At 71.0% G+C, this 52,265-nt stretch carries 41 protein-coding genes; 19 read left to right on the plus strand and 22 right to left on the minus strand.

Annotated features, from left to right (window positions below):
* Positions 1-168: 168 nt before the first annotated feature.
* The 4 genes from ACFYXH_RS35195 to ACFYXH_RS35210 all read right to left on the minus strand — a co-directional run bounded on the left by ACFYXH_RS35195 (position 169) and on the right by ACFYXH_RS35210 (position 3,609).
* On the minus strand, positions 169-543 hold the full coding sequence (locus ACFYXH_RS35195) for an RNA polymerase-binding protein RbpA (RefSeq protein ID WP_161311542.1): 375 nt from the start codon (positions 541-543) through the stop codon (positions 169-171).
* 255 nt (positions 544-798) lie between these two features.
* The gene (locus tag ACFYXH_RS35200; RefSeq protein WP_389571860.1) at positions 799-2,154 is read right to left on the minus strand and encodes an MFS transporter; all 1,356 of its coding nucleotides are present in this window, start codon (positions 2,152-2,154) and stop codon (positions 799-801) included.
* A 43-nt stretch (positions 2,155-2,197) separates the two neighbouring features.
* Positions 2,198-2,962, minus strand: coding sequence for a glycerophosphodiester phosphodiesterase family protein (locus tag ACFYXH_RS35205; protein WP_389571863.1), 765 nt, complete (start codon positions 2,960-2,962; stop codon positions 2,198-2,200).
* On the minus strand, positions 2,959-3,609 hold the full coding sequence (locus ACFYXH_RS35210; RefSeq protein WP_385308675.1) for a YitT family protein: 651 nt from the start codon (positions 3,607-3,609) through the stop codon (positions 2,959-2,961). The genes ACFYXH_RS35205 and ACFYXH_RS35210 overlap by 4 nt, the downstream gene beginning before the upstream one ends.
* Before the next feature lie 98 nt (positions 3,610-3,707).
* Between ACFYXH_RS35210 and ACFYXH_RS35215 the strand changes: the two genes are divergently transcribed.
* On the plus strand, positions 3,708-5,207 hold the full coding sequence (locus ACFYXH_RS35215) for a PLP-dependent aminotransferase family protein (protein WP_389571866.1): 1,500 nt from the start codon (positions 3,708-3,710) through the stop codon (positions 5,205-5,207).
* Between the two features lie 80 nt (positions 5,208-5,287).
* Here ACFYXH_RS35215 and ACFYXH_RS35220 read toward each other — a convergent pair whose 3' ends face one another.
* Both ACFYXH_RS35220 and ACFYXH_RS35225 read right to left on the minus strand, forming a co-directional pair.
* Positions 5,288-6,838, minus strand: coding sequence for an ATP-binding protein (locus tag ACFYXH_RS35220; protein WP_389571869.1), 1,551 nt, complete (start codon positions 6,836-6,838; stop codon positions 5,288-5,290).
* Between the two features lie 71 nt (positions 6,839-6,909).
* Complete coding sequence (locus ACFYXH_RS35225; RefSeq protein ID WP_327322215.1) at positions 6,910-7,104, minus strand: hypothetical protein; 195 nt, start codon at positions 7,102-7,104, stop codon at positions 6,910-6,912.
* 296 nt (positions 7,105-7,400) lie between these two features.
* Between ACFYXH_RS35225 and ACFYXH_RS35230 the strand changes: the two genes are divergently transcribed.
* The 6 genes from ACFYXH_RS35230 (at position 7,401) to ACFYXH_RS35255 (ending at position 16,432) form a co-directional block, all read left to right on the plus strand.
* Positions 7,401-7,793: an ankyrin repeat domain-containing protein gene (locus ACFYXH_RS35230; RefSeq protein WP_327322214.1), complete on the plus strand. Its 393-nt coding sequence runs from the start codon at positions 7,401-7,403 to the stop codon at positions 7,791-7,793.
* A 256-nt stretch (positions 7,794-8,049) separates the two neighbouring features.
* Positions 8,050-9,468, plus strand: coding sequence for a HEAT repeat domain-containing protein (locus ACFYXH_RS35235; protein ID WP_389571874.1), 1,419 nt, complete (start codon positions 8,050-8,052; stop codon positions 9,466-9,468).
* 109 nt (positions 9,469-9,577) lie between these two features.
* A complete protein-coding gene (locus ACFYXH_RS35240; protein WP_389571877.1) occupies positions 9,578-10,702 on the plus strand; it encodes a glycosyltransferase family 4 protein in 1,125 nt (374 codons plus the stop codon).
* A complete protein-coding gene (locus tag ACFYXH_RS35245) occupies positions 10,699-11,859 on the plus strand; it encodes a glycosyltransferase (protein ID WP_389571880.1) in 1,161 nt (386 codons plus the stop codon). The genes ACFYXH_RS35240 and ACFYXH_RS35245 overlap by 4 nt, the downstream gene beginning before the upstream one ends.
* The gene (locus ACFYXH_RS35250; RefSeq protein ID WP_389571883.1) at positions 11,856-12,839 is read left to right on the plus strand and encodes an SGNH/GDSL hydrolase family protein; all 984 of its coding nucleotides are present in this window, start codon (positions 11,856-11,858) and stop codon (positions 12,837-12,839) included. Before ACFYXH_RS35245 ends, ACFYXH_RS35250 begins: the two co-directional genes overlap by 4 nt.
* Positions 12,836-16,432: a hydantoinase B/oxoprolinase family protein gene (locus tag ACFYXH_RS35255; protein WP_389571886.1), complete on the plus strand. Its 3,597-nt coding sequence runs from the start codon at positions 12,836-12,838 to the stop codon at positions 16,430-16,432. Before ACFYXH_RS35250 ends, ACFYXH_RS35255 begins: the two co-directional genes overlap by 4 nt.
* Positions 16,433-16,537: 105 nt before the next feature.
* Here the strand turns inward: ACFYXH_RS35255 and ACFYXH_RS35260 are convergent, their stop codons facing one another.
* From ACFYXH_RS35260 to ACFYXH_RS35280, 5 genes are read right to left on the minus strand one after another with little or no spacing between them, the layout of a single operon-like run.
* Entirely contained in the window at positions 16,538-17,404 is an 867-nt protein-coding gene (locus ACFYXH_RS35260) for a biotin-dependent carboxyltransferase family protein (protein ID WP_389571889.1), read from the minus strand.
* Entirely contained in the window at positions 17,401-18,030 is a 630-nt protein-coding gene (gene pxpB, locus ACFYXH_RS35265; protein ID WP_389571891.1) for a 5-oxoprolinase subunit PxpB, read from the minus strand. The genes ACFYXH_RS35260 and pxpB overlap by 4 nt, the downstream gene beginning before the upstream one ends.
* Positions 18,027-18,791, minus strand: a complete 765-nt coding sequence (locus tag ACFYXH_RS35270) for a LamB/YcsF family protein (protein WP_389571894.1) — start codon at positions 18,789-18,791, stop codon at positions 18,027-18,029. The genes pxpB and ACFYXH_RS35270 overlap by 4 nt, the downstream gene beginning before the upstream one ends.
* Positions 18,792-18,811: 20 nt before the next feature.
* Positions 18,812-19,615 (minus strand): putative hydro-lyase, encoded by an 804-nt coding sequence (locus ACFYXH_RS35275; protein WP_389571896.1) that lies wholly within the window; start codon positions 19,613-19,615, stop codon positions 18,812-18,814.
* Positions 19,612-20,889, minus strand: a complete 1,278-nt coding sequence (locus ACFYXH_RS35280; protein ID WP_389571899.1) for an MFS transporter — start codon at positions 20,887-20,889, stop codon at positions 19,612-19,614. The genes ACFYXH_RS35275 and ACFYXH_RS35280 overlap by 4 nt, the downstream gene beginning before the upstream one ends.
* Before the next feature lie 161 nt (positions 20,890-21,050).
* On the opposite strand from ACFYXH_RS35280, the gene ACFYXH_RS35285 reads away from it, so the two are divergent.
* The 4 genes from ACFYXH_RS35285 to ACFYXH_RS35300 all read left to right on the plus strand — a co-directional run bounded on the left by ACFYXH_RS35285 (position 21,051) and on the right by ACFYXH_RS35300 (position 29,876).
* Positions 21,051-21,767, plus strand: a complete 717-nt coding sequence (locus ACFYXH_RS35285; RefSeq protein WP_389571902.1) for a GntR family transcriptional regulator — start codon at positions 21,051-21,053, stop codon at positions 21,765-21,767.
* A 61-nt stretch (positions 21,768-21,828) separates the two neighbouring features.
* Positions 21,829-23,355, plus strand: coding sequence for a hypothetical protein (locus tag ACFYXH_RS35290; protein WP_389571905.1), 1,527 nt, complete (start codon positions 21,829-21,831; stop codon positions 23,353-23,355).
* Positions 23,356-23,623: 268 nt separating this feature from the next.
* Positions 23,624-24,523 carry a hypothetical protein gene (locus ACFYXH_RS35295; protein ID WP_389571908.1) on the plus strand — a complete coding sequence of 300 codons (900 nt, stop codon included), beginning with the start codon at positions 23,624-23,626 and terminating at the stop codon, positions 24,521-24,523.
* A 34-nt stretch (positions 24,524-24,557) separates the two neighbouring features.
* Positions 24,558-29,876: a hypothetical protein gene (locus tag ACFYXH_RS35300; protein ID WP_389571911.1), complete on the plus strand. Its 5,319-nt coding sequence runs from the start codon at positions 24,558-24,560 to the stop codon at positions 29,874-29,876.
* A 41-nt stretch (positions 29,877-29,917) separates the two neighbouring features.
* Here the strand turns inward: ACFYXH_RS35300 and ACFYXH_RS35305 are convergent, their stop codons facing one another.
* Positions 29,918-30,358 (minus strand): hypothetical protein, encoded by a 441-nt coding sequence (locus ACFYXH_RS35305; protein WP_389571914.1) that lies wholly within the window; start codon positions 30,356-30,358, stop codon positions 29,918-29,920.
* A gap of 414 nt (positions 30,359-30,772) precedes the next feature.
* Here ACFYXH_RS35305 and ACFYXH_RS35310 point away from each other — a divergent pair, with 414 nt between their 5' ends.
* The 4 genes from ACFYXH_RS35310 to ACFYXH_RS35325 are packed head-to-tail and all read left to right on the plus strand — an operon-like array spanning position 30,773 to position 34,987.
* Positions 30,773-33,535: a nitrate- and nitrite sensing domain-containing protein gene (locus ACFYXH_RS35310; RefSeq protein WP_389571916.1), complete on the plus strand. Its 2,763-nt coding sequence runs from the start codon at positions 30,773-30,775 to the stop codon at positions 33,533-33,535.
* Positions 33,532-33,987: a roadblock/LC7 domain-containing protein gene (locus tag ACFYXH_RS35315; RefSeq protein ID WP_389571919.1), complete on the plus strand. Its 456-nt coding sequence runs from the start codon at positions 33,532-33,534 to the stop codon at positions 33,985-33,987. Before ACFYXH_RS35310 ends, ACFYXH_RS35315 begins: the two co-directional genes overlap by 4 nt.
* Before the next feature lie 9 nt (positions 33,988-33,996).
* Complete coding sequence (locus ACFYXH_RS35320) at positions 33,997-34,401, plus strand: DUF742 domain-containing protein (protein ID WP_362679657.1); 405 nt, start codon at positions 33,997-33,999, stop codon at positions 34,399-34,401.
* The gene (locus ACFYXH_RS35325) at positions 34,382-34,987 is read left to right on the plus strand and encodes an ATP/GTP-binding protein (RefSeq protein WP_385308641.1); all 606 of its coding nucleotides are present in this window, start codon (positions 34,382-34,384) and stop codon (positions 34,985-34,987) included. Before ACFYXH_RS35320 ends, ACFYXH_RS35325 begins: the two co-directional genes overlap by 20 nt.
* Positions 34,988-35,123: 136 nt before the next feature.
* On the opposite strand, the gene glpK is transcribed toward ACFYXH_RS35325, so the two are convergent.
* The 6 genes from glpK to ACFYXH_RS35355 all read right to left on the minus strand — a co-directional run bounded on the left by glpK (position 35,124) and on the right by ACFYXH_RS35355 (position 40,608).
* The gene (glpK, locus tag ACFYXH_RS35330; protein WP_385308643.1) at positions 35,124-36,638 is read right to left on the minus strand and encodes a glycerol kinase GlpK; all 1,515 of its coding nucleotides are present in this window, start codon (positions 36,636-36,638) and stop codon (positions 35,124-35,126) included.
* A gap of 30 nt (positions 36,639-36,668) precedes the next feature.
* Positions 36,669-37,430, minus strand: coding sequence for an MIP/aquaporin family protein (locus tag ACFYXH_RS35335; protein ID WP_389571924.1), 762 nt, complete (start codon positions 37,428-37,430; stop codon positions 36,669-36,671).
* Positions 37,431-37,734: 304 nt separating this feature from the next.
* A complete protein-coding gene (locus ACFYXH_RS35340; protein ID WP_389571927.1) occupies positions 37,735-38,925 on the minus strand; it encodes a lipid-transfer protein in 1,191 nt (396 codons plus the stop codon).
* Positions 38,922-39,353, minus strand: a complete 432-nt coding sequence (locus tag ACFYXH_RS35345; RefSeq protein WP_389571975.1) for a Zn-ribbon domain-containing OB-fold protein — start codon at positions 39,351-39,353, stop codon at positions 38,922-38,924. The genes ACFYXH_RS35340 and ACFYXH_RS35345 overlap by 4 nt, the downstream gene beginning before the upstream one ends.
* A gap of 65 nt (positions 39,354-39,418) precedes the next feature.
* Entirely contained in the window at positions 39,419-39,766 is a 348-nt protein-coding gene (locus ACFYXH_RS35350; RefSeq protein WP_389571930.1) for an Mpo1-like protein, read from the minus strand.
* Between the two features lie 32 nt (positions 39,767-39,798).
* A complete protein-coding gene (locus ACFYXH_RS35355; RefSeq protein WP_389571933.1) occupies positions 39,799-40,608 on the minus strand; it encodes a M15 family metallopeptidase in 810 nt (269 codons plus the stop codon).
* 60 nt (positions 40,609-40,668) lie between these two features.
* On the opposite strand from ACFYXH_RS35355, the gene ACFYXH_RS35360 reads away from it, so the two are divergent.
* The gene (locus ACFYXH_RS35360) at positions 40,669-41,172 is read left to right on the plus strand and encodes an NUDIX domain-containing protein (RefSeq protein ID WP_389571935.1); all 504 of its coding nucleotides are present in this window, start codon (positions 40,669-40,671) and stop codon (positions 41,170-41,172) included.
* Between the two features lie 71 nt (positions 41,173-41,243).
* Here ACFYXH_RS35360 and ACFYXH_RS35365 read toward each other — a convergent pair whose 3' ends face one another.
* Positions 41,244-43,604, minus strand: a complete 2,361-nt coding sequence (locus ACFYXH_RS35365) for a glycoside hydrolase family 31 protein (RefSeq protein ID WP_389571938.1) — start codon at positions 43,602-43,604, stop codon at positions 41,244-41,246.
* 217 nt (positions 43,605-43,821) lie between these two features.
* Between ACFYXH_RS35365 and ACFYXH_RS35370 the strand changes: the two genes are divergently transcribed.
* The gene (locus ACFYXH_RS35370) at positions 43,822-45,798 is read left to right on the plus strand and encodes an acetoacetate--CoA ligase (protein WP_389571941.1); all 1,977 of its coding nucleotides are present in this window, start codon (positions 43,822-43,824) and stop codon (positions 45,796-45,798) included.
* 114 nt (positions 45,799-45,912) lie between these two features.
* On the opposite strand, the gene ACFYXH_RS35375 is transcribed toward ACFYXH_RS35370, so the two are convergent.
* The gene (locus tag ACFYXH_RS35375; RefSeq protein WP_389571944.1) at positions 45,913-47,232 is read right to left on the minus strand and encodes an aminotransferase class I/II-fold pyridoxal phosphate-dependent enzyme; all 1,320 of its coding nucleotides are present in this window, start codon (positions 47,230-47,232) and stop codon (positions 45,913-45,915) included.
* A gap of 112 nt (positions 47,233-47,344) precedes the next feature.
* Between ACFYXH_RS35375 and ACFYXH_RS35380 the strand changes: the two genes are divergently transcribed.
* Complete coding sequence (locus ACFYXH_RS35380; protein WP_389571948.1) at positions 47,345-48,553, plus strand: MFS transporter; 1,209 nt, start codon at positions 47,345-47,347, stop codon at positions 48,551-48,553.
* A gap of 22 nt (positions 48,554-48,575) precedes the next feature.
* Positions 48,576-49,535, plus strand: coding sequence for a hypothetical protein (locus tag ACFYXH_RS35385; protein WP_389571951.1), 960 nt, complete (start codon positions 48,576-48,578; stop codon positions 49,533-49,535).
* Positions 49,536-49,616: 81 nt separating this feature from the next.
* Here ACFYXH_RS35385 and ptsP read toward each other — a convergent pair whose 3' ends face one another.
* Positions 49,617-51,287, minus strand: a complete 1,671-nt coding sequence (ptsP, locus tag ACFYXH_RS35390) for a phosphoenolpyruvate--protein phosphotransferase (protein ID WP_389571954.1) — start codon at positions 51,285-51,287, stop codon at positions 49,617-49,619.
* A gap of 78 nt (positions 51,288-51,365) precedes the next feature.
* On the minus strand, positions 51,366-51,815 hold the full coding sequence (locus tag ACFYXH_RS35395; protein WP_389571956.1) for a PTS glucose transporter subunit IIA: 450 nt from the start codon (positions 51,813-51,815) through the stop codon (positions 51,366-51,368).
* Positions 51,816-52,265: the final 450 nt, after the last annotated feature.

Raw genomic sequence — 52,265 nt, forward strand, 5'->3', positions numbered from 1 at the left:
GCGCGTTGTGTGGTGTGGCCGCGTGGCCCGCCCCCGGGGGCCCGCCGGGGGGGGGGGGCGGGGCCGCGGCCGCCCCCCCCCCGGGGCGCCCCCCCCCCCCCGGGGGGGGCCCCCCCCCCCGCGGCTCTTGATCTTGCGTGGTGCTTGTAGTGCGGTGTTGTTACGGGGTCAGGCGGACTTCCGGCTGTCCCGCGGATGCACAGCGATGTTCATGGCGCCGGAGCGCAGGACCGCCAGCCTCTCGGCCAGCACCTCCTCCAGCTCCTCGCGGGTACGCCGCTCCATGAGCATGTCCCAGTGCGTTCGCGCCGGCTTGCCCTTCTTCTCCTCGGGGCCGTCGCCGTCCACCAGGAGTGCCTGGGCGCCACACGCCTTGCACTCCCACTCCGGCGGAATGTCCGCCTCAACGGAGAACGGCATCTCAAATCGATGGCCGTTCTCACATGCGTACTCCACCGCCTGGCGCGGGGCCAGATCGATGCCGCGGTCCGTCTCGTAGCTGGTCACCACGAGTCGCGTACCGCGGAGAGCTCGCTCACTCATGAATCGTGCCTCCCGGGCTTGTCGCCCACAGGACAGGTGTCGCTGTCGTCGTCATCCGGTCAACGTCCGGTCGGCGGTAAAGATTCCCGTTCCGGGTCATGCGTCGCCCGTCGTGCCGCCCCTTGTTGTACCCACCAGTGCCCGTTTTGTCACATCTGACAGAAAGTGTCACCCAGTGAATTCACTTCTTCAGCACGCAGTAACGGTCCGTCTGGCAGGCCAAAGGCGTACACTACCGGCCTTTCACTTCAACGTCTAAATCCGTTCCGGCACAGGGTTGCCCGCGGCCGCCACGGCACGCCTCACCGGTACCCGCGCCAGCAGCACGAATCCCAGCGCGAAGAAGACCACCAAAGAGATGATCGCGTCCCGATAACTGCCGGTCAGCTGGTACGCGAGCCCGAACACCAGCGGCCCCAGCCAGCTCAGCCCGCGGTCGCTCATCTCATAGGCCGAGAAATACTCGGCCTCCTTGCCGCGCGGAACCAGATGTGAGAACAACGACCGCGACAACGCCTGGCTCCCGCCCAGAACCAGCCCGATCGCCCCAGCGAGACCGAAGAACCACACCGGCGCCCCGGCCGGCAGGAAGTACCCCGCCGCCAGAATCAGCGTCCAGACCCCCAGTGAACCCAGAATCGTCCGCTTGGCCCCATGTGTCCTGGCCAGCCGCCCCATGCCCAGCGCACCCGCCACCGCGAGCACCTGCACCAGCAGCACCGCCGTGATCAACGTCGCCTGATCAAGACCCAGCTCCTCCGACCCGTAGATCGAAGCCTGCGAGATGACCGTCTGCACGCCGTCGTTGTAGATCAGATAGGCCAGCAGGAACGACAACGTCAACGGATGCCGGCGCATGTCCCGCAACGTGGCCATCAACTGCCGCCACCCCGAACCGACCGCCTCCTCGCCACTCGGCGCCAGCCGACGGTCCCGCAGCCGCCGCAGCGGCACCAGTGTGAAGGCGCCCCACCACAGCCCCGCCGACGCCAGACAGATCCGCACCGCCTCGGACTCCGAAAGCCCGAACGTCTCGTGACCCGAGTACACGACCAGATTCAGCACCAGCACCAGCGCGCCTGACGTATAGCCGAACGCCCAGCCGCGCGACGACACCGCATCACGCTCGTCCGGCTCCGCGATCTGCGGCAGATACGCGTTGTACAACACCATCGACACCGACAGCGACGCATTGGCGGCGATCAGCAGAAACGCGCCCAGCAGATACCGGTCGCCGTCCAGGAAGAACATCCCCGCCGTCGCGGTCGCACCCACATACGCCGCCACCGCCAACAGCGGCTTCTTCCGGCCCGTACGGTCCGCCGCCGCGCCCGCCAGCGGCATCAGCAGCACCGCCACCACCATCGACGCGGACACCGAGTACGCGAAAACGGAACCCGCCCGCACCGGCACACCCAGCGGATGCACAAAACCCTCGGCGTCCGCCGCGGCTTTCGCCACCGACGTCAGATACGGCCCCAGGAAGACCGTCAGCACACTCGTCGAATAGACCGAGCACGCGAAGTCATAGAAATACCAGCCGCGTTGCTCGCGTCTGCGCTCACTCGTCCCGGTCGTCCCGGTCGTTCGGTCCGCGGTGTCGGCCGTCATCCCGCGCCCCCTCGCTCGTCCCGTAGTGCAGACGCGCGGGGTTTCAGACCCAGACTCCCCGGTCGGTCAGTACCGTGCGCAACGTCTCCAGATGATCGGTCATGATGCCATCCACACCGAGATCCAGGAGCGCCGCCATCCGATCCGCCTCATTCACCGTCCAGACATGCACCTGCAGACCCCGATCGTGCGCCGCCCGCACAAAACGCCGGTCCACCACCCGGATGCCGCCCTGCGACTCCGGGACCTGAGCACACACCGCACCCGCCCGCAGCGCCGCCGGGATCCCGTACGAACGCAGCCGTAGACCCACCACGCCCCGCACGCCGTACGACGTCGCCAGCCGCGGCCCCGCAAGACGCATCGCCCGGGCCACCCGGCCCTCCGAGAAGGAACCGACGCACACCCGGTCCCAGGCACCCGCCCTGCGAATCAGATCCACCAGCGGAACCAGCGCCGGCTCCGCTTTGACGTCCACATTCCAGCGCGCCCGAGGAAACTCCTCCAGCAGCTCCTCGAACAGCGCCAACGGCTCCCGGCCCGCCACCCTCGCCTGCCGCACCTCGCTCCACGGCAGCGCCGCTATCCGGCCGCGCGCATCCGTCACCCGGTCCAGCGTCGCGTCATGAAAGGCGACCAGCTGCCCGTCCGCGGTGGTGTGCACATCGGTCTCGAAATAGCGGTAGCCGGCATCGGCGGCCCGCCGGAAAGCGGCCGCGGTGTTCTCTATCCCGTCGGCCGCCCCGCCACGATGGGCGAAGGCGAGTACCGACGGATGGTCCAGGTAAGGGTGGCGTACGCGAGTCACTGCCGCAGTATCGCCTGCTTCGGTGTCGCGCCGGCGACCACCGTGCTGCCACCGTCCCGCTCCGAGATGGCGAAAACACGCAGGAACAACTGCGCCAGCGGCCCGATGGCCAACGCATACGCGACCGTGCCGACACCCACCGAGCCGCCCAGCACGAAGCCGGTCGCCACCACAGCCAGCTCGATCGCCGTACGGACCAGCCGGATCGAACGCCCCGTGAGCCGGTGCAGCCCAGTCATCAGACCGTCCCGCGGACCCGGCCCGAACCGCGCCGAGAGATACAGGCCCGTTGCCACCCCATTGAGCACGATGCCCCCGGCCATCACCGGAATCTGCGCCCCGAGCCCGGACACATCCGGCACCAGTGCCAGCGTGCCGTCCATCGCGATTCCGATCACAAAGACATTCGAAACCGTGCCAAGACCCGGCCGCTGCCTGATCGGAATCCACAGCAGCAGAACAGCCGCGCCGACGATGATCGACACCACGCCGATCGTCAGCCCCGTGCGCTCGGCCAGACCCTGATGAAGCACACCCCACGGCTCGAGCCCCAGCCCGCCGCGCACAAGGAGCGCCGAACTCACCCCGTACAGCGCCAGACCGATGTACAGATGCAGCAGCCTGCGGGTGAGATGCGCGGACACGATGGCGCCCCCCTCTGGTGGTTGTGGACTGACGCATGACACTCTGTGGCTACGGAACAGACGGCAACCATGGCCAATTCGAGGAAGGTGGACTGACTTCCATGACGCAGTGGACCTCAGCGGTAGGCGCGGCTCAGCTCGCCAGGCAGCTCACCTCCCAGCAATCCCGCCCGGCCGGGCCAGGCACCCGCAAGCCCCCCGCCTACCGCGCACTCGCCGACGGCATCCGGCTCCTCGTCCTCGAAGGCCGCGTCCCTGTCGCCGCCCGGCTCCCCGCCGAACGCGAACTCGCCCTCGCCCTCTCCGTCAGCCGCACCACCGTCGCGGCGGCCTACGAAGCGCTGCGCGCCGAAGGCTTCCTCGAGTCCCGCAGGGGAGCGGGCAGCTGGACCGCCGTACCCGCCGGGAACCCACTGCCCGCCCGCGGACTGGAACCCCTGCCGCCGGAATCGCTCGGCTCAATGATCGACCTCGGCTGCGCCGCCCTGCCCGCGCCCGAACCCTGGCTCACCCGAGCCGTTCAGGGAGCGCTCGAAGAACTGCCCCCGTACGCACACACCCACGGCGACTACCCGGCCGGCCTGCCCGCCCTGCGCCGGATGCTCGCCGACCGCTACACCCGGCGCGGCATCCCCACCATGCCCGAGCAGATCATGGTCACCACCGGCGCGATGGGAGCCATCGACGCCATCTGCCACCTCTTCGCGGGGCGCGGCGAACGCATCGCCGTCGAATCCCCCTCCTACGCCAACATCCTCCAGCTGATGCGCGAGGCCGGGGCCCGCCTCGTGCCGGTCGCCATGGCCGAAGGGCTGACCGGCTGGGACCTGTCCCGGTGGCGGCAGGTACTGCGCGACGCCGCGCCCCGGCTCGCCTACGTCGTGGCCGACTTCCACAACCCCACCGGCGCGCTTGCCGACGAGGACCAGCGGCGCCGCCTCGTGGACGCCGCACGCTCGGCCGGCACCGTCCTGGTCGTCGACGAGACCATGTCCGAGCTGCACCTGGACGACGACATCGACATGCCGCGGCCCGTCTGCGCCTTCGACCCGGCGGGCAGCACGGTCCTCACCGTCGGCTCGGCCAGCAAGGCCTTCTGGGCCGGCATGCGGATCGGATGGGTGCGCGCGGCACCCGACGTGATCCGTTCCCTGGTCGCGGCACGCGCATACGCGGACCTGGGCACGCCGGTGCTGGAACAGCTCGCGGTCAACTGGCTGATGCAGACCGGGGGCTGGGAGGAAGCCGTGTCCATTCGGCGTACCCAGGCACGCGAGAACCGCGACGCGCTGGTCGCGGCGGTCCGCCGGGAGCTGCCGGACTGGGAGTTCGATGTGCCGAGCGGTGGGCTGACGCTCTGGGTGCGCACCGGAGGGCTGTCGGGATCCCGGCTCGCCGAGGTCGGTGAGCGCGTGGGGGTGCGGGTGCCTTCGGGGCCGCGATTCGGCGTCGACGGGGCCTTCGAGGGCTACGTACGGCTGCCGTTCACGGTCGGCGGGGCGGTCGCGGAGGAGGCGGCCGCGCGGCTGGCGGCGGCGGCGCGGCTCGTCGAGACGGGCGCGAGCACCGGCACGGAGGCGCCGCGGACGTTTGTTGCCTGACGGATTCCGAAATCCGTCAGCTGTCAGTTGTCGTCCTTTGCATCGTCAGGCGAAATCTGTCATCTGTCGGTCGACGAACGTCAGCCCTCGGCCGGTACGGGATCCGGGGCCGCCGCCTCGACTCGCTCCAGCCTCTCCGGCAGCAGGTCCAGCACAGCTTGCCGGTGTGCCTCGCTCGTCGTTTCGTCGTACGGGTCCGGGGTCGCCGGCACCTGCAGCCTGAGCACCGAACCCGTACCGAGCCGTGCGTAGCCCCGGCCGGACGGCACTTCGGTCGTCGGCGTGGTGTGCGGCTCCACGCCGAGCACGGACTCCACCTGCTCGAAGGTGGCAGGACCCAGCACCGCTCGGGCACGCGTATGCGTCCGTACGGCCTCGGTGAGCGCGTCCAGGCTGTCGAACTGCTCGGCCACGACCACCGTCACGTGGGCCGCCCGGCCATGCCGCAGTGGTACCTGCAGCAGCTGCTGCGGATCGGTGTGCCCGTCGGCCGCCGCCAGATGGCCGAGGATGCTCGGACGGTCCAGCAGGATCCACAAGGGCCGCTTGGTGTCCTCGGGTGCGGGGTGCCCGGCCTGCCGGGCCCGGTTGGCGGCGATCAGCCTGCGCTCGGTCTCGTGCGCCGCCCACTCCAGGGCCGCCAGCGCCCCGGCCAACCCGCACTCCAGAGCCAGCACGCCTGTCCGTCCCGTCAGACAGGCGTACTCACCGGTGCCGCTGCCCTCAATGATCAGTACGTCTCCGTGCTGCAGGGCCTGCAGAGCGATCGAGCGCAGCAGGGTGGTGGCGCCGCTGCCGGGCTCGCCGACGACCAGCAGATGCGGCTCCGTCGAACGCGGACCCGTACGCCAGACGACCGGTGGCGCGTCCCTGGTCTCGCCGCCCTCCATCACCGGCACGGTGCGCTGCACCGCGTCGGCGTCGGTGAAGCCCAGCACGGTTTCGCCGGGGACGGTGACGAAACGCTGGGCGGCGATGGAGGTGGGCAGTGCGGGGAGCACGCTCATCACGAGCTGGTTGCCCTCCTCGTCCCAGCTGAACAGATACTCGCGGCCGCGTCCGGACTTGGCATGCAGCAGTTTCTCGATCCGGGCCCGGGACTCGGACTCGCCGTCGGTGAAGTAGGCGGGGTACTTCACCGACAGCCGGGTGAGGCGTCCGTTGCCGTCGAATTCGTAGCCGCTGAAGGCCTTGCTCCACTCGCCGCCGTGGGCGAACAGCGGAGCCGGGTCCTCGGCGACGGAGAAGTACGGCACGAGCGCCTCGTAGAGGGCCTGGAGCCGCCCGGTCTCCGCTTCGTCAGGGCCGGTCCGCACCGGCGTACGCACCCGGCCCTTCCAGGCGGCCGCGGCCATCACCGAGATCAGGGCGACCAGTGGCCCGTACGGGATGAGCACGACCACCAGGCCGCAGCCCACGATCAGGAACAGCGCGGGACCACGCCGTTCCTTGGGGGTGGCGGCCCACCTGCGCGCCGCCGTGGCGGCCAGCTGCCGCAGACCACGGGTGATCGTGATCAGCGGATGAAGGACGTCCGTGGCGCTGTCGGCGGCCGTGCGCGCGATCTCGCGGCTCCGGGCGAGCTGTGCGCTGCCGCTGCTGAGAATGCGGGGGAGTGGGCGCCGGGCCACATCGGTCTCCTGAAGGTGCTGAAGGTGCTGATGAAGCTGGAGGTGCTGGAGGTGCTGAGCGGGACGGGGCGTCAGAATTTGATCCCGCCCAGGAGACTGGCGAGGCTCGCTGTGCCGGCCTTGACGCTGGGCGCGATGGCGGTGCCCGCGAGGAAGAAGCCGAAGAGCGCGCACGTGAATCCGTGGGACGTCTTGAGCCCGTCCTTCCTGACGAAGAGGAAGACGACGATTCCGAGCAGCACGACACCTGAGCATGAAAGGATCATGAGAGTTCTCCTGGTCGAGGGACGGTCACCATGAGTTCTTCCATGCTCACAGGAAGTACTCATGTGATAAAAGGTGCAAATGGGTGAAATGTTCCGAATTTCACTGCACTGGAGGACGTCGGAGAACCGTTCGGGGGGCACACTGCTCGGTTGCGCGGCACAGTGCCTCGCATGCGGTGATCCTTGCCTCCGGCGGGCCGCGTCATGTCGCTGCGCGGGCAGTACCCTGTCGATTCACTCGTACGGCCGCTCTTGCCGTGCGCCCCAGGTCAACGTGGTGAAAGGCGGTCCGTCCGATGAGCGAAGCCCCGGATCCCGAGGTGATCGAGCTCGCGACCAAGGTCTTCGATCTGGCCCGTCAGGGAGAGACCGAGGCGCTCGCCGCGTACATCGACGCCGGCGTCCCGGCGAACCTCACCAACGACCGCGGTGACACCCTCGTCATGCTGGCCGCCTACCACGGGCACGCCTCCGCGGTGGAGGCGCTCATCGCCCGCGGCGCGGAGCCGGACCGGGCCAACGACCGCGGCCAGACGCCGCTCGCCGGAGCCGTCTTCAAGGGCGAGGACGCCGTCATCCGCGCCCTGCTGGCCGGCGGAGCAGATCCGGAAGCCGGAACTCCATCCGCGATGGATACCGCGCGGATGTTTGGGAAGACAGACCTCTTGGAGCTGTTCGGCGGCCATTGAGCGGCTGCCGAGGGGCCGTTGAGAAGCCGCTGAGAGGGACGCCGTAAATGTGGTCGCGGTGGCGAAATGGGTGGGTCATCATGACGTCGGGCCCTACCCCGGACTTCATCCGGGAGTTCCCCTGGGGCCACAGACGAGAGGCAGACAAAGATGGTCTACACCAAGCGGAAGACGACGGGCGCCCCTACATGTTGCTGCGCGGCCTAGGCACCTCCACTCCCCGGTTGCGTCGACAGCTTGATGTGAGGCTTTCCCCATGTTCGATCCAGTCATAGCGCCGAGCGGTACGCTGCTCGGCCTGCTGCAGAGAGGCCGCGGTGACGGCACGCTGCACGCGCTCGCCGCGCCGCGCGCCGAAGCGCTCGCGGCCCTCAACCACTGCGTACTGAGCGATCCCCGCCACGACTGGCAGGTCGAGAACCGCTCGCTCTACTACGCACGCCTCTACCTGGATCTCCACGGCAGTCTCGAGGAGATCGAGCGGCACCTCTGGGACACCGACGACCACCTCGACACCGACGAGGCCAGGACCGGCCTCGCGCTCGCGGTGCTCGGGCACCTCGCCTCCTACGGCAGGGGCGACGCCCTCGCCCTGCTGCGCAGATACGCCGCGAGCGGAGCCAACTGGGCCTGGGCCCTCGACGAGCTCGCCCTGCGCGACAACGACTCGGGTCTGCGGGCGCTGGCCACCTCGGTTCTCGCCCGTTTCCCGGCCACTCCGGAGGGCGACGCCGAACTTGCCGTTGCCGTACGGGACGCCTTCGAACCGCGTCCGTGGCGGCTGTGGGCGGAGGACCAGCGGGACGCCGTCGGCGCCCGCGTGCGGACAGCACAGGAGGCCGGCTCCTTCGACCGCTGGCAGCGCCAGATGCGGCCCACCGGGCCCCGGCCCGGATGGAGCGTCCAGGCAGTCTTCGACTGGGCCGAGCAGGGCCTGGAGCGCGGCAGCGCCCTCCATGTGCCCGCCGCCCGCTGCCTGTCCGCCGTCGCCGGACCCGACGACCGGCCGCTCATCGTCGAAGCCGCACGTCAGGGGCCCGACGGCGCGCGCTGTGCCGCCCTGCACTATCTCGCCGAATCACGGGACCCGGTCGTCCTCGATCTGATCGAGGCCGCGACGCTCAGCGGCTCTCGTGCCGTCGCCGACGCCGCTGTCTCCGCATTCGAGCGGATGTGCGGCGACGAGGCTGTCGACCGGGCGCGCGGCTGGGTGCACCGGCCCGACGCGCTCGGGGCGTCAGCGGCGGGTGTGCTCGCCTGCCGGGGCAGCGCCAAGGACGCCAAGCTGGTACTGGGCGCCCTGCGCGAGACCGTACGCGCCGACGGTCCTGACGCACCGCCGCTGTGGACACTCGTCGACGGGGCGGGACGGCTCGGTATCGCCTGCGCCGCACCCGTACTGCGCCATGTGTACCGGGAGACCGCTTCTTCCCAGCTCCGCGGGCGCGCGGCCCGCGCACTCGCCGCCACCGACTCCTCCTTCCCCACCGGATTCGCCGTCGAATGTCTGTGGGACTGCGAGGAGACCACGAGAGAAGTCGCCGCGCTGCACGCCGAGACCGGCGATGTGCGGGTCGCCGAGCGACTGCGCAGGCTGGCCGCGGACCCGGCCGAGGAGGCCGAGGTACAGACCGCGGTACGGAGCAGAATCGGCCCGGATATGCCCGCCGTGTGACTGTCTGCCCTGTGATGACGGGGCCGCCGTCACAAACGCTCATGGGACGTTTCACGGGCGGAAAGATCCACGTTGGCCGCTCCACCCCGAGCACGACGACAACACGGGTATGCGTGTCGTCATCGTCACCGAATCCTTCCCGCCCGACGTCAATGGTGTGGCGCACTGCGCCCTGCAGACCGCCCGGCATCTCGCCGCACGCGGTCATGACCCGCTCGTCATAGCCCCGGCAGTCGCCGGGTCCGACAGCTCCGAATCGAACGCGCCCTGCCCCGTGGTGCGCGTCCCCTCCCTGCCGCTGCCCGGATACCCGCAGGTGCGGGTGGCTCTGCCGAGCCGCCGGGTGGCGGCGGCCATCACCGCCCACCGGGCCGACCTCGTCCACCTCGCCAGCCCCTTCGTGCTCGGCGTGCGCGGCATGGCGGCCGCGGCGCGGCTGGGCCTGCCGGCCGTCGCCGTCTACCAGACCGACCTGGCGGGCTACGCCCGTACCTATGTCGGCGCGGGCGAGGGCGCCGCCTGGCGGCGCATCCGCGCCGTGCACAGCGCCGCGGACCGCACACTCGCACCGTCCACCGCCGCCCTCCGCGATCTGGAGGAACACGGCGTCGAGCGGGTCCGGCTGTGGCCGCGCGGCGTCGACACCGCGCGATTCCGGCCGGAGCTGCGGGACGAGGAGCTGCGGCGCAGCCTCGCCCCCAACGGTGAACTGATCGTCGGCTATGTCGGCCGGCTCGCTCCTGAGAAGCATGTCGAGCTCCTCGCCGGCGTCTGCGGTATGCCGGGTGTACGGGTCGTGGTCGTCGGCGACGGGCCCAGCGAGCCATCGCTGCACGGCGAGCTGCCCGGGGCCGTCTTCCTCGGCCGCAGGACCGGCGACGAACTCGCCCGGATCTTCGCCTCGCTCGACGTCTTCGCACACACCGGTCCGTACGAGACCTTCTGCCAGACCGTGCAGGAAGCCATGGCGAGCGGGATACCGGTCATCGCGCCCGCCGCGGGCGGACCGCTCGATCTGGTCGACCAAGGCCGTACCGGGCTGCTGGTGGAACCGCGGGACGTGGACGCGGTACGGACCGCGGTCGCGACCCTGGTGGCCGACCCCGAGCTGCGTGCCGCGTACGGCCACGCGGGACGGGCCGCTGTCGAGGGCAGGACCTGGGCCGTCATCGGGGACCTGCTGCTCGACCACTACGCCGAGGTGCTGGGCGCGCGTACGGCGGTGGCGGCATGAGCGCGCTGCGAATCGTACGGCTGGCGAATTTCGTCACCCCGTCCTCCGGCGGCCTGCGCACCGCGCTCGGCGAGCTCGGCAAGGGCTATCTCGCGGCGGGGCACGAGCCTGTGCTGATCGTTCCCGGCGATCTGGAGAGCGATCGGCTCACCTCGCAGGGCCGGGTGATCACCCTGCCGGGACCAGAGCTTCCCGGCACCGGCGGCTACCGGGTGCTGGCCGGCCGACGGCGGCTGCGGCAGGTCCTGGAAACCATCGAGCCCGACCGGCTCGAGGTCTCCGACCGCACGACGCTTCGGTGGACGGGGGAGTGGGCGCGGCGCAACCGCGTCCCCTCGGTGATGGTCTCGCACGAGACGGCCGACGGCGTGCTGAGGACCTGGGGGCTGTCGGAGGGAGCCGCCGGGCGCACCGCGGACCGGCTCAACCGCCGTACCGCATGGGCGTATTCGCGGATCGTGTGCACGACGGAGTGGGCGGAGCGGGAATTCGTCCGCATCGGGGCGCGCAATGTGGTGCGCGCCCCGCTCGGCGTCGACCTGCTGCGCTGCCGGCCGGGCAGGCGCAGCACGGTCCTGCGCGCGAAGTACGCCGCCGGGGCCGAGGTGCTTCTGCTGCTCTGCTCCCGGCTGTCGGTCGAGAAGCGCCCGGGAATGGCCCTGGACGCGCTCGCCGAGCTGCGGAAGCGAGGCGTACGGGCCGCGCTGGTGGTCGCGGGCGACGGTCCGCTGCGGGCCGCGCTGGCGCGCCGGGCCCGTGCGGAACGGCTGCCCGCGGTCTTCCTCGGCCATGTCGGCGACCGCGAAACGGTGTCCGACCTGCAGGCTGCGGCGGACCTCTGCCTGGCACCGGGGCCCGCGGAGACGTTCGGCCTGTCGGCCCTGGAAGCGCTGGCCTGCGGCACCCCGGTGATCGCGAGCGCGTCGTCGGCGCTGCCGGAGGTCATCGGGGACGCGGGAGCGGCTGCCACGGACACTCCGGAAGACTTCGCGGATGCCGTACAGGGGCTGCTGTCCCGCACGGAAGCCGACCGCCGCGCGGCGGCCAGGGCGCGGGCCGAACTCTTCGACTGGCAACGGTCGGTGTCGGCGTTCCTGTCGGCACACGACGCCCCGCCGGTACGTGAGCGGGCACGCGGAGAGGGCGTGGCGGCATGACGGCCGGCCCGGACACCGCGGTCGTGGACGAGCCGGTTCCGGAGAACACCGCCGCGAGCGCCCACGACGCCCCGGGCGCTTCCGGGCTCGATGCCGTCGCATCGGACGCCTCCGGGCCCCCGAGTGCCCCCCGCTTTGTCGCGCTCGGGGACTCGCTCACCGAAGGCGTCGGTGATCGCGTCGGCGACAGCTGGCGAGGGTGGGCCGCTCTGCTCGCCGGCGGGCTCTCCGCCGTCGGCGCGCCCGCCCACTTCCGTAACCTCGCCGTCAGCGGTGCCCTCACTCAGGACGTCGCCGAGCGCCAGGCGCCCGAGGCACTCGCGTACGAACCCGACATCGCCTCCGTCGTCGTCGGGGTCAACGACACCCTGCGCTGCACCTTCGACATCGAGGACCTCACCCTGCGGCTGGACGAGGTCTGCGCGGCGCTCTCGGCGCGCGGCACCGTACTGCTGACCGCCTGTCTGCCCGACCCCGGCACCATGCTCGGGCTGCCCGTGCCGCTCGCGCGCCCCCTTGCCAGACGCCAGCGGGCGGTCAACGCCGTCGTCCACGCCCTGTCCGCCCGTTACGGCGCCGTACATCTGCATGTCGCCGACGGCTCCTGGGTCGCCGACCGGTCCATGTGGAGCGCGGACCGGCTGCATCCGGGCGAGCGCGGGCACCGGATGATCGCGGCCCGCTTCCATGAACTGCTGACCGCGCGCGGGCTCGCGCACGGCGGCGCGCCCGCAAGCGAGCCCGATCAGCCCTCGCCGACCCGCTCCGCGTCTCTCCTCTGGCTCGCCACGGCAGGTACCGGATGGGTGGCGCGCCGGTGCACCGATCTGCTGCCGCAGCTGCTGCGGATGGCCGGCGCGGAGGTACGGCACTGGGCGCGTGGCACCAGCGCACGTCTGGACCACAGCGCCGAGCATGCGCTCTCCTCCGCGCTGGCTGCCGTGTCACTGGACGTTCCCCTTGCCAGAATGGGGGAATGAGCGGGCCCTGGGAGTTCTGGATCGACCGTGGCGGCACCTTCACCGACATCGTGGGCCGACGCCCGGACGGACGGCTCGTGACCCGCAAACTGCTCTCGCACAACCCGGAGCGGTACCGGGACGCGGCCGTCGCCGGGATCAGGCTGCTCCTCGGCGTCGGCCCGGACGAGCCCGTCCCGGCCGACCGGGTCGCCTGCGTGAAGATGGGCACGACCGTCGCCACCAACGCGCTGCTCGAGCGCCGCGGCGAGCCGACCGTCCTCGTCATCACCGAGGGATTCCGGGACGCGCTGCGCATCGCCTACCAGAACCGGCCCCGGCTCTTCGACCGCCGGATCCTGCTGCCGGAGGCGGTGTACGAGCGCGTCATCGAGGTACCCGAACGCGTCGACGCGCACGGAGAGGTCGTGCGGCCGCTCGAAATGGCCGCCGTCACGGAGCAGTTGAAGGCCGCCCGGAGTGAAGGCTTCCACAGCGCGGCCGTCGTGCTGATGCACGGCTACCGCCACCCCGGTCACGAAACCCGTATCGCCGAGGAGGCCCGTACGCTCGGCTTCACCCAGGTCAGCTGCTCCCACGAGGTCAGCCCGCTGATCAAGCTGGTGCCGCGCGGTGACACGACCGTCGTGGACGCCTACCTCTCGCCGATCCTGCGGCGGTACGTCGACGAGGTCGCCGGCGAACTCGACGGCATCCGCCTGATGTTCATGCAGTCCAACGGCGGGCTGCGCGAGGCCGCGCACTTCCGCGGCAAGGACGCCGTGCTGTCCGGCCCGGCCGGTGGCGTCGTCGGCATGGCCCGTACCGCCGAGCAGGCCGGATTCGGGCGGGTCATCGGCTTCGACATGGGCGGCACCTCCACCGATGTGTCGCACTACGCGGGCGAGTTCGAGAGGGAGCTCGGCACCCAGGTCGCCGGTGTACGCATGCGCGCGCCCATGATGAACATCCACACCGTCGCGGCGGGCGGCGGCTCCGTACTCCACTTCGACGGCCGCCGATACCGCGTGGGCCCGGACTCCGCGGGCGCCGTGCCAGGTCCCGCCTGCTATCGCCGCGGCGGCCCGCTGACCGTCACCGACGCCAATGTGATGCTCGGCCGCGTCCAGCCCGGCCACTTTCCCGCGGTCTTCGGCCCCGACGGCGACCAGCCGCTGGACGCCGACACGGTGCGCGAGCGCTTCGCCGAACTCGCCGAGGAGGTACGCAAGGAGAGCGGCAAAGACCGCACTCCCGAGGAGGTCGCGGCCGGCTTCCTGGAGATTGCCGTCCTCAATATGGCGAACGCGGTCAAGAAGATCTCCGTACAGCGCGGACACGACATCACCCGCTACGCCCTCACCTCCTTCGGCGGCGCGGGCGGCCAGCACGCCTGCGCGGTCGCCGACGCACTCGGTGTCAACACGGTGATCGTGCCGCCGCTGGCCGGGGTGCTCTCCGCGTACGGCATCGGGCTCGCCGACGCGACCGCCATGCGTGAGCAGTCCGTCGAGGCGGAGCTGGACGAGGGGGCCCTCGGGCGCGTGCGCACCCTCTGTGACGATCTCGCCGCGCGCACCCGCGCCGAGCTGCGCGCCGATGCGGTCCCTGACGCCGCGATCACGACGCACGCGCGCGTGCTGCTCCGATACGCCGGAACGGACGCCGGCCTGCCCGTTCCGCTGGACACCGTCGCCGCGATGAAGGAGGACTTCGAGACGACCCACCGTGCCCGCTACGCGTTCACCATGGACAAGCCGCTCGTCGTGGAGGCGGTGTCCGTCGAGGCGGTGGGAACGGCGGGAGAACACGGCGAGTACGTCGTCGAAGGGACCGCGGGCGAGGAGAAGTTCGCGGCGCGCGCCACGGTGCGGATGTTCGTGGACGGCGCGCGGCGGGACACCCCGCTGTACCGGCGCGGAGACCTGCGGCCCGGTGACGCCGTCGAAGGCCCCGCGATCATCGCCGAGGCCGACGCCACCACAGTCGTCGACCCCGGCTGGCGGGCGGCAGCGGGCGACGGCGGGCACCTGCTGCTGACGCGGGTACGGCCACGCCCCGGCAGAGTCGCCGTCGGCACCGATGTCGACCCCGTCCTCCTGGAGGTCTTCAACAACCTCTTCATGGCGATCGCCGAGCAGATGGGCGTACGCCTGGAGAACACCGCACACTCCGTCAACATCAAGGAGCGGCTCGACTTCTCCTGCGCCCTCTTCGACGCGGACGGCAACCTGATCGCGAACGCACCTCACATCCCCGTCCACCTCGGCTCCATGGGCGAGTCCATCAAGGAGGTACTGCGCCGGAACGAGGGCGCGCTGCGGCCGGGCGATGTGTACGCGATCAACGACCCGTACCACGGCGGCACCCATCTGCCCGATGTGACGGTCGTGACGCCGGTGTTCGAAGGGGAGGAGCTGCGGTTCCTGGTCGCCTCACGCGGCCATCACGCCGAGATCGGCGGCATCACGCCCGGTTCCATGCCCGCATTCAGCCGCACCGTGGAGGAGGAGGGCGTGCTCTTCGACAACTGGCTGCTCGTACGGGACGGGCGGCTGCGTGAGGCCGAGACGCGGGAGCTGCTGACCACCGCCCGGTACCCGTCCCGCGCGCCCGACACCAACCTCGCCGACCTACGCGCGCAGATCGCCGCAAACGAGAAGGGCATCGCCGAACTGCGCCGTATGACCGACCAGTTCGGGCTCGATGTCGTCCAGGCCTATATGCAGCATGTGCGGGACAACGCGGAGGAGTCCGTGCGCCGGATCGTCGCGGGTCTGGCCGACGGCGAGTACCGCTACGAGACGGACGGCGGGGCCATCATTCAGGTGGCCCTGCGCGTGAACCGGCAGCAGCGCAGCGCGGTTCTCGACTTCACCGGCACCTCGCCGCAGCAGCCCGGGAACTTCAACGCGCCCAAGTCGGTGGTGATGGCGGCGGTGCTGTACGTGTTCCGAACCCTGGTCGCCGACGACATCCCGCTCAACAGCGGCTGTCTGGAGCCGCTCGAGGTACGGGTGCCGGAAGGGTCGATGCTCGCGCCGGTCCACCCCGCGGCGACCGTCGCAGGCAATGTGGAGACCTCGCAGGCCGTCACCGGCGCGCTGTACGCCGCGCTCGGTGTGCAGGCGGAGGGATCGGGCACGATGAACAACCTGACCTTCGGCAACGACCGTGTGCAGTACTACGAGACGGTCGCCAGCGGCTCGGGCGCGGGCGACGGCTTCGACGGGGCCGACGCCGTTCAGACCCATATGACCAACTCCCGCCTCACCGATCCCGAAGTGCTGGAGTGGCGCTATCCGGTGCGCGTGGACGCCTTTGCCGTACGGGAAGGCAGCGGTGGCCGCGGCCGCTGGAGCGGCGGCTGCGGAGTCGTCCGCAAAATCCGCTTCCTCGAGCCGATGACGGTGGCGCTGCTCACGGGGCACCGCCGCATCCCGCCGTACGGCATGGCGGGCGGCGAGGCGGGTTCGCTCGGCAGCAACGTCGTGGAGCGGGCGGACGGGTCGGTGACGCGGCTGCGCGGCGTCGACTCGGTGGACGTCGGACCCGGGGACGTGCTGGTGATGAGCACACCGGGGGGCGGGGGGTACGGTGCTCCGTCGCCGTAGCGGGGGCTCCGCCCCCGGACCCCCGCGCTTACAGGGCCGAAGTCCGTACCGGGGACGATCCGCCGCACAAGGTCCAGGTCCACACCACTCGCGGTCAGCGAACCATTAGCGAACTGGGACGAAACGCACACGAACGCCCGGCACCGCCTGCGCCGCCGCAGCGAGATCCCGTTTGTCGGCGACCGCCACCACCGGATAGCCGCCGGTGGTGGGATGGTCGGCGAGAAAGACCACCGGGCGGCCGTCCGGCGGCACCTGCACGGCCCCCAGCACCATGCCCTCGCTGGGGAGTTCACCGGTCACCGCCCGCTCCAGCGAAGGCCCCTCGGTACGCAGCCCGATGCGATTGCTCGCCGACGACACCCGGTACGCGCCACGGGCCAGCGTGCGCAGGGCCGCGTCCGTGAACCAGTCGGCGCGCGGCCCGAGCCGCACCCGCAGCACCAGCTCGGCCGGTGGGGCGGGCCACGGCACGCCGCCGTCGACCCGCGCCGGCGGACCGGCCGGCTTACCGAGCGGCAGTACGGCGCCGTCCGTGAGCGGTGCGGGACCGAGCCCGGAGAGCAGATCGGTGGAGCGGCTGCCCAGCACCGGATCGACCGCGATCCCGCCGGCGAAGGCCACATAGGTGCGTACGCCGCGCAGCGCCGGGCCGGTCTCGAGCACCGAGCCCGCGGCGACCCGCACCGGCGCGCCCCAGGCCACCGGCCGCCGGTCGACCGTGACCTGGCAGTGTGCGCCGCCGACGGCCACGGTCACCGCGCAACGCGGTCGCACCGCACACCCGTTGAGGGTGGTCTCCAGGACCGCGGCACTCTCCGCATTGCCCACCAGCCGGTTGACGAGGCGGCCGGAGTACGGGTCGAGCGCACCGGAGCGTGGCACGCCGAGATGGGCGTGCCCGGGTCGCCCCAGGTCCTGCACGGTGGTCAGCGCCCCGGCTCGTACGACCGCGAAGGCCCTGTCGGTCATCGGCGGATCCCGGTGCGCTCCGGCACGAACCGCACCCGCGTCCCCGGCGAGAGCAGCGCGGCGGGCTCCCGCGCCGGGTCCCACAGCACCGTGTCCGTCGTCCCGATCAACTGCCAGCCGCCGGGAGAGGAGCGCGGATACACGCCGGTGTACGGCCCGGCCAGCGCGACTGCCCCGGCCGGTACGGAGGTGCGCGGGGTGGCTCTGCGCGGTACCGCGTACGGCTGCGGAAGCCCGGTCAGATAGCCGAAGCCGGGTGCGAACCCGCAGAAGGCGACCCGGAATTCGGCCGCCGAGTGGATGTCCGCGACGTCCTCCTCCGCCACCTGCCACAGCGCCGCGACATCCGCCAGATCGGGCCCGTCGTAGCGGACGGGAATCTCGATCGCGTCCTGCACGCGCGCGTGGAGCGCCGGAATCTCCCACTCCGCGAGCTCGCGCGCGAAGCTGCCCGGCTCGTCGAGCCCGTCGAGCAGCACGGTCCGGGCCGCGGGCACGATCTCCCGGATCGCCGGAAGGGTGCCGGCGGCGCGGCGGCGCAGCAGTTCCGCATGGAGCGCCCCGGCCTCGTCCCCGTCGTTCAGCTCGACGAGGAGTGCCCGGTCGCCGACCGGCAGGGCCCTCATACGAAAGCCTCCACACGGACGCCCACGGTTTCCAGTTGCCGTCGCACCCGGCGGGCGAGAGCGACGGCCCCCTCGGTGTCGCCGTGCAGACAGAGCGAGCGGGCACGTACCGATACCGACTGTCCGCACCGCGAGGTGACCACGCCGAACCTGGCCATGCTGACGGACCGTTCGACGACCGCGGCCGGATCGCTGAGGACCGCACCGTCCTGTCCGCGTGGCACCAGTGTGCCCTCCGCGGTGTACGCGCGGTCGGCGAACGCCTCGGAGACGGCGGGCAGTCCGGCCTTCTCCGCCATGGTGTGCAGTTTCGAGCCGGGCAGTCCGAGCAGCGGCAGGCGCTCGCCGGACAGCAGCACACCTTCGACGACGGCTGCTGCCTGCTCCTCGTCGTGCACGACACGGTTGTAGAGAGCGCCGTGCGGTTTGACGTACGAGACACGTGACCCGGCAGCCTTGGCGAAGATCTCCAACGCCCCTATCTGGTACGCGATCTCGGCGGCCAGCTCGTCCGGCGGGACGTCCATGGAGCGCCGTCCGAAGCCGGCCAGATCGCGGTACGAGACCTGGGCGCCGATCCGTACCGAGCGGTCGGCGGCGAGTTCGCAGACGCGCCGCATGGTGACCGCGTCCCCGGCGTGGAAGCCGCAGGCGACATTGGCGCTGGAGACCACGGACAGCAGCTGTTCGTCGTCGGTCAGCCGCCAGCGGCCGAAGCCCTCGCCGAGGTCGGCGTTGAGATCGATCGACGCCCAGGTCATGTACTCCTCATTCCTGCTCGTCAGGCCACGCGGTACTGCGCGTCGCGGGCATCCGTGATGAACATCTGCCCTGGCGCGTGCGTGATCGCGAACGGCGGCCGCGAGGCCATCACCGCCGCCTGCGGCGTGACCCCGCACGCCCAGAACACCGGGATGTCGCCGGGCTCCGCGTCCACCGGATCGCCGAAGTCGGGGCTGCCGAGGTCCTCGATGCCGAGTCCCGCCGGGTCGCCGTGGTGCACCGGACCACCGTGCACCGCGGGCATCATGGCGCTCACTCTGACCGCCGTGCCGATGTGCTCCGGCGGCACGGGGCGCATCGACACCACCATGGGCCCGTGCAGGCGCCCCGCGGGGCGGCAGAGGCGATCGGTGACGTACATCGGGACATTGCGGCCCTGCTCGACATGGCGCATCGGAACCCCGGACTCGGAGAGCATCCACTCGAAGGTGAAACTGCAGCCGATGAGGAACGACACCAGGTCATCGCGCCAGCGCTCCACAACGTCCGCGGGTTCGTCGACGAGTTCGCCGTGCTCCCACACGCGGTAGCCGGGGAGATCGGTGCGCAGATCGGCGTCCGGCGCGAGCTGCGTGGACCAGGCACCGGCTTCGGTGACATCGAGTACTGGACAGGGCTTCGGGTTGCGCTGACAGAACAGCAGCATGTCGTACGCCCAGTCGGCGGGGACCGAGATCAGGTTCGCCTGTGTGTGGCCGGGTGCCAGGCCCGCGGTCGGTCCGCCCACTCCGGAACGGAATTGCTCGCGGGCCTCAACCGGGCTCCATGCGTGCCCGTCGACGCGCTCCAGGGTGCGGATCACACCAGCTCCTTCCCGCGGGTCTCGGGCAGGCCGAGCAGAGCCACCACTGCCAGGCCGTAGCCGACGGCGCCGAGGACGAGCGCACCGCCCACTCCCCAGCTGTCGGACAGAAAGCCGACCAGGGTGGGCAGGAACGCGCCCACGGCACGGCCACTGTTGTACGTGAAGCCCTGGGCAGTGCCTCGTACGGCCGTCGGATACAGCTCGCTGAGGAACGACCCGAAGCCACTGAAGATCGCGGACATGCAGAATCCGAGCGGGAAGCCGAGGACCAGCAGCAGACCGTTCGCTCCGGAAGGGATGTTCGTGTAGGCGAGGATGCCGATGGCGGACAGCACGGCGAAGAGCGTGATGTTCTTCTTCCGGCCGATCCGGTCGGTGAGATAGCCGCCCGTGAGATAGCCGATGAAGGACCCGGAGATCAGAAAGGTCAGATAGCCGCCGGTGCCGACGACGGTGAGCCCCCGCTCGGTCTTGAGATACGTGGGTACCCAGGTGGCGAGCGTGTAGTAGCCGCCCTGGACGCCGGTGGAGAGCAGCGTCGCGAAGAACGTCGTACGCAGCAGATCCTTCTTGAAGATGGTGGAGAAGGTCCCGCGCTCGGTGCTGGCACGGCGTCGCTCGGCCGCCGCGGGGGCGTCGCTGACACTCCGCCGTACGTAGATGACCAGCAGGGCGGGCAGGGCGCCCGTCCAGAACATCACGCGCCAGGCGGTGTCCGCGTCGAGGAACTGGAAGACCAGGGTGTAGACGATGACGGCGAGCGCCCAGCCGGCCGCCCACGCGCTCTGGACGGCGCCGAGTGTGCGGCCGCGGTGCTTGGCGGAGGCGTACTCGGCGACCAGGATCGCGCCGACCGCCCACTCGCCGCCGAAGCCGAGACCCTGCAGGGCGCGGAAGACCAGCAGCGTCTCGTAGTTGGGGGCGAAGCCGCACAGGACGGTGAACACCGCATAGGTGATCACCGTGATCATCAGGGCCTTCACCCGGCCGATTCGGTCGGCGAGGATACCGGCGAGCGCCCCGCCCACCGCGGAGACGACCAGGGTGACGGTGGTGAGAAGTCCGGTTTGTCCGTTGTTGAGACCGAAGTACGCGGAAATCGCCACCATGCTCAGCGGCAGTGTGAAGTAGTCGTAGGAGTCGAGGGCGTAGCCGCCGAACGCGCCGCCGAAGGCGCGGCGGCCGCGCGGCCCGAGTGCCCGCAGCCATGCGAACGCGCCGGTGTCCTCGGGTAGTTCGCCCTGCTTCGGCTGGGTCTGGGTCGTACTCATCTGCACCTCGCAGAGGGGGAGGAGGGTGCTGTCGAGACTGTACGGTGACGCCAAGGTAGGGGATTGTTGAACGATCCGACAAGAGTTATGTGGGGTCGTTCTTGCTTCTACGATGGAGCTCGCGCGGCGGCCGGAGCGGCCGGCGAGGGAGAGAGGGCGTTGTGGGGACGACGGAGCCCGAGATCGGTGGACTGGCGGACGACCGCCCGCTGTTGGGCCGCACCAGCACGGCGGAGCGGGTCGCGGACATCCTGCGCACCCGCATCGCGGAGGGCTACTTCCCGCCGGGGGAACGGCTCTCCGAGGACAGCATCGGCAAGGCGCTCGGCGTTTCGCGCAACACACTCCGCGAAGCGTTTCGGCTGCTCACCCATGAGCGGCTGCTCGAGCACCAGCTCAACCGCGGGGTGTTCGTGCGGATGCTCGCCGTCCAGGACGTCGTGGACATCTACCGCACCCGGCAGCTCGTCGAATGCGCCGTCGTGCACGGGCTCGGTGAGCCACCGTACGCACTGGACACGCTCGAAACGGCGGTCGCGGGCGGCGAGCGGTCGGAGCGCGAGCACGACTGGCAAGGCGTCGCCACGGCCAATATCCACTTCCATCGCGAACTCGTCGCGCTGGCCGGCAGCGCCCGCACCGACGAGCTGATGCGCAGCGTGCTGGCCGAGCTGCGGCTCGCGTTCCACGTGGTGGACAATCCACGGCGGCTGCACCAGCCCTATCTCGTACGCAACCGGGCCATCCTCGAAGCGCTGCGGGCCGGCGACCGGTCGGGCGCCGAACGGCTGCTCGCCGACTACCTCGACGACTCACGCACGCAGATGGTGGAGACATACGCGCATCTGGTCGACGAGCCGGATGAGGACGGAGCGTAGCCGGACGGTCGCTTCTGCGCCGTTTCGACCGTTGTCAGTGCGAGGACCTAATCTGTGCAGCGTGACTTCGCCTGCCTCGACGGACTTCGTTCCGCCCCAGCTCAGCGCGGGGCCGAGGCCCGCACAGGGCCCGGCCGCCGACGAAGGGCTCGCGCGGCGACTGCGCGCGCTCGCGTGCACCGCGCCGCTGCACGATCTCGACGTGCGCAAGGCCAATCTCGCGGGCGAGTACTCGGTCTACGCGATGGCGGAGGTCGCCCTCGCGGCCATCGACCTCGTCACACTGAACATGGACTTCGACACCGGCGCCGACCATGACCAGATAGTGGCCAGGCTGCTGCCGCGCGTCGCGGCCCAGGCCCCGCGGCGCCCGGTCGCCGAGCACGAGCGCGTCGCCCGCTGGGTGCTGGAGAACCTGATCAACGTCGGCAGCGTGGACCGCGGATTCCGCGCGGTGTACGGCACCTTCGGACCCGACGGCGTCTACACCCGCCGTGACTACGACTTCAAGCTCATCGAGGAAGTCCCGGGATACGGCGGCAGCGTCTATCTCCGTACGACCGACGAAGCGGTCAACGTCCTGGTCGGCGCGCTCGACACGGACGTCACCAGCGCGCAGATCGCGGCCGAGGTGAAGCTGGAGGTCCTGATCAGCCGCGGCAGGCTCGCCGACGCCCAGCTCGCCGCCGAGCAGGCCAGGTACCGCACCGTGCAGTACGCCGAGACGCTGCGCAGGACCCTGGAAGCGACCCGCCGCAATGTGCGGGCCGTCGACTGGCTGAACGCCGTCCCCGACATGATCGCCGAGGCGCTCGACCATGTCGCCGACCGCTACCGCCATGAGAACGCGATCCTCACCAACATCCGCAAGGCACGCGACGAGGCCGAGGACTCCGAGCACAAGCGGCGCGCCGCCGAGCTGGTCGACATAGTCAAGGACTGCATCCGCCGCCACACCCAGCTGCAGTCCCGGCTGCTGGAGGCCGGCCCGCTGTTCCGCGCCGAGCAGGACCGCCAGGCCTTCGCCCGGCCCACCGCGCGCTCCGGACTCGATCTGTACGGGCAGCTCGTTGCCCCGCTGCTGCCGCTGCCCCTGGAAGCGGCGATCCGCGTCACGGACGCCTTCTTCGCGCGCGGCACCGGGCTGCGCACGCCGTCGTCCGTACGGGTCGGCGATCTGGTCGACATGCTGCTGACCCCGCCGGTGGAGCGCGAGCATCTGGGCGCGGAGATGCCCGAGCCCGATCTGATCGCCACCCCGGACGACAGCCGGTTCAGCGACGAGCAGCTCGCGAGCGCGATGGAGCTGCTCGACCTGGAGCACGACGCACCGCGCCGGCTCTCCGGCCTGCTCGCCGAGGCCCGCCGCCGCGACCCCGAACTGCCGTATCTGGTCGCGCTGCTGGCCGTGCACGCGGCGAGCCCGCCGGTCGGTACCGCCTACCGGCAGGGCGAGGAGCGCCTGCTGTTCGCCGTCGACGACGGCACCGAGCTGGAGGACCCGGAGTTCGGCGGCGCCGACCTGATCGTGGGCATGGCACTGCTGGACGCGGCGGGCATGGCGGCGGACCGCACGGAGGCCGCGTGAGTACCAGTACCGGGGCTCCGCCCCGGACCCCGTTCCTCAACCGCCGGAGAGGCTCATGTTGGGGCTCCGCCCCAAGCCCCGCTCCTCAAACGCCGGACGGGCTGATCTTCCAGCCCGTCCGGCGATTGAGGAGCCCGATGGGCGTACCGGGGCCTGGGGGCGCAGCCCACAGATACGGGAAGGGGCGGGTAGGGGAGAGGCCCGCCGCAGGCGCCCCGTCCCGACCCGCAGCCCACCCCTTCACCTCAGACCTTCCGCAGGAGCACCAGTGACCGACCACCACGCCGAACAGCACGAGTGGCGTGAGGCGGACGTCCATGAGGAGTCGGGCCCGGCCACCCCGACCGCGGTCACGCCCGCCGACGCGGCCGACGCCGCTCGACTCGTCTCCTTCGGGCTGCAGCCCAAGCTGCTGCCCGCACGCGACGCCGAGTACGCCGAACTGCTGCGCCGCTACCGCGAAGACGCCGCCTTCGCCCGGCTCGCCGACGCTGTCGCCACCGGCCTCGGCCTCGTCGTCCTCGAAGTCTCCCCGCGCGCCGGCATGGCCGTGGCCGCCGGTGAGGACTCGGTCTTCGCCGTCCGCATGGGCGACTACGCCCGGCGCACGTCCGCCGACTCCGCCGACCGCTTCCTGCACGGCCTGGCACATCTCGCCGTCGCCGCCATGGCGTTCCCGCGCCCCGAAGACCTCGCCGACGACGGGTACATCGGCCGGATCACCGTCAACGGCGTCGATGCCTTCGTCCGCCAGGCCTGCCGCCGCCTCGAGGAGCGCGCCGAGGAGCAGGGCGAGAACACCGACCCCGCCACTGAAGCCCCGGGCCTGGAAGCGGCCTGGCGGATCTACGCACGGCGCAGCGCCACCGGCGCCACCAAGGACGCGCGCCGTCTCGCCGGATCCACCACCGGCATCGTCGGCAAGGCCGTCGCTTTCCTCACCGACTCGGGCTTCCTCCAGCGCACCGGTGACGACGCCGGAGGCGCGTACCGCACCACCGCCCGCTACCAGTTGCAGGTACGCGACATGGCGGGCAGCGCGGCCATGGCCGAGCTGCTCGAGCTCGGCGTCGTACCGGTCAGCGACGGCACCGCCACGCTCGTGCCGCCGCCCGACGCGGACGACCTGGAGCTGGCCGCCGACGCCGGCCTGCCCTTCCACGCCTGATCCTGCCACCTGCCGAAGACGAGAGTCCGCCGCCATGTACGAGCTGTCCCGGGTACGCCTCTACTCCATCGGGCCCGCCGGTGCGCGCTATGCCGACACCGTGCTGGACCTGCGCGGGGTCGGCGAGCCCGTGCCCCACCCCGCTCCCGCCCAGGCGGAGTTCTTCGAGGAGGAGCCGGTCGGCCCGCCGCGCCGCCCCGCCCCCGCGGGTGTGCTCTTCCTGGAGAACGGCGGCGGCAAGTCCGTACTGCTGAAGCTGATCTTCTCGGTGATGCTGCCCGGCCACCGCAACACCCTTGGCGGCGCCAGCTCCGGCGTACTGCGCAAATTCCTGCTCGCCGACGACTGCGGGCATGTCGCCCTGGAGTGGCAGCACACGCTCACCGGCGAGCTGGTGGTGGTCGGCAAGGTCAGCGAGTGGCGGGGCCGCCAGGTCTCCAACGACCCACGGAAGTTCGCGGAAGCCTGGTACTCCTTCCGGCCGGGCCCCGGCCTCAGCCTCGACTCGCTCCCGGTCGCCGAGGCCACCACCGTCCGCCCACCCGTCGAGGGCGCATCGGGCGCGCGTGGCCGCCGCCGCACCATGAAGGGCTTCCGGGACGCCATCACCGAGGCCGGCAAGGCGTATCCGCACCTCGATGTGTACTGGGAGGAGATCCACGACCGCTGGAACGAGCACCTCGGCGACATCGGCCTCGACCCCGAACTGTTCCGCTACCAGCGGGAGATGAACGCCGACGAGGGCGAGGCGGCCGGACTCTTCGCGGTCAAGAAGGACTCCGACTTCACCGACCTGCTGCTGCGCGCCGTCACCGACACCCGTGACACAGACGGCCTTGCCGACCTCGTCAGCAGCTTCGGCAACAAGCTCGGCCGCCGCGCGGAGCTCACCGCCGAACGCGACTTCACTGCGGGATCGGCGGATCTGCTCGGCCGGATCGTGGAGGCGGCCGAGACCCGCGCCAGGGCCCGCGAGATCCACGCGGGCGCCGAACGCCGCACCCGTACGCTCGCACGTCGGCTCTCCGCCCGCGCCGCGGAGGAGCGCGGGCGTACGAGCGACCTCGCCCAGCAGGTCACCTCGGCCGCACACACGGTCACCGAGGCCGAGCAGGCGCGCAGCCGCAGCTCTCTCATCGCCGCGGAACTCGCCTACCGGCACGCCTCGTTGGCGCTCACCGTCGCGGAGAAGGGCGCCGCGGCACAGCGCCGTGAGCTGACCGACGCGCGCACGCTGCACTCCGCCTGGCAGGCCGCCGAAGCCGTACTGCGCCACCGGGCCGCCGGCGACCGCTCCGCGCGCGTCGCCGCGGCGATCCGTGAGGCCGAGCGGGACGCGGCCCCGGCGCTCGCCGCCCGCGCCACGGCCGCCGCCGATCTCGTCCGCGCGCTGCACGCCGCGGCCGAGGGCGGGGAGCGGGTGGCCAACGAGGAGGAGGAGCGTTCCGCGGCGCTCCAGGAGGCGGGCGAGGCCGCCCACCGCGACGCCACGGTCGCCGCCACCGAGGCACAGCGCGCCCGCAGCGAGATCGGTCATCTGCGCCAGCGGCTCAGCGAGGTGGAGCAGGAGACGGCCGAGGCGGTACGGGCCGGCTGGCTCGACGACACCGCACCCGACGCCGACCCGGCGCGAGCGGCGCTCGCGGCGAGCGACGCGGAGAAGACGGCGGTCGCGGCCTGGGACGCGGCCCGCGAGGCCGGGCGTACGACGGCGGACCGGGCGAAGGAGGCGGCCGCGGCGGAGGCGCGCGCGGAACTGGCCGCGGCCCGTGCGGCCGACGCGGCGCTGGCCGCGGAGAACGCGTACGAGGCGGAGCGCCGCGCGGCGGACTCGATCGCCGAGGACGAGCGTCTGGCGGAGCTGCTCAGCCTGCCGCCATCGGCTCCGGCGGTGGTGCCCTCCCCGAGGCGGGACTCGGGCGCGGCGGGATCGGGTGGTGACCTTCCTGCCGGGGGAACGCCGGAGGCCGCGGGTGGCGACGGGCGACTCTCCGCTACCGGGCATGGGGCGACGGCCGCCCAGGCGGCGGGCCACTCGGCCGACGGGCTGCGAGCCGAGCCCGCAGGCCAGGAACCGTCGGTCTCGGCGCCGGGCGGTGGCGTTGCCGGTACGGACGGAGGGTCGTCCGCCGATGGGCGCGGGAGCTCAGCCCACGCCCAGGCCGGAGCCGTTGCGGACCACGGCCCCACGGCGGCCGATTACGGTGACGGCGTTGCCCGTACGGACCAGGAGCCCACCGTCTCCGAGGCGCCCGGTGGGGCGGGCGGCCACGGGCAGGCGGGAGCCGGTGCCGGGCGAGCGGCCACCCACGGCGCGGACCACGGGCACGCGAGCCCCCGTCCGGCTCACGCGCTCGCCGACGCGCGAGCCGAGGGACATATGGCTCACGCGCTCGCCGGACCCGACGGGTCGGGTCACCCGGCCGCCGGTCGCATTCCCGCCGCAGCCCATCCCACCCGCACCGTCGTCACTGCCCCCCTCCGTGCCGACGAAGGCCCCCTCACCGCAGACGAGTTGGACCGGTTCGCCGACGAGTTGCGCGAGCTCCTCGACCAGTCCGTCGCCTCCGCCGAACGGAATCTCTTCGATCTGCGTACCGCCGCAGCCGACGACGCCCGCATCCTCGGCGCGCTGGGCGACGGCGGGCTGCTGCCCCCGGGACCCGACGTCCTCGCCACTGTCGAATACCTCGGTGAGCACGGCATCCCCGCCCTCCCCGGCTGGCGTTACCTCGCGCAGGCCGTCGACCCGGCCGATCATGCCGCCGTGCTCGCCGCTCGGCCCGAGCTGGTCGACGGTGTGGTGATCACCGACCCGGCGTCGCACGCCCGCGCGCGCGAAGTCCTCGCCGGAGCCGCGCTGTTGCCCCGCTCCGCCGTGGCCGTCGGCACCGCCGCCGCGCTGCTCGCGCCCGTGCCGAGCCCCGGCCCCGGCACCGGCGGCGAGAACGGCGAGGTGTTCCTCGTACCGCCGAACCCCGCCATGCACGACGAGCACGCCGCCGACGAGGAGCGGCAGGCGCTGCGGGCCCGGGCCGCCGCCCGGGACGAGGAGATCCGCGCGCTGGCGGCCCGGCTCGCCGGAGACCGTTCGATCGCCGCCCGCCTCGGCTCCTGGCGCGACGACTGCCCCGCCGGCATGCTCGCCGAGCTCGCCCAGGGCGCGCAGACGGCCCGCGAAGCCGCCGAGGAGGCAGAGTCGACGCTCAGCGGGGCCCGTACGGTGCGCGCGGAGGCGGACGAGGCCGCGGCGGACGCGGCCCGTGTCCGGGACGAGCGCCAGGACACGGCCCAGCGCGCCCGCCGCGCCGCCGACGCGCTCGCGGGCCTCGCCTTCCGGCTCCGGGAGCGGGCCGGCTGGCAGGTGAAACTGCGTGAACTGGCCGACGAGGCCGCCGAGTCCGAGGCTCGAGCCGCGACCTGCCTGGAGCGGGCAAAGGCCGCCGACGAGGACCGCCGTGCCGCCCAGCGCGCCGGTGACGACGCCCGCCGTACCGCTCGCGCCCTCCGCGCCGAGCGGGCCGAGATCGCCGGTGCCCCCGAAAACCTCCCCGACGCGGACCCGGACGCGCCGCGCACCGCGCTGCCCGCCCTGCGCGAGGCCTACCGCGCTGCCTCCCAGCTGTACGAGAAGGTGGGCGTCGGCGCCGACCTGCGCGCCGAGCAGGCCCGCGCCGAGAGCGACGAGAGCGCGGCCCTCGCCGAGCTGGACCGGCTCACCAACAAGGTCCGCACCCGCGCCGCGCAGCTCCTGGAGGGTACGGACGGTGCCGACGGGCCCTCCCGCCAGGCAGCCGCCGCTCGCGCCGAGTCGCTCGTGCAGATGCTGGAGTCGCGCGCCTCGGAAGCCAGCGAGAAGCTCGGCCGGCTGCGCGGCGAGTCCGAGCGGCTGGCCCCCGCCGACGGCGAGGCGCACACCGAGCTCCCCGAGGACCTGGTCCCCGCCGACGCCGAGCAGGCCCAGGCCCAGCTGCGTACCGCCACCGCCGAACTGGCCTCCCGTACCGACGCGTTGGAGACGGCCCGCGCAGCTCACAGCGGCCTGCTCCAGGCACACCGGGTGGCCGAGGACGCGGCGGGCGGCTTCGACGAGACCGCCGCGCTGCTGCGCGACCTGCTGCGGGACCACAGCCAGGACGAGGAGACGGCACAGGACCCGGATCCCTACCCGGGCAGCCTGGAGGAGGCGCGGCACTCCGCCGCCGAGGCCCGCCGTTCGCTGCGCGGGTGCGCCACCGACCTTTCGGCCGCCGAGGCAGCCGTACGGGAGGCGAGCGACATCCTCGTACGGCACGCCAACTCCACCCGCTACGAGCAGGTGCGCACCCCCGCGCGCCAGCAGATCCGGGAGCTGCCCGCCGCATCCCTTCCCGAGCACGCCGCGAAGTGGGCGGAGGCCTTCGCGCCCCGGCTGCGCGTACTGACCGACGAGCTGGAGCAGTTGGAGCGCAACCGCGACACCATCGTCGACCGGCTGCGCGGTCTGGTGGAGTCGGCGCTGACGACGCTGCGTTCGGCGCAGCGGCTCTCGCGCCTTCCCGAGGGGCTGGGTGAGTGGTCCGGGCAGGAGTTCCTGCGGATCCGCTTCGACGAGCCGGACCAGACGACGCTCGCCGAGCGGCTCGGCGAGGTCATCGACGAGGCGACCCGCGCCGCCGTGAAGAAGAACTCCACCGCGACCTACGGGGAGGGCCGCAGGGACGGAATGTCCCTGCTGCTGCGCGGAGTTCAGGCAGCGCTCCAGCCGAAGGGTGTCGCCGTGGAGATCCTCAAGCCCGACGCCGTGCTGCGCGCCGAGCGGGTCCCGGTGGGTCAGATGGGAGATGTCTTCTCCGGCGGCCAGCTGCTCACCGCGGCGATCGCCCTGTACTGCACGATGGCCGCCCTGCGCAGCAACGACCGCGGCAGGGACAAGCACCGGCACGCCGGCACGCTCTTCCTCGACAACCCGATCGGCCGGGCCAACGCGACGTATCTGCTGGAGCTCCAGCGCGCCGTCTCCGATGCCCTGGGCGTCCAGCTGCTCTATACGACCGGGCTCTTCGACACCACGGCCCTCGCCGAATTCCCGCTGGTCATCCGGCTGCGCAACGACGCCGATCTGCGCGCGGGCCTGAAGTACATCAGCGTGGAAGAACATCTGCGGCCCGGACTGCCGCAGCAGGACCCGTCAGGTGAGTCGGTGCACGGCGAGATCACCGCGACCCGGATGTTCAAGCGGACCCCGCCCCCGGCGGAGCCCGCCACGGACCCGGTTGCCAACGACCGGCCGAGCGTGGATGCGGCCGTCACCCACCAGCCCGCCACGGACCCGGAAGATGCCGCCCCGGCCGCCACGGACCCCGTCGGCTAGGCGGCGCCGCCCGCTCCGCATCACCCACGAGGCACGGCCGTTCAGGCTTGTGAGAGCCTGCCCGAGCCGCCTCGCCGTATCCGCTCGGCCTGGCGGGCGGCCGCCCTGGCCGTCCGCCGCGTCCTGCGGCGCTCACGTCGCAGCTGCCGTGCCGTGCTGCTCGGTATGGACACCACGCCATTGCGCTGGTTCCACACCTGGCGGGTCACCCAGACGTCCAGCACCGCCCACGTCGCCACCACCGTGCTGCCCACGCTGCTGAGAACCATCGGGAAGGCCAGCCAGGACCCGGTGAGCGTGCAGAGAAAGGCGACCATTCCCTGAATCATCGTCAGTGAAGCGATGATCACCGCGCGGACCGCTGCCGTACGGACCGGATCGGCCATGCGCCGGCTCACCGCCGGCTCCTCCACCCAGAGCTGCCGTGGGACATTCGCATAACTCGTCGCCTGCACCCCGCTGCGACGCTCGTCCGTGTCCATGGACCCTGTCACTCCCACCTCTGTCCGACTTCAGGGTGGCTGCCCGGATTCCGCTGCTTTACTCCGGCCGCCGAATCCAAAGCCGGGTGAAGTCGAGCCGAATGTGATGTGTGCGGCGCCTGCGGATCCCCGAGCCCCGTACAGAATGACGATTGACCAGGCAGGAAGATTCCCGCAGAGCGAAGAATTCCAGCCATCTGTGACGGTCCGAAAGATGACGCGCCGCCAGGTGTGGTCCGCCAACGCCGGAATGCCATCTCCCCGAATACCAGGACAACCCATGATCAACGCGCCTGTCGTCGGCCGAAAAACATCCGGACGAGCCTTCGAGTTGTCCGTGTGACAGTAGTAGGCTCACGCCGTTTGTTGACGGAACACCACCCGCACCGTGCGGGGGTTGAGCAGGGGGAGGCCATGCGCTTTCGCGGGAAGTCCATCCGCCGGAAGATCGTGGCGTTGTTGCTGGTGCCGCTTGTCTCCCTCACCGCGCTCTGGGGCTTCGCCACCGTACTGACCGGTCGGGACGCCAGTCAGCTTCTGGATGTCAATTCCGTGGTGAAGAAGGTCGGTTATCCGGTCGCGGACACCGCCATCGTCATCCAGAAGGAGCGCCGCCAGACGCTCATCTACCTTGCCGACCGCCGGGCTTCCGACGCTCTGCCCTCCCTGCGCGATCGGCGCGAGGCCACCGACCGGGCCGTGGCCAAGATCAAATCGAATATTGAGAAGTCCGGAATCCGCGAGGACATGCGGCCCGACACCTCGCAGAAGCTGAGCTCTCTCCTCGACGCGCTCGACGGCCTCGGCGCCCTGCGCCGCTCCGTGGAGGCGGGCACGGCCTCCCGCAGCCAGGCCCTGGAGTTCTACAACCGGCTCGTCGACCCCTGCTACAGCTTCCTGCTGACACTCCATGCCCTCGACGACGTCGACATGGAGCGCCAGGGCCGCGCACTCGTCGGCCTCGTCCGCGCCGCCGAAATGCTGTCCCGCGAGGACGCGTTGATCGCCTCCTCGCTGACCACCGGCAAGATCACCGCCGATGAGATCCGTTCGCTCTCCGACTTCGTGGCGAAGCGCGAGCTGTACTACGAGACCAACCTCGAAGTCCTGCCCGCCAAGGAACGCGAGATCTACGAGCAGTACTGGCGCAGCCCCAAGACCGCGCCCCTGCGCGACACCGAGGAACGCCTCATCCAGGCCGGCCCGGTCGGTGACGCGGGCGCGTCCGAAGCCGGACGCTGGCAGGCCGCGGCCACACCCGTCCTCGACGACCTCGTCCGCGAGGCCAACGAAGCGGACGTCCGCTACCGGCACCGGGTCGAGCCCTCGGCGTACAGCGTCTTCGTCAAGGCGGGTATCGCCGGCGTACTGGGCTTCCTCGCCCTCCTCGTCTCGGTGATCGTCTCCGTACGCATCGGCCGGGACCTGGTCCGCGACCTCTCCCGGTTGCGCAAGGAGGCCCACGAGGTCTCCGGCGTCCGCCTCCCCAGCGTGATGCGCCGCCTCGCAGCCGGCGAGCATGTCGACGTCGAGACCGAAGCCCCGCGCCTCGACTACGACAAGGACGAGATAGGCCAGGCGGGCCAGGCGCTCAACACCCTGCAGCGGGCAGCCGTCGAGGCCGCCGTCCGCCAGGCCGAGATGCGCCGCGGAGTCTCCGAGGTCTTCGTCAATCTCGCCCGCCGCAACCAGGTCCTCCTGCACCGCCAGCTCACGCTCCTCGACACCATGGAGCGGCGCACCGAGGACACCGAGGAACTCGCTGACCTGTTCCGCCTCGACCACCTCACCACCCGTATGCGCCGGCACGCCGAGGGCCTGGTGATCCTCTCCGGCGCCGCCCCGTCCCGCCAGTGGCGCAAGCCGATCCAGCTGATGGACGTCGTACGGGCCGCGGTCGCCGAGGTCGAGGACTACGAGCGCATCGAGGTGCGCCGGCTGCCGCGTATCGGTGTCGGCGGTCCGGCGGTCGCCGACCTCACTCACCTCATCGCCGAACTCCTCGAGAACGCCACGGTGTTCTCGCCCCCGCACACCGCCGTCCAGGTGCACGGTGAGCGGGTGGCCAACGGCTTCACGCTCGAAATCCACGACCGGGGCCTGGGCATGGCCCCGGAAGGGCTGCTGGACGCGAATCTACGGCTCGCCGAGACCCCCGAGTTCGAACTCTCCGACACCGACCGGCTCGGCCTCTTCGTCGTCAGCCGGCTTGCCCAGCGCCAGAACGTCCGGGTCTCGCTGCAGCCCTCCCCGTACGGCGGGACCACCGCGGTCGTCTTCATCCCCGCAGCCCTGCTCACCGAGGCTCCGGAGACCCAGGGCACCGGCTTCCGCCTCGACCGCAAGAGCGAGAGCGCGGCCGGACGCCGCGGCAGCGACGGCAAGCTCGCGACGCTCGCCCAGGTCCCCACCGGTCTCAGCGGCTCCACGCTCCTGGACGGACCCGTCGAACTGGAGGCGCCCGTCGGTGCGTTGGGCTTCGACGACCGGCCGGTGCTCGGCAGAGGCGACTCCATCGCCGACATCGAGGACACGGAGAGCGAACGCGGCGGAATCTTCCGTGCCCGCGCCCGGGACCGTCGTCGCGAAACCCCGGACGAGCAGCACCAGCAGGCGCGGGACCAGTCGCCCGGGCAGATCGGCGGCCCGGTGCCACTGCCACGCCGCAAGCCTCCGACCCTGGTCTCCGACCACGGCCGCAGGGTCGACGAGCGGGGCCGGGCCCACCCTGCCCCGGCTCCCGGCCCCGGGCGCAGCGCGGAGCCTCCACTCGCGCCCGCCCCCGATCCACGCCCCGCGGCCTGGCCGGCACCCACCCCGGTACCCGCACCCACTCCGGAACCGACACCGGCACCGCACCCCACTCCGGAATCGACACCGCGGCCCGCTGCGGAACCGGCCCCGGCCACGCTCGACGGCCTGCCCCGTCGGGTCCGCCAGGCCAGCCTCGCCCCCCAGCTCAGGGAGACGTCCGGCGCCGCCGGGCAGCCGCCCGCACCGGCAACCGAACAGGACATCGAGCGGGACGCGGAACAAGTACGCACCCGCATGGCTTCAATGCAGCGAGGCTGGCAGCGCGGCCGCCTGCAGAACGCCGAAGAGGCCGAGGCCACCGACCAGGCCACCGGCCCCGGCGAGACCGCACCAAGAACGACATCTGAGGGGGACGGTCGATGACCGCACCGCACGCCGCAGCATCCAGCGCCCACGGCGCCCATCCCACCATCAACGGCTCCGGCGAGCTCAACTGGCTCCTCGACGAGCTGGTCGACCGCGTCGCCAGCATCCGTAAGGCACTGGTGCTCTCCAGCGACGGACTGGCCACCGGCACCTCCCGGGACCTCACCCGTGAGGACAGCGAGCATCTCGCCGCCGTCGCCTCGGGATTCCACAGCCTCGCCAAAGGCGTCGGCCGCCACTTCGAGGCCGGCAGGGTCCGGCAGACCGTCGTGGAGCTGGACGAGGCCTTCCTGTTCGTCACGGCGGCGGGCGACGGCAGCTGTCTGGCCGTGCTCGCCGACTCCGACTCCGACGTCGGCCAGGTCGCGTACGAGATGACGCTCATGGTCAAGCGGGTCGGCGTCCACCTCACCACCGCGCCCCGGGCCGGTCTGCGCACCGGAGGGTGAGTGGATGGCATGAGTGAGTCAGCTCAGTACGCTCAGCAGCCCCACCACTTCTTCGATGCCGAAGCGGGCCCCGTAGTCCGTCCGTACGCGATGACCCGCGGACGGACCAGCAGCGCGACCCGTCACCGCCTCGACCTGATTGCTCTGGTCGTCCCGGAGCTCGCGGCCGACGACCCCGGCCGCGACCAGTTGCTCTCCCCGGAGCATGTCGAAATAGTCGAGCGCTGTGGCGACACCCCTCAGTCGATAGCCGAACTCGCGGCCATCCTTGACCTTCCCGTCGGAGTGGTCCGCGTCCTGGTCGGCGATCTCGTCGAGGACGCACTGGTGCATGTAACCCGTCCCGTTCCGCCGGCCGAACTGCCGGACGTGAGCATTCTCCGCGAGGTGATCAATGGTCTTCGGGCGCTCTAGCCGCCGAAAGCCACCCGTCGAACCGGTGACGCTGAAGATCCTGGTGGCAGGCGGATTCGGCGTGGGCAAAACAACCTTGGTGGGCGCGGTCAGCGAGATCAGACCGCTGCGTACCGAGGAGACGCTGAGCGAGGCCGGCCGGCCCGTCGACGACATCGAAGGTGTCGAGAACAAGACGACCACCACGGTCGCCATGGACTTCGGACGCATCACGCTCCGCGAGGACCTGGTGCTGTATCTCTTCGGCACACCGGGGCAGGACCGTTTCTGGTTCCTCTGGGACGAGCTGGCGCAGGGCGCGCTGGGCGCGGTCGTCCTCGCCGACACCCGCCGCCTGGAGGACTCCTTCGCGGCGATCGACTACTTCGAACGCCGTGGCATCCCGTTCACCGTGGCCGTCAACTGCTTCGAAGGGGCAGGCCGTTTCCCCGGCGAGAGCGTGCGTGCCGCGCTGGACCTCGACTCCGAGGTGCCGCTGCTGATGACCGACGCCCGTGAACGCGAGTCGGTCAAGGAGGTGCTGGTGGCGGTGGTGGAGCACGCCCTGACCCGAGCCGACCGGCAGCGCGAGCACGCCACCACCTGAGCTCGCCACCACCTGAGCCCGGCGGACCCGGCAGAGACACGGCCCGTACCCCCACCGACTGGGGTACGGGCCGTGAGCTCGTTGCGGCCGGCTCAGGATCGCCCGCTCAAGAGCGCCGAGTCGTCAACGCGCCGCCTCAGGACTGGCCGCCGTCCTCCTCCCAGCCGAAGCTCCGCTCCACCGCCTTACGCCAGTTGTGGTACTCGCGCTCGCGGATCTGCGCCTCCATCCGCGGTGACCACTCCACATCGCGCTTCCAGTGCGCCTTGAGCTCGTCGAGGTCGGACCAGACGCCGGTCGCCAGCCCCGCCGCGTACGCCGCCCCCAGACAGGTCGTCTCGGAGACCTTCGGCCGGATCACCGGCACCCCCAGCACGTCCGCCTGATGCTGCATCAGCAGATTGTTGGACGTCATGCCACCGTCCACCTTGAGCGTGGTGATCTGCACCCCGGAGTCCTGGTACATCGCGTCGACGACCTCACGTGTCTGCCAGCTGGTCGCCTCCAGCACCGCCCGCGCCAGGTGCGCCTTGGTGACATACCTGGTCAGGCCGGTGATCACACCACGCGCGTCGGAGCGCCAGTACGGGGCGAAGAGCCCGGAGAACGCCGGGACGATGTACGCCCCGCCGTTGTCGTCCACACTCGCCGCCAGCGTCTCGATCTCGTCCGCGCTGCGGATGATGCCGAGCTGGTCCCGGAACCACTGCACCAGAGCGCCGGTGATCGCGATCGACCCCTCCAGGCAGTACACCGGCGCCTCTTCGCCGATCTTGTAGCCCAGGGTGGTGATCAGCCCGCTCTTCGAGGCCACGGGCCGGTTGCCGGTGTTGAGCAGCAGGAAGCTGCCGGTGCCGTAGGTGTTCTTGGCCGTGCCGGTGTCGTAGCAGGCCTGCCCGAAGATCGCGGCCTGCTGGTCGCCGAGAGCGGATGCCACCGGCACGCCCGACAGCTGGCCGACTGCCGTCCCGTACACCTCCGCCGAGGACTTGATCTCGGGAAGGATCGCCTGCGGCACATTCATCGCCGACAGGATCGCCGGATCCCACTCGAGGCTCTGCAGGTTCATCAGCATGGTGCGCGAAGCGTTGGTCACATCGGTGACATGGACGCCGCCGTCGGTACCGCCGGTGAGGTTCCAGATCAGCCAGGAGTCGATGGTGCCGAAGGCGATCTCACCGCGCTCGGCCCGGCCGCGCAGCCCGGGCACATTGTCCAGCAGCCAGGCCGCTTTCGGCCCGGAGAAGTAGCTGGCGAGCGGCAGTCCCGTCGTGTCGCGGAAGCGGTCCTGCCCGTCCGTGCCGCCCAGTTCATGGCAGAGCGCGGCGGTACGGGTGTCCTGCCAGACGATCGCGTTGTGCACCGGCTTGCCGGTCGCCCGGTCCCACAGGACCGTCGTCTCCCGCTGGTTGGTGATGCCGAGCGCGCTGAGCTGGTCGGCGCGCAGCCCGGCCTTGGCGATGGCCCCCGCCACCACGGCCTGGACCTTGGACCAGATTTCGGTGGCGTCGTGCTCCACCCAGCCGGGCTTGGGGAAGATCTGGCGGTGCTCACGCTGGTCGACGGCGACGATCGCGCCGTCCTGGTTGAAGATGATGCAGCGGCTGGACGTGGTGCCCTGGTCGATTGCGGCGACGAACCTGTCCGTCATGACGTCCCCTTGTTGATGAGGCCGGAAGGCCTAGAAGGCTGCGTTGAAGATGAGGCCGGCCAGCAGCCCGCCGATCACGGGTCCGGCCACCGGCACCCAGGCGTAACCCCAGTCGGAGGATCCCTTGTTGGGGATCGGCAGCAGTGCGTGGGTGATGCGCGGCCCCAGGTCGCGAGCCGGGTTGATGGCGTAGCCGGTCGGCCCGCCGAGTGACAGACCGATGCCGACGACCAGCAGCGACACCAGCAGGATGGAGATGCCGGAGCCGTAGATCCCGGCGTCCTGCCCGGGGATCTGGCCGATGCCGATGCCGTCGTTCTTGCCGAAGGCGAGTAGCGGGAGCACCAGACCGATCGTCGCGATGATCTCGGTGATCAGGTTGGCGGCAGGATTGCGGATCTCCGGACCGGTCGAGAAGATCCCGAGCGTGGGCTGCGCGTTCTTCTCGTCCGCGTTGGCCTGGAACTGCGCGAAGTAGACGAGATAGGCGAGTACGGCGCCGAGGATCGCGCCGACCATCTGTCCGAGAATGTACAGCGGAACCTTGCTCCACTCCCCGGTGTCCACGGCGACGCCCAGTGTCACGGCCGGATTGAGATGACCGCCCGACAGCGGAGCGGCGGTGTACGCGCCCGCCAGCACACCGAAACCCCAGCCGAAGGCGATGACGACCCAGCCTGCGGCCTTCGCCTTGGAGTGATGGAGGGTGACGGCGGCGCAGACGCCCGCGCCGAAGAGGATGAGTATCGCGGTGCCGATGACTTCACCGACGAAAATGTCTCCATTGCTCATGGCAACTCCTAGGCCCTCGCCCGGGGGCCCTGCCACGGTCCTCCGTGCAGGGTGCGTGCTCCATGGCGTTCGTGCTCCATGGCGTTCCATGGCTACGGATCCGAAGGCAGGGGAGTCCATACCCCGTCCGATGTCCGTGACGAGCGTGGTGAGCGTGCCGAAGTGCGGCGATGCCGACGATGAGGCAGTGTTCACCGGCCGTGATGGGTCGTCAAGGTCGTTGACAGCAAGTGCAGTTCACGAACGGTGCGTTGACACGCTAGCGGGGAACGTAAGGCAGCGGGAGTACGCCTGGCAGGTCCGCTCAGCGAACAGCGACGACCGCCGAACCATGGCCGAACAGCCCCTGGTTCGCGGTGATCCCGGCGCGGGCACCGGTCACCTGGCGCTCTCCGGCCGCACCGCGCAGCTGCCAGGTCAGCTCGCAGACCTGCGCGATGGCCTGGGCGGGCACGGCTTCGCCGAAGGACGCCAGCCCGCCGCTGACGTTCACCGGGATGCGCCCGCCGAGTGCTGTGGCGCCTTCGCGTACGAGCTTGGCTCCTTCACCCGCCCGGCACAGACCGATGTCCTCGTACCACTCCAGCTCCAGCGCGGTGGACAGGTCGTACACCTCGGCGAGCGAGAGGTCGTCGGGCCCGATGCCCGCCTCCTCGTACGCCGCCAGCGCGATCGAGGCGCGGAAGGAGTGCGGGAAGGGGTCCACGGCGGCCGCCGAGTCGGTCGCGATGTCCGGAAGGTCGAGTACGGCCTTCGGATAGGTCGGCGTGACGGTGGAGACGGCGCGGATACGGACCGGGTCGGCGGCCCCCTGCCGACGCGCGAAGTCCATGCTGGTCAGCACCAGCGCGGCCGCGCCGTCGGAGGTCGCGCAGATGTCGAGCAGCCGCAGCGGATCGGCGACCACCGCGGAGGCGGCGACGTCCTCGACCGAAACGGTCTTGCGGTAGCGGGCGTTGGGGTTGAGCGCGCCCGCCGCCGCGTTCTTGACCTTGACCAGCGCGAAGTCTTCGGGAGTGTCCCCGTACAGAGCCATACGGCGGCGGGCGTAGAGCCCGAAGTACGCGGGGTTGGTCGCGCCGAGCACCCGGAAGCGCAGCCAGTCCGGATCGTCCGGCCGATCGCCCCCGGCGGGTGCGAAGAAACCCTTCGGCGCCGAGTCCGCACCCACCACCAGCACCACGTCGGCCATCCCGGCCAGGATCTGGGAGCGTGCGGTGTTGATCGCCTGCGCGCCCGAGGCGCACGCCGCGTAGACGCTGGTGACGCGTGCCCCCTGCCAGCCCAGCGCCTGTGCGAACGTCGCCCCCGCCACATACCCGGGATAGCCGCAGCGCATCGTGTCCGCGCCGACCACCGAACGCACCTGCCGCCAGTCGATCCCGGCGTCGGCCAGCGCGGCCCTGGCCGCGGCCGTGCCGTACTCGACGAAGCTGCGGCCCCATTTGCCCCAGGGGTGCATTCCGGCCCCGAGGACCGCCACGTCGCCGGTCATGACGCCGCCCCCACGGGCCGCCAGTGCCAGGTCGTCCAGACGGTCTCCGCGTCCTCGTTGAGCACACCCGGTACGACCTCGACCTCCATGCCGACCGCCAGCTCCGCGACGGTCACCCCCGGCACGGCCTGACCGAGGACGACCATCCGCTCGGCCTCGAGCTCGACGGCGAGAAGCGCGTACGGCTCCCACTCCGCTTCCGGGTCGGACACGTACGGCGCCGGGGGGCGGTAGCGCCCGTCCGTGTACGACCACACCCGTCCCCGCTTGGAGAGCGGCACCTCCGCCAACTCGCCGCCCGTGCAGGCCGGGTTGCGGCAGTACGAGTCCTCGCGCGGGAAGAAGACCGATGAGCAGGCCGTACAGCGGGTGCCCAGCAGGCGGAAGTCCTCCTCACCGCTGTCCTGTGCGAACCATCCGGCCACCACGGGCGTGCGCGTCAAGGTTCCTCCCCGGCACCGCAATCTGACGGAACGTCAGAAGTGTGCCACGGTCAGCGGTTCTCGGCGAGCCACTTGGCGGCGATCTCGGCCAGTTCGCCGTCCCGGCCCGCCAGCATCATCCGGATCATCTGCATGTCGCCCCGCAGCGACCAGGCGGGATGCCCGAAGGTGGCGGGGTTGTTCTTCTCGATGAAGAAATGGGCCGGCCAGGCCGTCCCGTAACCGATCAGCGGCAGGGCGGCCGCATACCGCTTCCGCCCGCGCGCCAGCCCGTACGCGCTCACCGCAAGGCCGGTCAGCGTGCCGGTCAGATGGACCCAGCGGGTCGCGGACCTCGAATGCATCGCGACGTAGTAGGGCCAGAACTCCTCGTACGAATCAAATGTCTGCTGCGCCATATCGGCACCGTAATCCCTCGGCCGGAGAACCGTCAGTGCCCGGCGACCGAACGCCGCGCCACGGGGAAGTCGAAGAAGGTGTCGGGGAAGGGCTCCGGCTTGAAGGTGAAGTGCCACCACTCCTCGGGAAGGTTCACAAAGCCGACCGCGCTCAGGGTGCTCTTCAGCAACTGCCGGTTGGCGCGCTGCTTGCCCCCAATCCTGGGGTCATCGGTGTGCGACAACGTGTCGAAGCAGTCGAAGCCGGTCCCCATATCGACGGAATTGTCCGGGAAACGCTCGGACTTCGGCGAGTAGCACGGGACGAGACGCTCGCCGGGGACGTAGGGCCTGGTGGGCAGGGCCGGCAGCTTCACGATGGTGAGATCGACCGTGCTGCCCCGGCTGTGCCCGGACTTCTCCGCTATGTAACCGTCCTCGAACAGTCGCGACTTGTCGACTTGAGGATAGAACTCCTTTTTCATCGCCTCGTCCTCGAGGTCCTTCGCCCACCGCACGAAGTGGTCGACGGCCCGCTGGGGCCGGTAGCAGTCGTACACCTTCAGTGAGTAGCCCTGCCGCAGCAGCTTCGACTGCGCCCGGTGCAACGCCTGCGCGGTGGGCCGGGTGACGATGCAGAGCGGCTGGCGGTAGCCGTCCACCGGCTCGCCCACGAAGTTGTGCACGGTCTTGTAGCGCATCTCCTGGATGATCGTCGGGTCCACGGTACGCAGCGCCACGAACTCCTTCGGAGCCTTCGGTTCAGGATGGGCCTGCGCCATGGGGGTGGTGGCCGCGGTGATGGCGAGGAGAGCGGCGGCCGTCGCCCCGAAGGCGCGGAACGCGGAAGCAAGTCCAGTCATGCGCCCACCGTTTACCAGTTCCCGGCCCGGCGGGAAAGGGCGATCGGATACAGTCCGCGCGTGCCCAAGGACTCCCACTGCGGCAACTGCGGAGCGTCGTACGGCCCGGTCGCCGATTGGCCCCGTATCTGCCCGGCCTGCGGCGAGACCGCGTACCGCAATCCGCTGCCCGTCGCCATCGCGCTGCTTCCGGCCCATGACGCCGACGGCACCGGACTCGTCGTCATCACCCGCACCATCGAACCGCAGCGCGGCGGCATCGCCCTGCCCGGCGGCTTCATCGACCACGGCGAGGACTGGCAGCAGGCGGTCGTACGGGAGCTGAAGGAGGAAACCGGCATCGAGGCGGCGCGCGCGGACGTCCGGCTCGCCGACGCGCTGAGCTCGCCGGACGGCCATCTCCTCCTCTTCGGCCTGCTGCCGGAACGTAACGCGGCGGACCTCCCCGGCCCGGCGCCCACGGAGGAGACGGACGGCTGGCATCTGCTGCGCGGCCCCGCCGAGCTGGCGTTCCCGCTGCACACCATTGCCGTACGGAACTGGTTCGCCGGCCACTACGGCTGAGTGCGGACCGGAAGCCGCCTGTGGGTGCGGACGGTAGCCGCCTGTGAGTGTGGACCGGAAGCCGCGTGCCCTTACGGCTGACCACCCAGCCCGCGCACCCTCACCCGCCACCGCGGCGGAGCGGACCCGTCCCCCTTGATCTGCTTCACCACGACCCGCCCGTCCACCAACCGCGTCGTATACCGCTCCACCTCCGCCTGCTCCCAGCCGTCACCCAAGTCCGGGACCACCAGACCGCCGCCCTTGCGCCCCTCGGCCGGCGCCCACACCTCCAGCTCCATCCCGCCGTCCGCGCCCCGTACCGGGATCACCGCACCACCCCGTGCCAGTACCGGGATACGCGACAGAGGCGCGTCCACCAGCACCTGCCCCGGTCCGTCGTACGCCTGCCCGGTCGCCGTGTCGTACCACCGGCCGCGCGGCAGCCGCACCGCCCGCCGGTCCGTCCCGCGCTCCAGCACCGGCGCGACGAGCAGCGCGTCGCCGAGCAGAAAGGCGTCCTCGCAGTCGCGCAGCGCCCGGTCCTGCGGAGACGCCCACCACAGCGGCCGCGCATACGGGGCTCCGGTCCGCATCGCCAGATGCGCCAGCGTGACGAAGTAGGGGCGCAGTCGCTCCCGTTCGGCGAGCGCCGCCTTCGCACAGGCGAGCACCTGTGGGCCGAATTCCCAAGGCTCCCTGCGCCCCGCGTCGATCGCCGCATGCGTACGGAACAACGGCAGTTGCGCCCCCAGCTGGAACCAGCGCAGATACAGCTCAGGCGACGGACTGCCGTCGAAGCCGCCCACATCCGGACCGGAGTACGGGACGCCGCACAGCCCGAGCCCCAGCACCAGGGAGAGCGAGGCGCGCAGCCCGGGCCAGCCGGTGGACACATCTCCTGACCAGGTGCCTCCGTACCGCTGCATACCCGCCCAGCCGGAGCGCGAGAAGAGGAACGGCCGCTCCTGCGGGCGCAGCTGCCGCAGCCCCTCGTACCCGGCGCGCGCCATCGCGAGGCCGTACACATTGTGGGCCTCCCGGTGGTCGCCCCCACGCCCCTCCAGTGCGTGCCGGGCGGAGCGCGGCAGCGTCATATCGCCGAACGGCGTGAAGGACACCGGTTCGTTCATGTCGTGCCACACTCCGGAGAACCCCTGCGCCAGCCGCTCCTCGTACAGCTCTCCCCACCACCGGCGGACCGCCGGATCGGTGAAGTCCGGATAGACACAGTCGCCGGGCCAGACGACGCCCCGCACCTCCTTGCCCCGTGCGTCCCGTACGAAGGCTCCCGCCGTCTTCCCGCTGTCGTACACCGCGTTCCCGGCTTCCGCCTTCACCGCCGGATCGACGATGGAGACCAGCCGGACCCCGTCCTCGCGCAGTTCCCCGGCCATCGCCGGCAGATCGGGAAAACGTTCCCGGTCGACGGTGAAGACCTGATGCGCGTCGTAGTGGTCGATGTCGAGATGGACCGCGGACAGCGGAAGTTCCCGCTCCCGGTAGCCGGCGACGATCCGGCGCACCTCCTGCTCGCTGCCGAAACCCCACCGCGCATGCTGCGGGCCCAGCGCCCAGGACGGCGGCAGCGCGGGCGCGCCCGTCAGCTGCGTCCAGCCGGCCAGTACGCGCGCGGGCGTGCCCACCACCACCCAGCAGCGCAGCGGCCCGCCGCCCATCCGCACCTCACTGGTGCCCGGCCGGTCGTGCCCGGAGCCCGCGCCCTCCGCGCCCTCCCGAAGGGTGACCCGGCCTTCCCAGGAGTTGTCGTGGAAGGCGAGATGGGTACCCGCGTCGGCGACCACCAGCTGCACCGGCATGGTGATGTACAGCGGATCGTCGTCGGGACCGAAGCTGCCCCTGGGGTCGGTGTTCCACAGCCGGTACGTGCCGTCGCGCAGCCGCGGTCCGGACGCCCGGCCGCCGAGCCCGAAGAAACGCGCGTCCGCAGGCACTTCGGTCCGCTGCACCCACCGCGCCGGACCGCCCTGCACCGGCTCCCACCAGCGCGGCGGCAGATCCCGGCGCAGTACGACACCGCCGGGCGTCCGGATCTCGACGGCGCCGTGCCGGGAGACCTCGACCGTCACCCGCTCCGACACCACGCGCCAGCCGCCGTCCTTGTCGGGTTCCAGCACGGCTCGCGGATCCGGCTCGGGAGGCGTGCCGTCGAGCGCGTACGACGGCTCGGGCTCCGCGCCGTCCCAGCCCCAGAAGACTGCCCCACCGGCCGCGACCCGGATGCGCAGCTCCGAACGGGCGAACCGTATGATCCCGCCGCCGGGCAGCGGCTCGGCCCCGCTCACCTGTCCGGGCACCCTGGCCCGCTCCGCTCCCCGGGCGGGCAGCCCCCGGGCGTCGGTCCGTCGTTGTCGCCATGCCGAGCGTGCCGCGCGCAGCCCCCGCACCGTTCCGAAGATCTTCACCGAGCGCACCAGCCCACGACCGTCCATGCAGCTCACCCTGCCATCCGGCGGGGCGTACGTGGGGTTTGTTCAACTCCCGTTCACCCGTGGTCAGAGCACATATACCCTCGTCCGACCATGGGTGGTGAGCCCTGGTGCGAATGACGATCACATGGCATCGTCCCTGTCAGCCGCGTCACGCGCACACCCCGCTCGTGCGCGTGACACACGCAGACACCGCGTAGAGCCACCCGGGAGCCGCACCATGACCTCAGCAGCGAACCCTGCCCCTCTCTGGCAGCCGGACCCCGACCGCATCGCAGCCGCCCGGATCACCCGTTTCCAGGCCTGGGCCGCCGAGCGCCACGGAGCCCCGGCCGAGGGCGGCTACGCGGCGCTGCACCGCTGGTCCGTCGACGAGCTCGAGACCTTCTGGCGGGCGGTCGCCGACTGGTTCGATGTGCGGTTCTCCACTCCGTACGAGCGTGTCCTCGCCGATCCCGCGATGCCCGGCGCCCAGTGGTTCCCGGGTGCCACCCTCAACTACGCGGAGCATGCGCTGCGCACCGCCGAGGACCCGGCCCGCGCCCATGACGCGGCGCTGCTGCATGTGGACGAAACACATGAGCCGACGCCGATCAGCTGGTCGGAGCTGCGCCGCCAGGTCGGGGCGCTCGCCGCCGAACTGCGTGCCCTCGGCGTACGCCCCGGAGACCGCGTCAGCGGCTACCTCCCGAACATCCCGCAGGCGGTCACCGCCCTGCTCGCCACCGCGGCCGTCGGCGCGGTCTGGACCTCCTGCGCGCCCGACTTCGGCGCCCGCAGCGTCCTCGACCGCTTCCAGCAGGTCGAGCCCGTCGTCCTGTTCACCGTCGACGGCTACCGCTACGGCGGCAAGGCACACGACCGCACCGAGACCGTCGCCGAGCTGCGCCGCGAACTGCCCACCCTGCGCGCCGTGATCCACATCCCGCTGCTCGGCACCGACGCCCCCGAAGGCGCCCACGACTGGTCCGCGGTCACCGCCGGTGACGCTGAACCCGTCTTCGAACAGGTCCCCTTCGACCACCCGCTCTGGGTGCTCTACTCCTCCGGCACGACGGGCCTGCCGAAGGCCATCGTCCAGTCGCAGGGCGGCATCCTGCTGGAGCACTTCAAGCAGCTCGGCCTGCACTGCGACCTCGGCCCCGAGGACCGCTTCTTCTGGTACACCTCCACCGGCTGGATGATGTGGAACTTCCTCGTCTCCGGCCTGCTCACCGGCACCACGGTGGTCCTGTACGACGGCAGCCCCGGCTATCCCGACACCGGCGCACAGTGGCGCATCGCCGAGCGCACCCGGGCCACCCTCTTCGGCACCTCCGCCGCATACGTGATGGCCTGCCGCAAGGCGGACGTCCACCCCGCGCGCGACCACGACCTCTCCCGTATCAAGTGCGTCGCCACCACCGGCTCCCCGCTCCCGCCCGACGGTTTCCGCTGGCTGCACGACGAGGTGGCCGAGGACCTGTGGATCGCCTCGGTCAGCGGTGGTACGGACGTGTGCAGCTGCTTCGCCGGCGCGGTGCCCACTCTGCCCGTGCACATCGGCGAACTCCAGGCCGCCTGTCTCGGCACCGACCTCCAGGCCTGGGACCCTCAGGGCAAGCCGCTCATCGGCGAGGTCGGCGAACTGATCGTCACCAATCCCATGCCGTCCATGCCGATCCGGTTCTGGAACGACCCCGACGGCAGCCGCTACCGCGAGAGCTACTTCGAGATGTTCCCCGGCGCCTGGCGGCACGGCGACTGGATCACCATCACCGACCGGGGCTCCGTCGTCATCCACGGCCGCTCGGACTCGACGCTGAACCGTCAGGGTGTCAGGATGGGCTCGGCCGACATCTACGAAGCCGTCGAACGCCTCCCGGAGATCCGCGAGTCGCTGGTCATCGGCCTGGAGGAACCGGACGGCGGCTATTGGATGCCGCTCTTCGTCCACCTCGCCGAAGGCGCCGCTCTCGATGACGGCCTACGGGCGCGCATCAAGCAGACGATCCGCGAACAGCTCTCCCCACGGCATGTCCCGGACGACATCATCGAGGTCCCCGGCGTCCCGCACACCCTCACCGGCAAGCGCATCGAGGTGCCGGTGAAGCGCCTCCTGCAGGGCACGGCACTGGCGAAGGCGGTCAACCCCGGCTCGGTCGACAATCTCGAACTGCTGCGATTCTACGAAGACATCGCCCGCAAACGCGGCTAGCAAGGAGCCCGAAATCAAGCCCGTCCGGCTTCCGAGGCGCGGGGGCCGGAAATCAAGCCCGTCCGGCGATTGAGGACAAAACGGCAGCCGGACGGCCCCGGCGGAAAAACCGCACTACCCCCCGTACGTGGCCTCGGACTCACCCAGCACCGCCGCGAAGTCCGAGGCCAGCCTCCCCGCCTCCGTCGGCTCCAGCTCCGCCGTCGTGATCCTTACGCCCGGCCCCGAGGCGATCCGGAACCTCGCCCCTGCCGCAACCCACCAGCCCCTGGACCGCAGCCCGTTGACGACTGCGGACTCGTCCCGCACCGGCACCCACACATTCATACCGCTCACACCATGTGCGTCGACACCATGTGAGTCCAGCGCGGCCACCAGGGCCGCTCGCCGCTCCCCGTAGGCCGTACGCGCCCGCCCCACCTGCGCCATCGTGTCCCGATCGGTCATCAGCCCGAGCACGGTCCGCTGCAGCAGATGACTGATCCAGCCGGATGTCAGCAGCAGCCGGCCGTCGTGCCGCGCCAGCGTCGTCGGATCGCAGGCGGCCGCGGCCCACCGCAGATCAGTCCCCAGATACTTGGTGACGGTCCGGACATGCGCCCAGCGCGAAAGGCCTCCCGCGGTAAGCGAGTTGAGCGGCGCGCCCGAGATGTCCGAGGCGTGGTCGTTCTCGATCACCAGTACCTCGGGCGAGTCCCGCAGTACGTCCACGAGCGCGTCGCGCCGCCCGGCCGAGAAGCAGCCACCGTACGGATTCTGTGCCCGCGGACTGGATACGACGGCCCGTGCCCCCGCCCGCAGCGCCGCGCCCAGCGCCTCCGGCCGCATGCCCTCGTCATCCACCGCCACCGCCACCGACCGCAGCCCCAACGCCTGTACCAGATCGAGCAGATGGTGGTAGCCCGGATCCTCCATCGCCACCGCATCGCCCGGTCTCAGCTCGGTGGAGAGCAGCCGCGCCACACAGTCGAGCGCCCCGTGCGCGAAGGTGACGTGCTCGACCGGCACCCCTTCGTCACCGATCCAGGCCCGGACCGCCTGCTCCAGCTCCGGCAGCCTGGGGGCCGAACGGTGCGAACGGGCCCCGGGGGAGAGTCGCGCGGGCGGCACCAGGTCCGGCAGGAAGGCCGGATCGGGGTGCCCGCCGGCCAGATCCCGCAGCCCCTCGGGCACCTTCGGCGGCCGCCGGGAAGCCACTGCCGGCGCTGCGGCGACCACCGTCCCGCCCCGTCCACGCGTCACCACGACACCGCGTCGACGCAGCTCCTTGTACGCCGTCGCGACCGTCCCGGCGCTGACCCCGAGATCGTCGGCGAGCCGCCGGACAGGCGGCAGGGCGTCCCCGGGCCCCAAGCCCCCGTCCGCCACGGCCCGTTCGACGGACGCGGCAATCCCCTTGGCGGTCGTACCTTCGATCGAATATTGTGCTGCCACGTAGTTAACTATGTACCAATACATAACTCACGTCAAGGGGGAACCGGTGAGCCTGCTCCACCGCCGGGCCGCACTGAAGGACCGCATCCCAGGAGGACGCGACGGTCGTCGCATGCTTGGCATCACCCTGGTCGACAAGACGGGCAACGGCCTCTGGACCGCCACACAGGCGCTCTACTTCACCTACGTCACTGGCCTGTCCATCGCCGAGGTGGGTCTCCTCATCTCGGTCTCCGCCGGTATCGGCATCGCCGGCGCGCCGATCGCAGGCCGTATCGCCGACCGGTTGCCCATCACCCGCGTCCTCATCGCCGCCCAGCTCCTGCGCGCCACCGCGGGCCTCGCCCTGCTCACCACCGACCACTTCGCACTGCTGCTGGTCATCGCGGCCTTCGGCAGTCTCGGCGACCGCGCGGCCAATGTCCTCACCAAGCTCTACGCCGCCCGCATCGCCGGCTCCGAGCGCGTCCGCTACCAGGCCGTGAACCGCACCGTCGGCAACACCGGCTTCGCCATCGGCGGCCTCGCCGCTGCGGCCGCCCTCGGCATCGGCACCACAGCCGCGTACCAGTCACTCCTCGTGGGCAACGCGCTCACCTCCCTGTGCGCCGCCCTCCTGACCCTGCGCTGCGGCGAGCCCCCCGCCCCGTCGCGCGTCGTCACCGGATCCGGCAGCACGACCGCCGCCGCAAAGCCCGCCAACCCCTGGCGCGACCGCACCTATCTCCTCTACGTGGCCAGTGAGGCGGTGCTCTTCCTTGACGACGCGGTCTTCATGGTCGGGCTGCCGCTCTGGATCGTGCACGCCACCGAAGCCCCGCACGGCCTGGCCCCGCTTCTGCTCGTCCTGAACAACGTGATGGTGGTGGCCCTCCAGATCCCCCTCGCCCGATTCGGCGCCACCACACAGGCCGCCCGGCGGCTGCTCGGACCGCTCGCGGTCACCTTCGCCGCCGGCACCCTCGCCATGAGTGTGTCCGCAGCCGACAGCCGCTGGCTCGCGATCACCGCACTTGTCCTCGCCGCCGCCGCACTCACGCTGGCGGAGATCCTCCACGCCACCATCTCCTGGGAACTCTCCGTCGCTCTCGCCCCCGACGAGGCACAGGGCGCCTACCTCGGAGTGCACGGAGTGGCCGCATCGGCCCAGCGCAGCGCCGGCCCGCTGATCGTCACCGGAGCCATCGCGGTAGGCCCCGCAGGCTGGGCACTGCTGGGTGCCGGACTGGTGGCCACCTGCTTCGCCCAGAGTCGGCTCGTACGGAACCAACTGCCCGACCCCGCATTGTCAGAGCCGCCAGTTACGGTGAGTCACCAGTAGTCAACAGTGCTCAGGGGGAGAGATGGCGTACACCAAGCGGTCCAAGCATTCCAAGCAGTCCAGGCGGCCCAAGCGGTCAACGCGGTCCACACATCAGCGATCCCGGAACAACGCATCCATGCGGCGCACCCTGCACCGCGAAGTCCCCGGCACCGTAGGCCTGCTGGCCGACGAGCAGGACTTCACCGCGATGCGCCGCTACCGCACCTTCACCTTCGACGACCATGCGAGCTATCTCCGGCAGATCGACGACCTGCTCAGAACCCTCGCCTCCCGGCAACTGCACACCAGTGTCGCCCTCTTCGACCCCGAGGACTTCACGGAGTACTGCGCGGAAGCGGGCCTCGACCCCGACGCGGCCATGAGCCGCTCCCGCTACACCGCGGAAATCGCCGGCCGCGGCGCCACCGTCCCGTACACCGGCCAGCCCCTCGACAGCCTGCTGCCCCAGCTCATCAACAAGGCAGTCCGCCAGGCCACTTGGGAGTACGCCACGATGCTCCTCGCCGACCTCGGAGAGTGCGCCGACTGCGGCCAGGACATCGGCCGGGCCGCCTTCGACCGGGCCTCCCGCATCCTGATGCGACTGCTCGAGGAGGCCGGACCCGGCACACACCACCTCGTCTGCAGCGTCCCCGCTCCCGACGAACAACTCCTCGCCGTCCTGCACGCCGAAGGAGCCACAGCGGCACCCGCCCACCTGGACGCCTCCGAGGGCGCGGAGTTCGTCACCGTCCTCGCGGCAGGCATCGCCCTCGAGAGCCCTGGCGGTGTAGTCCTTCGTACGAGCGCTCCCGGTGCCCCGGACCACCTCCACGGCTGGCGGCTCCACCAGGGCCGACTCCTCCCGCTCACCGCCGGTGAGGTCTTCAGCGCCTACTGCACCGACGCCACCACCGGCGAACCACTGTCCCCGGAGTCCGGGGTGGAGTACTGCGCGGGCTTCGACATCACCACCGACGACCCGGGGAACCATCACTGAACGCCCAAGGGGCTTCCTGCCGTCCCCGGCAGGAAGCCCCTTCGGCATCCGTCTGCTGATACCCGCCTACTGATCCACCGACTACTCGCCGGAGAGCACCGCCCGGGCGGCCACGCGGGCCTCCTCGGCGGTGTCCGTGGCACGGGCCGCGGCGGCAGCTCGCTCGCACTGGGCGAGCGTGTACTTCGCCAGCGTCGCCCGCACATACGGAATCGACGCCGCACCCATGGACAGCGAGGTCACACCGAGACCGGTGAGCACACACGCGAGCAGCGGATCGGAGGCGGCTTCACCACACACACCACAGCTCTTGCCCTCGGCCTTCGCGGCCTCGGCCGACAGCGCCACCAGATCCAGCAGCGCCGGCTGCCACGGATCCTGCAGCCGCGACACCGCACCCACCTGACGGTCGGCGGCGAAGGTGTACTGCGCGAGGTCATTGGTTCCCAGCGAAAGGAACTCGACCTCCTGCAGGATCGAACGCGCCCGCAGCGCGGCGGACGGAATCTCCACCATCGCACCGAACTTCGCCCGCAGCCCGGCCTCGCGGCACGCGTTCGCGAACGCCTTGGCGTCCGTGCGATCGGCCACCATCGGCGCCATCACCTCGAGGTACACCGGCAGCCCCTCGGCGGCCTTGGCCAGCGCCGTCAGCTGCGTCCGCAGCACCTCCGGGTGGTCCAGCAGACTGCGCAGCCCGCGCACACCCAACGCCGGGTTCGGCTCGTCGGCCGGAGTCAGGAAGTCGAGCGGCTTGTCCGCACCGGCGTCCAGCACGCGCACGACCACCCGGCCCTCGGGGAATGCCTCGAGCACCTTGCGGTACGCCTCGACCTGCTTCTCCTCGGACGGCGCCTGCTTGCTGTCGTCGAGGAAGAGGAACTCCGTACGGAACAACCCGACGCCCTCGGCACCGGCCTCCACCGCGGCCGGCACATCGGCGGGTCCGCCGACATTGGCCAGCAGTGGCACCTTGTGCCCGTCCGACGTCGCCCCCGGCCCGCTGGTAGCGGCAAGCGCGGCCTTCCGCTCCGCCGCGGCCCGCTCCATCTCGGCGCGCTTCTCGTCGCTCGGCTCGACGAAGATCTCGCCCGTGCTGCCGTCGACCGCGATCAGCGTGCCCTCGGCCAGCTCACAGGCGCCCGGCAGCGCCACCACGGCGGGAACTCCGAGCGCCCGCGCCAGAATGGCGCTGTGACTCGTCGGTCCGCCCTCTTCGGTCACGAACCCGAGCACCAACGCCGGGTCGAGCAGCGCGGTGTCCGCCGGCGCGAGATCCCGCGCGATCAGTACATACGGCTCGTCGCTGTCCGGCACACCCGGCATCGGCACGCCGAGCAGCCGAGCGACGATCCGGTTCCGTACGTCATCGAGGTCCGCGACCCGCCCGGCCAGGTACTCACCGGCACCCGCCAGCAGCGCGCGGTACGCGGCGAGCGCGTCGTACACCGCGCGCTCGGCAGTGCTGCCGACGGCGATGCGCCGATCCACGTCTGCCATGAGCTCCGGGTCCTGCGCCATCATGGCCTGCGCCTCGAGCACAGCCTGCGCCTCGCCACCTGCCAGATTGCCCCGAGCAATCAGGTCGGCGGCCACAGCTTCCACGGCCTTGCGCGCGCGCCCCTGTTCGCGCTCCGCGTCCTCCGCGGGAATCTGCTTGGCCGGAGGTTCCAGGACCGCCGTGCCCATGTGCCGAACCTCGCCGATCGCCACACCGTGGCTCACGCCGACGCCTCGCAGCGTTGTCTGCATTTCACCCGTCTCCGATTGAGCGACGGCAGCTGCCGTCGCGATGGATGTCCAACTGACGCCGCCACCGCGGCGTCGGCGTCACTGCCAGACGAAGAGGGTGTCGCCGGCCTTTACGTCGCCGTCCTCGCGGACGTCGGAGAGGGAGTCGGCCGTGGCCTCGAGCGCCACGATCGGACAGATGGCGGACTTCCCGGCAGCCTCGACGGCCGACGGGTCCCAGCGCACCACAGACTGCCCGCGCTGAACAGTGTCGCCCTTGTTGACGAGCAGCTCGAAGCCCTGGCCGTTGAGCTGAACAGTGTCGATGCCGAGGTGCGTCAGCACTCCGTGACCCTGATCGTCGACGACGACGAAGGCGTGCGGGTGCAGGGAGACGATGACGCCGTCAACGGGGGCGACGACCTCCGACGGCTCACGCACGGGGTCAATAGCGGTACCGGGGCCGACCATCGCACCGGAGAACACCGGATCAGGCACAGCCGCGAGTCCGATGGCACGTCCAGCAAGAGGGGACGTCACTGTGGTCATGGAGCCTCCCAGGGGCGGAGATTCGTACGGCGTCGTCACTGCCTGTGCCGGACGACGCACTGTTCAGAAGGGTAAGTCATAAGAAGTCCTAGTTCCGCGTGAGAGCTACCAGTTGGCGGACCTAGGTGCGCACCGGAAACGATTTGCCTCGTCTCCCGGCGACCGGTAGTGTCGAACCCCTGTCTGACCCCAACGCGACGTTGAGTCGGGGGTCGGCAGCAGCTATCAAGCCGAGATTCTAACTGGTCTAAACCTCTGCATGTCCGCAGGGCGGTGGTCGGGAAGAGCGAAAGAGCCTGATAGAGTTTGGAAACACCGAAGGGAAGCGCCCGGAGGACCCCATGAAAAGGGTCTGAAGGAAGCGTCCGTTCCTTGAGAACTCAACAGCGTGCCAAAAGTCAACGCCAGATATGTTGATACCCCGGCCTGTTTCGGCAGGTTCGAGGTTCC

The sequence above is a fragment of the Streptomyces sp. NPDC002730 genome (assembly GCF_042888805.1).
Classification (GTDB): domain Bacteria; phylum Actinomycetota; class Actinomycetes; order Streptomycetales; family Streptomycetaceae; genus Streptomyces.

Excerpts from the sequence above, each read along its gene's own strand:
- ACFYXH_RS35195 (WP_161311542.1), bottom strand. The coding sequence starts at position 543 with ATGAGTGAGCGAGCTCTCCGCGGTACGCGACTCGTGGTGACCAGCTAC.
- ACFYXH_RS35200 (WP_389571860.1), bottom strand. The coding sequence starts at position 2,154 with ATGACGGCCGACACCGCGGACCGAACGACCGGGACGACCGGGACGAGT.
- ACFYXH_RS35215 (WP_389571866.1), top strand. The coding sequence starts at position 3,708 with ATGACGCAGTGGACCTCAGCGGTAGGCGCGGCTCAGCTCGCCAGGCAG.
- ACFYXH_RS35225 (WP_327322215.1), bottom strand. The coding sequence starts at position 7,104 with ATGATCCTTTCATGCTCAGGTGTCGTGCTGCTCGGAATCGTCGTCTTC.
- ACFYXH_RS35230 (WP_327322214.1), top strand. The coding sequence starts at position 7,401 with ATGAGCGAAGCCCCGGATCCCGAGGTGATCGAGCTCGCGACCAAGGTC.
- ACFYXH_RS35235 (WP_389571874.1), top strand. The coding sequence starts at position 8,050 with ATGTTCGATCCAGTCATAGCGCCGAGCGGTACGCTGCTCGGCCTGCTG.
- ACFYXH_RS35240 (WP_389571877.1), top strand. The coding sequence starts at position 9,578 with ATGCGTGTCGTCATCGTCACCGAATCCTTCCCGCCCGACGTCAATGGT.
- ACFYXH_RS35245 (WP_389571880.1), top strand. The coding sequence starts at position 10,699 with ATGAGCGCGCTGCGAATCGTACGGCTGGCGAATTTCGTCACCCCGTCC.
- ACFYXH_RS35250 (WP_389571883.1), top strand. The coding sequence starts at position 11,856 with ATGACGGCCGGCCCGGACACCGCGGTCGTGGACGAGCCGGTTCCGGAG.
- ACFYXH_RS35255 (WP_389571886.1), top strand. The coding sequence starts at position 12,836 with ATGAGCGGGCCCTGGGAGTTCTGGATCGACCGTGGCGGCACCTTCACC.
- ACFYXH_RS35260 (WP_389571889.1), bottom strand. The coding sequence starts at position 17,404 with ATGACCGACAGGGCCTTCGCGGTCGTACGAGCCGGGGCGCTGACCACC.
- pxpB (WP_389571891.1), bottom strand. The coding sequence starts at position 18,030 with ATGAGGGCCCTGCCGGTCGGCGACCGGGCACTCCTCGTCGAGCTGAAC.
- ACFYXH_RS35270 (WP_389571894.1), bottom strand. The coding sequence starts at position 18,791 with ATGACCTGGGCGTCGATCGATCTCAACGCCGACCTCGGCGAGGGCTTC.
- ACFYXH_RS35280 (WP_389571899.1), bottom strand. The coding sequence starts at position 20,889 with ATGAGTACGACCCAGACCCAGCCGAAGCAGGGCGAACTACCCGAGGAC.
- ACFYXH_RS35300 (WP_389571911.1), top strand. The coding sequence starts at position 24,558 with ATGTACGAGCTGTCCCGGGTACGCCTCTACTCCATCGGGCCCGCCGGT.
- ACFYXH_RS35305 (WP_389571914.1), bottom strand. The coding sequence starts at position 30,358 with ATGGACACGGACGAGCGTCGCAGCGGGGTGCAGGCGACGAGTTATGCG.
- ACFYXH_RS35310 (WP_389571916.1), top strand. The coding sequence starts at position 30,773 with ATGCGCTTTCGCGGGAAGTCCATCCGCCGGAAGATCGTGGCGTTGTTG.
- ACFYXH_RS35315 (WP_389571919.1), top strand. The coding sequence starts at position 33,532 with ATGACCGCACCGCACGCCGCAGCATCCAGCGCCCACGGCGCCCATCCC.
- ACFYXH_RS35320 (WP_362679657.1), top strand. The coding sequence starts at position 33,997 with ATGAGTGAGTCAGCTCAGTACGCTCAGCAGCCCCACCACTTCTTCGAT.
- ACFYXH_RS35325 (WP_385308641.1), top strand. The coding sequence starts at position 34,382 with ATGGTCTTCGGGCGCTCTAGCCGCCGAAAGCCACCCGTCGAACCGGTG.
- glpK (WP_385308643.1), bottom strand. The coding sequence starts at position 36,638 with ATGACGGACAGGTTCGTCGCCGCAATCGACCAGGGCACCACGTCCAGC.
- ACFYXH_RS35335 (WP_389571924.1), bottom strand. The coding sequence starts at position 37,430 with ATGAGCAATGGAGACATTTTCGTCGGTGAAGTCATCGGCACCGCGATA.
- ACFYXH_RS35340 (WP_389571927.1), bottom strand. The coding sequence starts at position 38,925 with ATGACCGGCGACGTGGCGGTCCTCGGGGCCGGAATGCACCCCTGGGGC.
- ACFYXH_RS35350 (WP_389571930.1), bottom strand. The coding sequence starts at position 39,766 with ATGGCGCAGCAGACATTTGATTCGTACGAGGAGTTCTGGCCCTACTAC.
- ACFYXH_RS35355 (WP_389571933.1), bottom strand. The coding sequence starts at position 40,608 with ATGACTGGACTTGCTTCCGCGTTCCGCGCCTTCGGGGCGACGGCCGCC.
- ACFYXH_RS35365 (WP_389571938.1), bottom strand. The coding sequence starts at position 43,604 with ATGGACGGTCGTGGGCTGGTGCGCTCGGTGAAGATCTTCGGAACGGTG.
- ACFYXH_RS35370 (WP_389571941.1), top strand. The coding sequence starts at position 43,822 with ATGACCTCAGCAGCGAACCCTGCCCCTCTCTGGCAGCCGGACCCCGAC.
- ACFYXH_RS35380 (WP_389571948.1), top strand. The coding sequence starts at position 47,345 with ATGCTTGGCATCACCCTGGTCGACAAGACGGGCAACGGCCTCTGGACC.
- ACFYXH_RS35385 (WP_389571951.1), top strand. The coding sequence starts at position 48,576 with ATGGCGTACACCAAGCGGTCCAAGCATTCCAAGCAGTCCAGGCGGCCC.
- ptsP (WP_389571954.1), bottom strand. The coding sequence starts at position 51,287 with ATGCAGACAACGCTGCGAGGCGTCGGCGTGAGCCACGGTGTGGCGATC.
- ACFYXH_RS35395 (WP_389571956.1), bottom strand. The coding sequence starts at position 51,815 with ATGACCACAGTGACGTCCCCTCTTGCTGGACGTGCCATCGGACTCGCG.